We start from the raw sequence: 55101 nt of genomic DNA on the forward strand, positions 1-55101 counted from the left end.
TAGCTGGTTGATAGGCACGGTGTGGAAGCGCTGCAAGGCGTTGAGCTAACGTGTACTAATGCCCCGTGAGGCTTGACCATATAACCCCAAGGGGTTTACGACACCGGTACGAGACGTACCGCGTGCGGTCGGTGATGATCACCGACAGACTGGATACGCCCTGTCTTGAAGAGCAGGCAGGCGAGACGTGTCTCGGTCAGCATGATCCGAATCGGTTGGGATGATGGCTATTGCAGTCACGCCACGCATCCCGACGTCAGTTTTGCCTGACGACCATAGCGAGTGGGAACCACCTGATCCATGCCGAACTCAGTAGTGAAACCGCTCAGCGCCGATGGTAGTGTGGGGTCTCCCCATGTGAGAGTAGGTCATCGTCAGGCATCTATCCCAAACCCCAGCCCAAAAGGCTGGGGTTTTTTCTTTATTGGTCAATGCAAAATCGGCCTAGGGGTGGTCTGTCGCTACCCAGTCGAGGGGAGTGGCTCCGCCTCGTTATCGGTGGCGCTGGAATTTCGCTAGAATGGCGCTTTTCTCGCTGGGCAATAATCCTTCATGAGCATCGGTGATCTGATACGCCTGCTGGGCGATGGCAATTATCACTCTGGTCAGCAGCTAGGCGAACATCTAGGTGTCTCGCGCACGGCTGTCTGGAAGCAGCTCAAGAAGCTGGAAGCAATGGATCTGCCACTGGAGGCAGTCAAGGGGCGCGGATACCGCCTGGTCAACTCGCTGGAGTCTCTTGATGGGGCCAGTATCGTTGCGCAGCTTCCTGCCGGGCCTCGGCGCCACCTCAAGCGGCTGTTCGTCGAGGATGTGCTCGATTCCACCAATACCTTCCTGCGAGATCGCTTCCGGCATGGTGCGGGACATGGCGAGGTCTGCCTGGCAGAAAGTCAAACGGCAGGCCGAGGACGCCGAGGCAAGTCCTGGAGTACCAGTTGGGGTGGTAGTCTAATTCTTTCCCTGGGATGGCGATTCGAATCGGGTGTAGCTGCGCTCGAAGGGCTGAGCCTAGCCGTTGGCGTGGTGCTGGCTGAGGTGGTCGAAGCGTTTGGTGCCAATGTTGCCTTGAAGTGGCCCAACGACGTTCTGATCGCCATCGACGACGAGTGGCGAAAGCTTGCAGGCATTCTGCTCGAGGTGACCGGGGACGTCGAAGGGCCTTGTGAGGTAGTCATCGGTATTGGGGTCAACGTCTCGCTGAATGACGCTGTGCGAAAGGCGGCAGGGCAGCCCATAGGGGCTCTCGCAGACGTGATCGATTCCCCCTCTCGCAATCATGTCGCTGCGGCTCTGATCGAATCCTTGTTGACGATGTTGCCTGAATTCGAGCGGCAAGGCTTCAGCGCCTGGCGAGCGCAGTGGAACCGTAGGCATGCTTATGCTGGTCATGCCATTCGTATTCACCAGGGCAGCACGTCCTATACCGCCACGGCGATCGAAGTCGACCGGCAGGGCAACCTGGTAGTGATGACGGATACCGGTGAACGGGCGCTGACTGGAGGCGAGATCAGCATTCGCCTGGAGGAGTAGTCCGCTACGGAAAGCCATTGTCGAAAATGCATATTCACGCTTGCATTGAGTGCCTTCCTTTGACACAATGCGCCCCGCTTTGAACGCAAGGCCATCGGTGTGTGGCGCTGTTATTGTAGTAAAAACAGATGCTTGACATTGGTGAGTGGTAGGGTAAAATCTGCCGCCGGTATGGAGAGGTTCCCGAGTGGCCAAAGGGAGCAGACTGTAAATCTGCCGCGAAAGCTTCGAAGGTTCGAATCCTTCCCTCTCCACCAGATTTTTTGACAGAGTTTTACCGGTCTGTCTCGGTAAGCCAGAGTCAGAGCGGGTAGGCGGGTATAGTTCAATGGTAGAACCTCAGCCTTCCAAGCTGATGGTGTGGGTTCGATTCCCACTACCCGCTCCATGCTGTTGGTGATGATTTAAGCTCATGTAGCTCAGGGGTAGAGCACACCCTTGGTAAGGGTGAGGTCGACGGTTCAATTCCGTCCATGAGCTCCATTTTTTGTTGTCGAAAGATGCGTGAAGGCGAGCATGAGCTCGCTTTTTTGATGGCGAAAGAAAATGTCGTGACGGGATTGATTTTCTCGACATTTCTCCGCTATCATAGCGCCCTCCTAATTTCCGGGTGATTCTCGGATGTGTAGTTGCAGGCCAGTAGCTCAATTGGCAGAGCAGCGGTCTCCAAAACCGCAGGTTGGGGGTTCGATTCCCTCCTGGCCTGCCAGTCTTCCCCAGGCTGGCTCGTATTGATACCTTGTCTTGTTCGGTTATCGCGCCTTGAGTTGAGGAGTTTTCATGAAGCACAACGCCGAGGTGCAGGAGTCACGCTACGACACCCCAAAATGGATTGTCGTGGTGTTACTGCTCGCGGTCGCGGTCGGCGGTAATGCCTGGTTCGCGGAGCAGGCCCTGCTGTATCGCGTGCTGGGTGTCGTCGTCGTTTGCGGCATTGCCGCAGCGATCGCATTGGCCACGACCAAGGGGCGGGCGCTGATGGAGCTGGCGCGTGGCTCTAAGCGCGAAATTCAACGCGTTGTCTGGCCGACCCGACAAGAGACTATCCAAACGACATTGATCGTATTGGCGGCCGTCCTGGTTGTGGGTCTGTTGCTGTGGCTTATCGATACCGTCCTCGGTTGGGCGATGTCCGGAATCATTGGCTAGGAGTTTTCATGTCCAAGCGTTGGTACGTCGTTCACGCTTATTCCGGTTTTGAGAAGCAGGTCATGCGTTCGTTGATCGAGCGCGTCAAGCTTTACGGTGTCGAGGACCAGTTCGGTGACATCCTGGTGCCCACCGAGGAAGTCGTCGAAATGCGTGACGGCAAGCGCCGCAAGAGCGAGCGCAAGTTCTATCCCGGCTATGTACTGGTCGAGATGGAGATGAACGAACAGACTTGGCATCTGGTCAACGAAACGCCGCGAGTCATGGGTTTCATCGGTGGTACGCCGGAAAAGCCCGCTGCGATCACCCAGAAAGAAGCGGATGCGATCTTGCGCCGGGTCCAGGATGGCACCGACAAGCCACGTCCCAAGACACTCTTCGAGCCAGGCGAGACCGTACGTGTCGTCGATGGCCCCTTCGCCGACTTCAACGGCGTCGTGGAAGAGGTCAACTATGAAAAGAGTCGCCTGCAGGTCAGCGTGCTGATCTTCGGGCGCTCGACGCCGGTCGAGCTGGAGTTCGTCCAGGTAGTCAAGGACTGACCGGCGCCGAAGCAGCATTCACCGCAGCGCCTTCTGGTGCTGCGTTATCGTTGCCGGTCGATGTGCCGGCTGAACAGGGGAGCCGCAAGGCGTCCGTACCCGACTGGAGTTCAAAATGGCTAAGAAAGTTCAGGCCTATATCAAGCTGCAAGTCGCAGCCGGCAAGGCCAATCCGAGTCCGCCCGTGGGCCCTGCGCTGGGTCAGCATGGCGTCAACATCATGGAATTCTGTAAGGCGTTCAACGCCGCGACTCAAGAAATTGAGCCGGGCTTGCCGACGCCGGTCGTGATCACGGTTTACAGCGACCGCAGCTTCACTTTCGTCACCAAGACGCCGCCGGCAGCTGTGCTGCTGAAGAAGGCCGCCGGTATCAAATCCGGTTCTGGTGTGCCGAACAAGACCAAGGTCGGCACCGTGACGCGTGAGCAGCTCGAAGAGATCGCCAAGACGAAGGAGCCGGATCTGACGGCTGCCAATCTTGAAGCCGCTGTTCGTACCATTGCTGGTAGTGCCCGCAGCATGGGCCTCAATGTGGAGGGCCTCTGATCATGGCAAAGCTGACAAAACGTGCTCAGATGATTCGCGAGAAGGTCGAGCCGGGCAAGGTCTACACCCTTGAAGAAGCCGTCGCTCTGCTTTCCGAGGTGTCCACGGTCAAGTTCAAGGAGGCTGTCGAGGTCTCTATCAACCTGGGTGTCGATCCGCGTAAATCCGACCAGGTCGTACGTGGTGCTACCGTGCTGCCGAACGGCACGGGTCGTGACGTCCGTGTTGCCGTGTTTGCTCAGGGCGCTGCCGCCGATGCCGCCAAGGAAGCCGGTGCCGACATCGTTGGCATGGAAGATCTGGCTGATGACGTCAAGAAGGGCAACATGAACTTCGACGTCGTCGTGGCTGCCCCGGACGCCATGCGTGTGGTCGGTCAGCTGGGCCAGATCCTGGGGCCGCGTGGCCTGATGCCGAACCCCAAGGTCGGCACCGTGACTCCCGACGTTGCGACAGCAGTCAAGAACGCCAAGGCGGGTCAGGTCCGCTTCCGTACCGACAAGAACGGCATTATCCATGCCTCTATCGGTAAGGTGGATTTTCCGGCCGACGCGCTCAAGGGCAACCTCGAAGCACTGGTCAACGACCTCAAGCGTCTCAAGCCGAGCACGTCCAAGGGTATCTATCTCAAGAAACTGACCCTGTCCAGCACGATGGGCCCGGGTCTGACCGTCGATCACAGCACTTTTGCGTGATTGCCGGCAACTAGGCAGTAACTTTGCGGTCCCCGTGCGCTGCCAGGACGATTCGCGTCGTCCTGGCAGAGTGGGGCGGGGCACCGTCAAAGACCGCAGGTGTCGGCACCAGTCGTCGACTTAATGCCCTGTAGAGGGGCCTGCGCAGATGGTGTTGCTCGCCGATTCAGGTGTGCAGCCATCATCCAAGACTTTCACCGATGTCGGGTGAAAGAGATGGTAACCACCGGGTCGCGACGTCGTCGCCCCGGCACGAAGGAGTAACCACTGTGCCACTAGCACTCGAAGGCAAAAAAGCGATTGTTGCCGAGGTCAGTGAAGCCGCTAAGGACGCTCTTTCCGTCGTAGTTGCCGATTCTCGCGGTGTCACCGTTGGCGCAATGACCGATTTGCGCAAGCAGGCTCGCGAGAATGGCGTCCAGATTCGTGTTGTCCGCAACACGCTGGCTCGCCGCGCGCTGTCAGGGACTTCATGGGAGTGCCTGAACGAGACTTTCTCAGGCCCCACGCTGCTGGCCTTCTCCTACGATCACCCCGGCGCTGCCGCGCGGTTGTTCAAGGAGTTCGGCAAGTCGCAGAAGGAATTTGAAGTCAAGGCGCTGGCTTACGAAGGGGAGATGATCCCGGCCGCCGATATCGACCGTCTGGCTACGTTGCCGACTTACGATGAAGCGATCGCCAAGCTGATGTCCGTCATGAAGGAAGCTTCTGCCGGCAAGCTGGTTCGTACTCTTGCAGCTCTTCGCGATCAAAAGCAGGAAGAAGCCGCCTGATCGGTGCCTGCTCGCGTAGACTGAGTCGACTATTGAATCAACGAGCACTTGGCCGATGCCGGCTGGGGCTCCGCAAAGTTTAGGAATTTGAAAATGGCACTTTCTCAAGAAGACATCATCAACGCCGTTGCCGAAATGTCCGTGATGGAAGTTGCGGAACTGGTTTCTGCAATGGAAGAAAAGTTCGGCGTTTCTGCTGCGGCTGCCGTCGTCGCGGGACCGGCCGGTGGTGACGCTGGTGCTGCCGAAGAGCAGACCGAATTCGCCCTGGTCCTGACCGCTGCTGGTGACAAGAAAGTCAACGTCATCAAGGTCGTCCGCGAGATCACCGGTCTGGGCCTGAAAGAAGCCAAGGGTGCTGTCGATGGCGCACCTGCCACGCTGAAAGAAGGTCTGTCCAAGGACGACGCTGAAGAAGCCAAGAAGAAGCTGGAAGAAGCTGGCGCTTCTGTGGAGCTCAAGTAACTCTGTGCTCACGGCTTCACGCGCTGTGTAAGCGCCACGGCTGGTGGCGGGCCTACCCGCTGCCGGCCTTTTTCTGTTTTTGCTAGCCTGGCGTTAGTACGCCTGACTCGGGGTCGACCTTCCGGGTTCAGGATTGTAGCCACTAGACGAATTCCGACGGCGAGCTCCCTTTTTCGGGAGGCTTGCCGTCAGCGCCTAACGGGGGTAGCCCGCGTTAGGAGAGCGCCGACCACGCACCGGTCACCCATGGTGAACAAGCTGGGGAATACAGATGGCTTACTCATACACTGAGAAAAAACGCATCCGCAAGGATTTCGGCAAACTGCCTCAAGTAATGGATGTGCCCTACCTGCTGGCCATCCAGCTTGATTCCTATTACGACTTCCTCCAGCAGGACCGGGCGCCGGAAGAGCGTCTCGAGACCGGTCTCCATGCGGCTTTCAAGTCCGTATTTCCGATCGAGAGCTTCTCGGGTAATGCGGCGCTCGAGTATGTCAGTTACCGCTTTGGCACGCCGGCTTTCGACGTCAAGGAGTGTCAGCTCCGTGGCGTGACCTATTCGGCACCGCTGCGCGTCAAGGTACGCCTGATCATCTACGACAAAGAGTCGTCGAACAAGGCCATCAAGGACATCAAGGAGCAGGAAGTCTACATGGGGGAAATCCCCCTGATGACCGAGAACGGTACCTTCGTCGTCAATGGTACCGAGCGCGTCATCGTATCCCAGCTCCATCGCTCACCGGGCGTGTTCTTCGACCATGACAAGGGCAAGAGCCACTCCTCCGGAAAGCTGCTCTATTCCGCGCGCATCATTCCTTATCGCGGCTCCTGGCTGGATTTCGAATTCGACCCGAAAGACAACGTCTTCGTGCGTATCGACCGTCGCCGCAAGCTGCCGGCGACCGTATTGATGCGCGCGCTCGGCATGAACGCCGAGGAAATTCTCGAGACGTTCTTCGAAACCAGCACCTTCCATATCGAGAGCGATGGTATTTACGTCGAGCTGGTGCCGTCGCGGCTGCGTGGTGAGACCGCAACCTTCGACATCAAGGATGGCGATGGCAATATCGTCGTCGAGGAAGGTCGCCGGATCACCCAGAAGCACATCCGCCAGCTGGAAAATGCCGGACTCGAGCGTCTTCAGGTGCCGCTGGATTACCTGTTCGGCAAGACGCTGGCCAAGGATCAGGTCGACGCCAACACCGGTGAACTGATCTGCGAGTGCAACTCCGAGCTGACGCCGGAGCTGGTCGAGAAGCTGGGCCAGGGCGGCGTTACCAAGCTGGAAACGCTTTACACCAACGATCTCGACGCGGGCTCGTTCATCTCCGATACGCTGAAGGTGGACTCCACGCGCTCCGGCCTGGAAGCACTGGTCGAAATCTATCGCATGATGCGCCCCGGCGAGCCGCCCACCAAGGAAGCGGCCGAGACGCTGTTCCACAACCTGTTCTTCTCCGAAGACCGCTATGACCTGTCTGGCGTCGGTCGGATGAAGTTCAACCGTCGTCTACGTCGTGATACCGATACGGGTTCCGGCGTGCTCGACAATCAGGACATCCTCGATGTCCTGAAGGAACTGATCAATATCCGTAACGGCTTCGGTGAAGTCGACGATATCGACCACCTTGGCAACCGTCGCATCCGTTGCGTCGGCGAGATGGCGGAAAACCAGTTCCGTGTCGGCCTGGTGCGCGTCGAGCGTGCGGTCAAGGAGCGTCTCTCCATGGCGGAGAGCGAAGGCCTGATGCCGCAGGATCTGATCAATGCCAAGCCGGTGGCGGCAGCCGTGAAGGAGTTCTTCGGCTCCTCTCAGCTGTCCCAGTTCATGGACCAGAACAACCCGCTTTCCGAGGTCACGCACAAGCGTCGTGTGTCCGCGCTCGGGCCGGGCGGTCTGACCCGTGAGCGCGCCGGCTTCGAGGTGCGCGACGTTCACGCCACGCACTACGGTCGTCTTTGCCCGATCGAGACGCCGGAAGGTCCGAACATCGGCCTGATCAACTCGCTGGCGACCTACTCCAAGACCAACAGCTACGGTTTCCTCGAGACACCGTATCGCAAGGTCGTGGATCGTCAGTTGACCGACGAGATCGTGCATCTGTCGGCGATAGAGGAAGGCGACTACATCATCGCCCAGGCTTCGGCGACGGTCGACGAAAGCAACAAACTGATCGACGACCTGGTCCAGGTTCGCCACAAGGGTGAAACCACCTTCATGGCACCGGACAAGGTCACGCTGATGGACGTGTCGCCGCGTCAGGTCGTATCGGTCGCCGCTGCGCTGATTCCGTTCCTCGAGCACGATGATGCCAACCGCGCCCTGATGGGATCGAACATGCAGCGTCAGGCGGTACCGACCTTGCGTGCCGACAAGCCGCTCGTAGGCACCGGCATGGAGCGATTCGTCGCCCGTGACTCCGGCGTCTGCGCCGTGGCGCGCCGCGGTGGCGTGATCGACTCCGTCGACGCCAAGCGCATCGTTGTGCGTATCGACGAAGACGAGATCATCGGCGGTGAAGCCGGCGTCGATATCTACAACCTGACCAAGTACGTGCGTTCGAACCAGAACACCTGTCAGAACCAGCGTCCGATCGTGCGCCCGGGTGACAAGGTGGCGCGGGGCGACATCCTGGCCGACGGCCCGTCCGTCGACATGGGTGACCTGGCACTGGGTCAGAACATGCGTCTCGCGTTCATGCCGTGGAACGGCTACAACTTCGAGGATTCCATCCTCGTCTCCGAACGCGTGGTCGAGGACGATCGTTTCACCACGATCCACATCCAGGAACTGACCTGTGTCTCTCGCGACACCAAGCTGGGCGCGGAAGAGATCACTTCCGATATTCCCAACGTGGGCGAGTCGGCACTGGGCAAGCTGGACGAAGCGGGTGTCGTCTACATCGGCGCCGAAGTCGGCGCTGGCGACATTCTGGTGGGCAAGGTCACGCCGAAGGGCGAAACCCAACTGACGCCGGAAGAGAAACTGCTGCGCGCGATCTTCGGCGAGAAGGCGTCCGACGTTAAGGACACCTCGCTGCGTGCGCCGACCGGCATGCGCGGTACCGTCATCGATGTCCAGGTGTTCACGCGCGACGGCGTCGAGAAGGACTCGCGTGCACTTTCCATCGAGCAGCAGCAGCTCGACGAAGTGCGCCGTGACCTGCAGGAGACCTACCGGATCGCCGAGGAGGCGACCTTCGAGCGTCTCAAGCGCACCCTGGAAGGTCAGGCGGTCAACGGCGGCCCGAAGCTGAAGAAGGGCGACGTGCTGAGCGAGGATTACCTCGGCGAGCTGCCGCGCCAGCAGTGGTTCAAGCTGCGCATGCAGGACGAGTCTCTCAACGAGCTGCTGGCCCAGGCCGACGAACAGCTCGAGAACCGTCGCAAGGAGATGGACGAACGCTTCGAAGACAAGAAGCGCAAGCTCACTCAGGGCGACGACCTGGCACCGGGCGTGCTCAAGATCGTCAAGGTCTATCTGGCGGTCAAGCGTCGTATCCAGCCGGGTGACAAGATGGCCGGCCGTCACGGTAACAAGGGTGTCATCTCCGCGATCATGCCGATCGAGGACATGCCGTTCGACGACAACGGTCAGCCGGTCGACGTCGTGCTCAACCCGCTGGGCGTACCGTCACGCATGAACGTCGGTCAGATCCTCGAGACGCACCTGGGCATGGCGGCCCACGGTCTCGGTGTCAAGATCGACCGGATGCTGCGTGATGCCCGCGAGCAGCAGGTCAGCGAGATTCGCGGCTTCCTCAAGCAGGTCTACAACACCCAGGAGACCCGTCAGGAAGACATCGACTCCCTGACCGATGACGAGATCATCACCCTGGCCAAGAACCTGCGCGGCGGCGTGCCGATCGCGACGCCGGTATTCGACGGTGCGAAAGAGCACGAGATCAAGCATCTGCTGAGGCTTGCCGATCTGCCGGACTCCGGCCAGATGACGCTTTATGACGGGCGTACCGGCGAAGCCTTCGATCGTCCGGTGACCGTGGGCTACATGTACATGCTGAAGCTCAACCACCTGGTCGACGACAAGATGCACGCGCGTTCCACCGGCTCCTACTCGCTGGTCACGCAGCAGCCGCTGGGTGGCAAGGCGCAGTTCGGCGGACAGCGCTTCGGTGAGATGGAAGTGTGGGCACTCGAGGCGTACGGCGCCGCCTACACCCTGCAGGAGATGCTCACCGTCAAGTCGGATGACGTCGAGGGTCGTACCAAGATGTACAAGAGCATCGTGGACGGCGACCATACCATGCAGGCCGGTATGCCGGAATCCTTCAATGTGCTGGTGAAGGAAATCCGCTCGCTGGGTATCGACATCGAATTGGAAAGCTAAGACCGGCACAGTCGATCGATAGCGACGGTTTGCGGGGCGAGCGAGTGATTCGCGGCCCCGCTCATGACAACTCCGCAACGGAGCGATCCCATGAAAGATTTGGTGAAAGTCCTCAAGTCACAGGCGCAATCTGACGAGTTCGACGCGATCAAGATCACGCTCGCGTCGCCGGAAATGATTCGCTCCTGGTCATACGGCGAAGTCAAGAAGCCGGAGACCATCAACTACCGTACGTTCAAACCGGAACGTGACGGGCTTTTCTGTGCCAAGATCTTCGGGCCGGTCAAGGATTACGAGTGCTTGTGCGGCAAGTACAAGCGCATGAAGCATCGCGGCATCATCTGCGAGAAGTGTGGCGTCGAAGTGACCAAGGCAGCGGTTCGCCGCGAGCGCATGGGTCACATCGAGCTGGCCTCGCCGGTCGCGCACATCTGGTTTCTGAAGTCTCTGCCTTCGCGTATCGGCATGTTCCTGGACATGACGCTGCGCGACATCGAGCGCGTGCTCTATTTCGAATCGTTCGTCGTGATCGACCCGGGCATGACCACCCTCGAGCGCGGTCAGCTGCTCAATGACGAGCAGTATTTCGAAGCGCTGGAAGAGTTCGGCGACGACTTCGACGCGCGCATGGGTGCCGAAGCGGTTCAGGCACTGCTCAAGGACATCGATCTGGAAGAAGAGATCGATCGTCTGCGCGAAGAGATTCCGCAGACCAACTCCGAGACCAAGATCAAGAAGCTTTCCAAGCGCCTCAAGCTGCTGGAAGCCTTCTACAAGTCCGGCAACGCGCCGGCCTGGATGGTCATGGAAGTGCTGCCGGTGCTGCCGCCGGATCTGCGTCCACTGGTGCCGCTGGACGGCGGCCGCTTCGCGACGTCGGATCTCAACGATCTGTACCGCCGCGTCATCAACCGCAACAACCGTCTCAAGCGTCTGCTCGACCTCAATGCGCCGGACATCATCGTGCGCAACGAGAAGCGCATGCTGCAGGAATCGGTCGATGCGCTGCTCGACAACGGTCGTCGTGGTCGCGCCATCACCGGTTCCAACAAGCGTCCGTTGAAGTCGCTGGCCGACATGATCAAGGGCAAGCAGGGACGTTTCCGTCAGAACCTGCTGGGCAAGCGTGTCGACTACTCCGGCCGTTCGGTCATCACCGTCGGTCCGACGCTGCGTCTGCACCAGTGCGGTCTGCCGAAGAAGATGGCGCTCGAGCTGTTCAAGCCGTTCATCTACTCCAAGCTGCAGGGCAGCGGTCAGGCGTCCACGATCAAGGCCGCCAAGAAGATGGTCGAGCGTGAGCTGCCGGAAGTGTGGGACATCCTCGCCGATGTCATCCGCGAGCATCCGGTCCTGCTCAACCGCGCGCCGACGCTGCACCGCCTGGGTATTCAGGCATTCGAGCCGCTGCTGATCGAAGGCAAGGCGATCCAGCTCCACCCGCTGGTGTGTGCCGCCTACAACGCCGACTTCGACGGTGACCAGATGGCCGTCCACGTGCCGCTGACGCTGGAGTCCCAGCTCGAAGCGCGTGCGCTGATGATGTCGACCAACAACGTGCTGTCGCCCGCCAACGGCGAGCCGATCATCGTGCCGTCTCAGGACGTCGTGCTGGGTCTCTATTACATGACCCGCGAGCGCATCAACGCCAAGGGCGAAGGCAAGGCCTTTGCCAACCTCAACGAGCTGGATCGCGCTTTTGCGACCCAGAACGTGTCGCTGCACGCCCGGGTCAAGGTGCGCCTGACCGAGTGGCTGTCCGACGAGAAGGATGGCGAGGTGACCGAACTGACCGAGACGACCTCGATCAAGGACACCACCGTCGGCCGTGCGCTGCTGTTCCGCATCCTGCCGAAGGGGATGCCGTTCGAGCTCGTCGATCGCCCGATGAAGAAGAAGGCGATCTCCGGCCTGATCAACGAGGTCTACCGTCGTACTGGCCTGAAGGATGCGGTCATCTTTGCCGACCAACTGATGTATACCGGCTTCCGTCTGGCGACGTGGTCCGGGGCTTCCATCGGCGTCAACGACTTCGTCATTCCTGACGCGAAGGCGGAGATCGTCGATGCGGCCGAGGAAGAGGTCAAGGAAATCGAGGACCAGTTCTCCTCCGGTCTGGTGACCGCGGGCGAGAAGTACAACAAGGTCATCGATATCTGGTCCAAGGCCAACGACAAGGTGGCCAAGGCGATGATGGCGGGTATCTCGAAAGAGACCGTGACCGATCGCGACGGCAACGAAGTCGAGCAGGACTCGTTCAACAGCGTCTTCATCATGGCGGACTCCGGTGCTCGTGGTAGTGCGGCCCAGATTCGTCAGCTGGCGGGTATGCGCGGCCTGATGGCCAAGCCGGACGGCTCGATCATCGAAACGCCGATCACCGCCAACTTCCGTGAAGGTCTGAACGTACTGCAGTACTTCATCTCGACCCACGGTGCCCGTAAGGGGTTGGCGGATACGGCACTCAAGACCGCCAACTCCGGTTACCTGACCCGCCGTCTCGTCGATGTTGCCCAGGATCTGGTCATCACCGAAGAGGACTGCGGCACCCAGGAAGGGCTGACGTTGCACCCGGTGATCGAAGGTGGCGACGTCATCGTCTCCTTAGCGCAGCGCGTGCTGGGCCGTGTCGTGGCCCAGGACGTCATCGATCCCCAGACCGAAGACGTGCTGATCGCCCGCGGCACCCTGCTGGACGAAGCCTGGTGCGAAGAGCTCGATACCATGGGTGTCGACGAGATCATCGTGCGCAGCCCGATCAGCTGTGAAACCGCTCACGGCGTCTGTTCGGCCTGCTATGGTCGCGACCTGGCTCGCGGCCACCAGGCCAACATCGGCGAAGCGGTCGGCGTCATCGCGGCACAGTCCATCGGCGAGCCCGGCACGCAGCTGACCATGCGTACGTTCCACATCGGTGGTGCGGCATCCCGTGCCTCGGCAGTGGATAGCGTGCAGGTCAAGCACGGCGGCAGCGTGCGCCTGCACAACATCAAGTCGGTCGAGCGTGCCGACGGCAAGCTGATCGTGGTTTCTCGCTCCAGTGCCCTGGCCGTCGCCGACGATCATGGTCGTGAGCGCGAATACTACAAGCTGCCCTACGGTGCCGAGCTCTCCGTCAAGGATGGCGATCACGTCGAGGGTGGTCAGATCGTGGCGAAGTGGGATCCGCACACGCACCCGGTCGTTGCCGAAGTCCAGGGCAAGGCGCAGTTCACGGACATGACCGAAGGTCTGACCATGACGCGCACCGTCGATGAGATGACGGGTCTGTCGAACATCGAGGTGATCGAATCGGCCGCTCGCCCGGCATCTGGTCGCGACAAGCGCCCGATGATCATGCTGGTCGGCGAAGACGGTCAGCACGTGACGCTGCCGGGCTCCAACACGCCGGTACAGTATCTGCTGCCGGGCCGCGCCATCGTCTCTGTCGAGAATGGTGCCGAGATCGGCGTCGGTGAGGTCATTGCCCGTATCCCGCTGGAGGCGTCCGGCAACAAGGACATCACCGGGGGTCTGCCGCGCGTCGCTGACCTGTTCGAGGCGCGCAAGCCGAAGGAGCCGTCCATCCTGGCCGAGATCAGCGGTACGATCAGCTTCGGCAAGGAGACCAAGGGCAAGCGTCGTCTGACGATCACGCCGGAAGAAGGCGATCCGTTGGAGATGCTGATCCCGAAGTGGCGTCAGATCGGTGTGTTCGAGGGCGAAACGGTCGAGAAGGGCGAGGTCATCTCCGACGGCCCGAGCAACCCGCACGATATCCTGCGGCTGCTGGGCGTGGCGGAGCTGGCCAAGTACATCACCGTCGAGATCCAGGACGTCTATCGTCTGCAGGGCGTCAGCATCAACGACAAGCACATCGAAGTCATCGTGCGTCAGATGCTGCGCAAGGTCGAGATTACCGACGCCGGCGACTCGACGTTCATTCCGGGCGATCAGGTCGAACTGGTTCGGGTGCTCGAAGAAAATGCCCGTCTCGAGCAGGAAGAGAAGTTCCCGGCCAAGTACGAGCGTCTGCTGCTGGGTATCACCAAGGCATCGTTGGCGACCGAGTCGTTCATCTCCGCGGCTTCGTTCCAGGAGACGACTCGCGTGCTGACAGAAGCCGCCGTGACCGGCAAACGCGACTATCTGCGCGGTCTGAAAGAAAACGTGGTGGTGGGTCGTCTGATCCCGGCCGGGACCGGCCTTGCCCACCATGACGAGCGGCGTCGCAAGCGCGAGGAATCCGAGCGCACGCTGCAGCCGTCGGCGTTCGATGTCGAGCAGGAGCTGGGCGCCCAGCTCACCGCGCTCGATGCCGATGACGACGATCTCTAAGTCGCGATTCCCTGGCCACCTGCCTCTCGGGGCGGGTGGTCTTGACGGGTCTCACGACAACTGATTAGAATGCGCAGCCTTTATGTTGGGGTGGTGCAACCAATCCATGCACAATGCTCCCGGCATAAGGCAAGGCAACCCATTGGAGTCAGCTAAACACTATGGCAACGATTAACCAGCTCGTGCGCAAGCCGCGCAAGCGCCCTGTCGCTACCAGCGACGTGCCGGCGCTGCAGGCTTGTCCGCAACGCCGTGGGGTCTGCACCCGCGTCTACACGACTACGCCCAAGAAGCCGAACTCGGCTCTGCGTAAGGTGTGCCGCGTGCGCCTGACCAACGGCTATGAAGTCAGTTCCTACATCGGCGGTGAAGGCCACAACCTGCAGGAGCACTCCGTGGTCCTGATTCGTGGCGGCCGCGTCAAGGATTTGCCGGGTGTGCGTTATCACACCGTCCGTGGCGCCCTTGATACCTCCGGTGTCCAGAATCGTAAGCAGGGCCGCTCCAAGTACGGTACCAAGCGTCCCAAGTCCTGATCTCGGTCGCTTTTCATCATCCATTAACGGTCCGATAAGAGTAAGGTCGGCTCTTTTCGCTCACTAGCGAAAAGCGGTGCCGGGTTTACCTGAACGACCCTTAACTAGAGGGCTTATCATGCCAAGAAGAAGAGTCGCCGCTAAGCGCGAGATCCTTCCCGATCCCAAGTTCGGAAGTGAGCGCCTGGCCAAGTTCATGAACCATCTGATGGTCAGCGGCAAGAAGTCCATAGCTGAGCGCATCGTCTACGGTGCGTTGGACAGGGTTGCCGAGCGTAACAACGAGGCGCCGCTGGACGTCTTTGATAAAGCGCTGGAAGCCATCCAGCCGATGGTCGAGGTCAAGTCCCGCCGTGTTGGTGGCGCGACTTATCAGGTCCCGGTCGAAGTTCGCCCGTCGCGTCGCCAGGCGCTTGCCATGCGCTGGCTGGTCGACGCTGCGCGCGGTCGCGGGGAAAAGACCATGGTGCAACGTCTCGCCGGCGAAATGCTGGATGCCGCCGAAGGCAAGGGCGCTGCTGTGAAGAAGCGTGAAGACGTGCACCGCATGGCAGATGCCAACAAGGCCTTCTCTCACTACCGCTTCTAAACAACGGGGACTTCCATCGTGGCACGAAAGACACCACTCAAGCGTTATCGCAATATCGGTATCGTTGCCCACGTCGACGCTGGTAAGACGACCACTACCGAGCGTGTCCTGTTCTACACCGGCCTTTCCCACAAGGTAGGCGAGGTTCATGAGGGCGCTGCCACCATGGACTGGATGGAGCAGGAGCAGGAGCGTGGCATCACGATCACCTCTGCTGCGACTACCTGCTTCTGGCAGGGCATGAACAAGCAGTTCGACGAACACCGTATCAACATCATCGATACGCCGGGGCACGTTGACTTCACTATCGAAGTCGAGCGTTCCTTGCGCGTTCTGGATGGCGCCGTTGTCGTACTGTGCGGTTCTTCCGGCGTTCAGCCGCAGACCGAAACCGTCTGGCGTCAGGCCAACAAGTACGAAGTTCCGCGCATGGTGTTCGTCAACAAGATGGACCGTGCCGGCGCTGATTACTACATGGTGTTGGACCAGCTGAAGAATCGCTTGGGCGCCAACGTCGTTCCGATCCAGATCAACTGGGGTGCGGAAGACGACTTCAAGGGCGTGGTCGATCTCATTCAGATGAAGGCCATTCTGTGGGACGAAGACAACTTCGGCATGAACTACGATCTGGTCGATATTCCGGCCGATCTGCAGGAAACCGCCGAAAAGTATCGTGAGCAGATGGTCGAGGCTGCCGCCGAAGCCAACGAAGAACTCATGGACAAGTACCTCGAAGAAGGCGACCTGTCCGTCGAGGAGATCAAAGCTGGCCTGCGCGCACGTACTCTGGCCAACGAGATCGTTCTCGTCACCTGTGGCTCCGCGTTCAAGAACAAGGGTGTCCAGGCCGTTCTGGATGGTGTCATCGAGTACCTGCCATCGCCGACCGAAGTCAAGGCGATCGAGGGTGAGCTCGACGACAAGGACGGCACCATCGCGACGCGTGAAGCCGACGACAGTGCACCGTTCGCGGCGTTGGCGTTCAAGATCGCGACCGACCCGTTCGTCGGTACGCTGACCTTCATGCGCGTCTACTCGGGCGTTCTGAAGTCTGGCGACAGCGTCTTCAACTCCGTGAAGTCGAAGAAAGAGCGCGTCGGTCGTATCGTTCAGATGCACGCCAACTCGCGCGAAGAGATCAAGGAAGTCTACGCTGGCGATATCGCAGCGTGCATCGGTCTCAAGGACGTCACGACAGGCGACACGCTGTGTGATCTGAACGACAAGATCATCCTGGAGCGTATGGAGTTTCCGGAGCCGGTCATCTCCGTCGCCGTCGAACCGAAGTCCAAGCCCGACCAGGAGAAGATGGGCGTCGCCCTCGGCAAGCTGGCGCAGGAAGATCCGTCTTTCCGCGTGCAGACCGACGAAGAGACTGGCCAGACCATCATCTCGGGCATGGGCGAGTTGCACCTCGACATCATCGTCGATCGCATGCGTCGCGAGTTCAAGGTCGAGGCTAACATCGGCAAGCCGCAGGTTGCCTACCGCGAGACCATCCGCCAGTCGGTGGAACAGGAAGGCAAGTTCGTTCGTCAGTCTGGTGGTCGCGGCCAGTACGGTCACGTCTGGTTGCGCATCGAGCCGCTGACGGCCGAAGACAAGGGCGAGGACGAGGAGATGACCTTCAAGTTCGCGTCCGAGATCGTCGGTGGCGTCGTACCGAAAGAGTACGTGCCGGCCGTCGAAAAAGGGGCTTACGAACAGCTCAAGAACGGCGTCATCGCGGGTTACCCGATGATCGACGTCAAGGTCACGCTGTTCGACGGTTCCTACCACGACGTGGACTCCAACGAGACTGCGTTCAAGGTTGCCTCTTCCATGGCGATCAAAGAAGGTGCTCGTAAGGCTAAGGCCGTGTTGCTCGAGCCGGTGATGAAGGTCGAAGTCGTGACGCCCGAGGATTTCATGGGTGATGTCATGGGCGACCTTAACCGCCGTCGTGGCCTTGTGCAGGGCATGGATGACTCCTCTTCTGGCAAGGTCATTCGCGCCACGGTTCCGTTGGCTGAGATGTTCGGTTATGCAACCGATCTGCGTTCTCAGACCCAGGGACGCGCAAGCTACACCATGGAGTTTGCGAATTACGAAGAGGCGCCATCCAGCGTCGTTGATGCCGTCATCAATCAGAACGGTTAACCGTTAGCTAACGTAAAGAGGTTATAGCAGTGGCTAAGGAAAAATTTGAACGCTCCAAACCGCACGTCAACGTCGGCACCATCGGTCACGTCGACCACGGTAAAACGACTCTGACGGCAGCGCTGACTCGTGTTTCCGCCGAAGTCTTCGGTGGCGAATGGCGTCAGTTCGACACCATCGACAACGCGCCGGAAGAGCGCGAGCGCGGTATCACCATCGCGACCGCTCACGTCGAGTACCAGTCCGAAGTTCGCCATTACGCGCACGTCGACTGCCCGGGACACGCTGACTACGTCAAGAACATGATCACCGGTGCTGCCCAGATGGACGGCGCGATCCTGGTCTGTTCCGCTGCCGACGGCCCGATGCCGCAGACTCGCGAGCACATCCTGCTGTCTCGCCAGGTTGGCGTTCCGTACATCGTCGTGTTCCTGAACAAGGCCGACATGGTCGACGACGAAGAGCTGCTCGAGCTGGTCGAGATGGAAGTTCGCGAACTGCTGAGCGAGTACGACTTCCCGGGTGACGACACTCCGATCATCATCGGTTCTGCACTGATGGCGCTGGAAGGCAAGGATGACAACGGCATGGGTACTACCGCCGTCGCCAACCTGATCAAGTCTCTGGACGAGTACATTCCGGAGCCGGAGCGTGCCATCGACCAGCCGTTCCTGATGCCGATCGAAGACGTGTTCTCCATCTCCGGTCGCGGTACCGTCGTGACGGGTCGTGTCGAGCGCGGCATCGTCAAGACTGGCGACGAAGTCGAAATCGTCGGTATTCACGACACCACCAAGACGACCGTTACTGGCGTCGAGATGTTCCGCAAGCTGCTCGACGAAGGTCGTGCTGGCGAGAACGTCGGTGCGCTGCTGCGTGGTACCAAGCGTGATGACGTCGAGCGTGGTCAGGTTCTGGCCAAGCCGGGTACGATCAAGCCGCACACCAAGTTCGAAGCCGAAGTCTACGTGCTGTCCAAGGAAGAAGGTGGTCGTCACACGCCGTTCTTCAAGGGCTATCGTCCGCAGTTCTACTTCCGTACCACTGACGTTACCGGTACTTGTGAACTGCCGGAAGGTGTCGAGATGGTCATGCCGGGCGACAACGTCCAGATGGTCGTGACCCTGATCGCTCCGATCGCCATGGAAGACGGCCTGCGCTTCGCCATTCGCGAAGGCGGTCGTACCGTCGGCGCCGGCGTGGTTGCCAAGATCATCGAGTAAGCCTTTCGATGATTGCCAAAGAAGGGGCGCTTGCGCGCCCCTTTTTCTGTGTGGGTTTGATAGTCCCGATAGACGGTGTGTTTGACTCTCAATCGGGGCTCTCCTATAATGCGCGTCCTTTGAACGCGTGGGTCGACGGCTCGCGCCGTCAGCATCCAGTGGAGCATAAGGTAAATGCAGAACCAAAAGATTCGCATTCGGCTGAAAGCGTTTGACCATCGGCTGATCGATCAGTCGGCTCAGGAGATCGTGGATACAGCCAAGCGCACTGGCGCTCAGGTGCGTGGTCCGATCCCGCTGCCGACCAACCGCGAGCGTTACACCATCCTGATTTCACCGCACGTCAACAAGGACGCGCGCGATCAGTATGAGATTCGCACGCACAAGCGCGTTCTCGACATCGTCGAGCCGACGGAAAAGACCGTCGATGCGCTGATGAAGCTCGATCTTGCCGCTGGCGTAGACGTGCAGATTAAACTCGACTGAAACTAACACTAGACACTAGCGGACGTTGAGTTCACCAGCTTCCGCCGCGTCGTGAGACGCCACACAATGTGCTAGTGGAATGCTCTGGAAAGGGCAGCCATAGCGGGTGATAGTCCCGTACACTAAAGGAGACTGAACATGACTATCGGTTTGGTCGGTAAGAAGGCGGGCATGACCCGTGTCTTTACCGAAGATGGCGCATCCGTGCCCGTAACCGTTATCGAGGTTGAGCCTAACCGTATCGCTGGCGTCAAGACCGTTGAGTCTGACGGCTACCGCGCGGTGCAGGTTACAACTGGCTCCCGCAAAGCCAAGCACCTCTCCAAGGCGATTGCTGGTCAATACGCCAAGGCAGGTGTCGAGGCAGGCCGTTCCCTGATGGAGTTCCGTCTGACAGAAGACGATGAGACTCCGGAAGTGGGCGGTTCCTTCACCGTATCCCTCTTTGAAGCTGGTCAGAAAGTCGATGTGACCGGTACCTCCAAGGGTAAAGGCTTCCAAGGCGCCGTTAAGCGCTGGAATTTCCGCACCCAGGATAATACCCACGGTAACTCGCTGTCTCACCGTGCGCCGGGTTCCATCGGTCAGTGCCAGACTCCAGGTCGCGTTTTCAAGGGCAAGAAGATGGCCGGTCAGCTGGGTAACGAGCGTGTCACTGTCCAGACGCTGGAAGTGGTGCGTGTCGATACCGAGCGCAATCTGCTGTTGATCAAGGGCGCCGTGCCCGGTGCACCCGGCAGTGATGTCGTTGTGCGCAGTGCCGTGAAAGCTCGCTGAGGGGACTGAGACCGATGAATCTGAATCTCGTAGGTGCCGCAGGCACCGTCGAAGTGTCCGAAGAGACCTTTGGCAAAGACTTCAACGAAGCGCTGGTCCACCAGGTCGTCACCGCCTATCTGGCGGCAGGCCGTCAGGGTACCCGCGCTCAGAAGAACCGCTCCGACGTCCGTGGCGGCGGCAAAAAGCCGTGGCGCCAGAAGGGCACCGGTCGTGCACGTGCCGGCACCATTCGTTCGCCGCTGTGGCGTAGTGGTGGCGTAACGTTTGCCGCTCGTCCGCAGGACTACACGCAGAAGGTCAACCGCAAGATGTATCGTGCGGCCATGCGTTCGATCCTGTCCGAGCTGGTTCGCCAGGAACGTCTGGTACTGGTCGAGGAGTTTGTCGTCGAAACCTCCAAGACCAAGCAGCTGGTCGGCAAGCTCAAGGAGCTGGAGCTCGAGAAAGTGCTGATCGTCACCGAAGAAATCGACGAGAAGCTCTATCTGGCAGCGCGCAACATCCCCAACGTCGATGTCGTCGACGCTGCGGCCGCTGATCCGGTCAGTCTGGTCGCCTTCGACAAGGTGCTGATGACCGTCTCCGCTCTGCGTAAATTCGAGGAGAAGCTGGGATGAACCAGGAACGCGTATACAAGGTTCTGCTCGGACCTCACATGACCGAGAAGGCCGCTCTCGCCGCTGAGAACAATCAGTACGTGTTCAAAGTGGCCCAGGACGCGACCAAGCCCGAGATCAAGAAGGCAGTTGAAGCGCTTTTCGGCAAGAAAGTTGCCGGCGTTCAGGTGCTCAATGTCAAGGGCAAGACCAAACGCACTCGCTTCGGCATTGGTCTGCGCAAGGGTTACCGCAAGGCGTACGTGACCCTGGCTGCGGGCGAAACGCTCGAAGACTTCTCTGGCGCCGAGTAAGGCAGGAGTACGGATCATGGCAGTAGTCAAGACAAAACCCACGTCCGCCGGTCGTCGTCACGTCGTCAAAGTCGTCAACGACGAGCTCTACAAGGGCCGCGCCTATGGTGCGCTTGTCGAGAAGCAGTCGAAGTCGGGTGGGCGTAACAACAATGGCCGTATCACCACGCGTCACGTGGGTGGTGGTCATCGTCAGCATTATCGTTTGATCGATTTCAAGCGCATCAAGGATGGCATCAAGGCCGCCGTCGAGCGTATCGAATACGATCCGAACCGTAGCGCCAACATCGCGCTGCTGAAGTACATGGACGGCGAGCGTCGTTACATCATCGCGCCCAAGGCCCTCAAGGTCGGCGACGTGGTGGAGTCCGGTGTCAACGCCGCCATCAAGCGCGGAAACGCGCTGCCGCTGCGCAACATTCCGGTCGGTTCTACGGTGCATTGCATCGAACTGAAGCCGGGCAAGGGTGCGCAGATTGCCCGTAGCGCCGGCGCCAGCGCTCAGCTGGTTGCACGTGAAGGCAACTACGCAACGCTGCGTCTGCGTTCTGGCGAGGTGCGCCGCGTGCTGTCCGAATGCCGCGCTACATTGGGTGAAGTGGGCAACTCTGAGCACAGCCTGCGTCAATTGGGCAAGGCCGGTGCGAAACGTTGGAGAGGGGTGCGCCCCACTGTTCGCGGTGTCGCAATGAACCCGGTGGATCACCCGCACGGTGGCGGTGAAGGCCGTACCAGTGGTGGTCGTCACCCGGTCAGCCCGTGGGGGATTCCCACCAAGGGCCACAAGACCCGCAAGAACAAGCGTACCGACAAGCTCATCGTTCGTCGCCGCAAGTCCAAGTAACAGACATTAAGAGGTAACGGCTGTGCCACGTTCACTGAAGAAAGGTCCTTTCATCGACCTTCATCTGTTGAAGAAGGTCGAAGTCGCAACGGAAAAGAACGATCGCAAACCGATCAAGACCTGGTCGCGTCGTTCGATGATCCTGCCCAACATGGTCGGGCTCACCATTGCGGTACATAACGGTCGCCAGCATGTCCCGGTGCATGTCTCCGAGGAAATGGTCGGCCACAAGTTGGGCGAGTTCGCTGCCACCCGCACCTATCGCGGTCACGCAGCGGACAAGAAAGCCAAACGGTAAGCCAAGAGGAATAAGAGATGGAAGTCGCTGCTAAGTTGCGTGGCGCGAGCTTATCCGCCCAGAAGGCCCGTTTGGTGGCTGACCAGGTGCGCGGTAAGCCGGTCGCCGAAGCGCTCGACGTGCTGACCTTCTCACCGAAGAAGGCCGCCAAGCTGGTCAAGAAGGTGTTGCAGTCCGCGATCGCCAATGCGGAAGAAAACAACGGCATGGACATCGACGAGCTGCGTGTCTCGACCATCTGTGTCGATGAGGGCATGACGCTCAAGCGCATTCAACCGCGCGCCAAAGGCCGTGCGGATCGCATTCTGAAGCGCACCTGCCACATCACCGTCAAGGTAGCCGAGAAGTAGGAGTCGACCAGATGGGTCAGAAAGTCAATCCAGTCGGTATCCGACTGGGCATCGTCAAGGATCACACCTCGGTCTGGTATGCCGAGCGTGGAGCCTATGCCGACAAGCTGAACAGCGATCTGGAAGTGCGTAGCTATCTCGAGGGGCGTTTGAAGAACGCTTCCGTGAGCCGCATTACCATCGAGCGTCCGGCCAACAACGCCCGGATCACCATTCACACTGCCCGTCCGGGCATCGTGATTGGCAAGAAGGGCGAGGACGTCGATCGTCTGCGTCAGGATGTCACCCGCATGATGGGTGTGCCGGTGCATGTCAACATCGAAGAAGTCCGCAAGCCGGAACTCGATGCCGCTCTGGTCGCGCAGAACATCGCCGGTCAGCTCGAGCGTCGCGTGATGTTCCGTCGCGCCATGAAGCGTGCCGTTCAGAACGCCATGCGTCTGGGTGCCGGCGGTATCAAGGTGCAGCTCTCCGGTCGTCTGGGTGGTGCCGAGATCGCACGTACCGAGTGGTATCGCGAAGGTCGCGTGCCGCTTCATACACTGCGTGCCGATATCGATTACGCCACTTATGAAGCTCACACCACCTACGGCGTCATCGGCGTCAAGGTCTGGGTCTTCAAGGGCGAAATCCTCGGGGGCATCGAAGAGGTGCGTGCCAAGCAGAAGCAGCAGGCTCAGGCACCCGCACCGAAGAAGAAAGGTTCCAGGTAAGGGGAGACTGATCGATGTTGCAACCCAAGCGTACAAAGTTCCGCAAGGTGCAGAAAGGTCGTAACCGCGGCCTGGCGCATCGCGGCAGCAAGGTGAGCTTCGGGGACTTCGGTCTCAAAGCTACCGATCGCGGCCGTATCACCGCACGTCAGATCGAAGCGGGTCGTCGTGCCATTACCCGTCACGTCAAGCGTGGTGGCAAGATCTGGATCCGTGTATTCCCGGACAAGCCGATTACCAACAAGCCTCTCGAGGTTCGTATGGGTAAGGGTAAGGGTTCCGTCGAGTACTGGGTCGCCCAGATTCAGCCGGGCAGAGTGCTTTACGAAATCGAGGGTGTCTCCGAGGAGCTGGCGCGTGAAGCCTTCTCCCTGGCGGCCCAGAAAATGCCCATCTCCACCACCTTTGTGAAACGGACGGTGATGTGATGAAAGCCAACGAAATGCGTGAAAAGTCAGTCGATGCGCTGCAGGAGCAGCTCTTCGAACTGCTCCGCGAGCAGTTCAACCTGCGCATGCAGAAGGCCACCGGCCAGCTGAGCCAGACGCATCTGCTGAAGCAGGTTCGTCGCGACATCGCTCGCGTCAAGACTGTGCTCAACCAGAAGTCAGGTGACCAATAATGGCTGAAGCAAGCAAAGCACGTACGCTCACCGGCAGGGTGGTGAGCGACAAGATGGAAAAATCGATTGTCGTATTGATCGAGCGCCGCGAGCGCCATCCGATCTACGGCAAGTACATGAAGCGCTCCACCAAGCTGCACGCCCACGACGAGTCGAATCAGGCCAAGGCCGGCGATCTGGTTTCCATTCAGGAATGCCGTCCGCTGTCCAAGAAGAAGGCCTGGACGTTGGTCGAGGTGGTCGAGCAGGCCAAGGGCTGAGCCCGACAGGCGCCTTCTGAACCAGTGCAGTCAGATTAGGTTTGGAGAAAACCAATGATTCAGACGCAGACAATGCTGGATGTCGCGGATAACAGCGGCGCGCGCCGGGTGCAGTGCATCAAGGTGCTGGGTGGTTCACACCGCCGTTACGCTCGCGTTGGCGACATCATCAAAGTGACGGTCAAAGAAGCCATCCCGCGGGGCAAGGTCAAGAAAGGCCAGGTCCTCAAGGCGGTGGTCGTGCGTACGCGTAGCGGTGTCCGTCGTAACGACGGTTCGCTGATTCGCTTCGATGGAAATGCGGCGGTTCTGTTGAATAACGCCAACGAACAGCCGATCGGTACCCGTATCTTCGGACCGGTAACTCGTGAACTGCGTAACGAGAAGTTCATGAAGATCATTTCCTTGGCGCCCGAAGTGCTGTAAGGAGCGAGGCGGATATGCACAAGATCAAACGTGACGACGAAGTCATCGTCATCGCCGGCAAGGACAAGGGCAAGCGTGGCACGATCAAGCGCGTCCTCGAAAACGATCGTTATGTCGTTTCGGGCGTGAACATGATCAAGCGCCACACCAAGCCCAATCCTATGGTTGGCAACCCGGGGGGTATCGTCGAGCGTGAGGCTCCGATCCATGCGTCCAATGTAGCCATCTTCAATGCGGAGACCGGCAAGGCGGATCGCGTCGGCTTCCAGCTACAGGAAGACGGTACCAAGGTACGTATCTACAAGTCGACGCAGAAGCAGATCGACGCCTAACGCGAGTCGGGTAGCAAAATGGCGAACTTGAAAGAACGTTATCAAAACGAGGTCATGGCTCAGCTCAAAGAGCAGTTCAGCTATGCCAACGTTATGCAGGTGCCCCGGATCACCAAGGTGACGCTGAACATGGGCATCGGCGAAGCGACCAGCGATAAAAAGCTGATCGACAACGCCATCGGCGACCTGGAGAAGCTCTCCGGTCAGAAGCCGGTGGTAACCAAGGCGCGCAAGTCCATTGCTGGCTTCAAGGTCCGCGAAGGCTGGCCGATCGGCGTCAAGGTGACGCTGCGCCGCGAAAGGATGTGGGAATTCCTGGACCGTCTGGTCAACATCGCGATTCCTCGCGTGCGTGACTTCCGCGGTCTGAATCCGAAATCCTTCGATGGCCGTGGCAACTACTCCATGGGCGTACGTGAGCAGATCATCTTTCCGGAGATCGAGTATGATAAGATCGACCGGATCCGGGGTCTGGATGTCACCATCACGACCAGCGCCATCACCGACGAAGAAGGTCGTGCGCTTCTCAGCGCGCTGAACTTCCCGTTCAAGCAATAAGGGTGGATTCATGGCAAAGAAAAGCATGATTGAGCGTGAGCTCAAGCGCGCAAAGCTGGTCGACAAGTACGCCGCCAAGCGTGCCGCGCTCAAAACCGTCATTTATGACGTGAACGCTTCTGACGAAGAGCGCTTCGACGCTCAGCTGAAGCTGCAACAGTTGCCGCGTGACTCCAGTCAGGTCCGTCAGCGCAACCGCTGCCGCATTACCGGTCGTCCGCACGGTTACTACAACAAGTTCGGACTGGCCCGTAACAAGCTGCGCGAAGCTGCCATGCGTGGCGATGTCCCTGGACTGAAGAAGTCCAGCTGGTAAGCCACGTCGAGGAATTCAGGAGCGCAATGTAATGAGCATGCAAGATACTCTAGCGGATATGTTTACCCGTATTCGCAATGCGCAGATGGCCACCAAGGAGACGGTTACCATGCCGTCTTCCAAGCTCAAGATTGAAGTGGCCCGCGTACTCAAGCAGGAAGGCTATATTACCGACGTGTCGGTCACCGAAGGCGCTAAGCCCGAACTGACCGTGACCCTCAAGTACTTCGAGGGCAAGCCGGTTATCGAGCACCTCCAGCGTATGTCCAAGCCGTCACTGCGGATCTACAAGGGCAAGAGCGAACTGCCCAAGGTCGCGGACGGTCTGGGTGTGGCAATCGTCACCACCTCCCAAGGTGTCATGACCGATCGTGCCGCACGCCAGGCGGGTGTCGGTGGTGAAGTCATCTGCACCGTATTCTAGGAGTGAGTAATGTCTCGCGTAGCCAAGTATCCGGTTAAACTGCCCAACGGCGTCGAGGTGAAATTCGACGGCGACCAGCTGTCCGTCAAGGGCGGCCAGGGCACGCTTGAACTGACCGTGCATCCCGACGTGAAGATCACTCAGGAAGACGGCCAGTTGGTTTTCGCCCCGAGCGAAACGGCGAAAACATGGGCCATGGTTGGTACGACTCGTGCCTTGGTCCAGAACATGGTCACCGGCGCTTCCGAGGGTTTCACTCGGTCGCTGGAAATCAATGGCGTCGGCTATCGTGCCCAGGCTAGTGGCAAGACGCTGAACCTAACACTCGGTTTCTCACACCCGATCGACTACACGCTGCCCGAAGGTGTCACGGCGGAAACGCCCAAGAACACCGTGATCGTGCTGAAAAGCGCGGACAAGCAGAAGCTCGGTCAGGTGGCAGCGGAAATTCGCGCGTTCCGTCCGCCGGAGCCCTACAAGGGCAAAGGGGTTCGGTACAGTGACGAACGTGTCCGCCGCAAAGAAGCCAAGAAGAAGTAAGGCAGGGTTATGAACGCGAAGAAAGAATCTCGTCTCCGTCGTGCCCGCCGCGCCCGTGCCAAGATCCGCGATTTGGGTGTGTTTCGCCTGTGCGTCAACCGCACCCCGCGACACATCTATGCGCAGATCATCTCACCGGACGGCGGCAAGGTCCTGGCCAGCGCTTCCACGCTGGACAAGAGCCTGCGCGAAGGTGCCACGGGCAACGCTGACGCGGCTGCCAAGGTGGGTGCTCTGATTGCCGAGCGCGCCAAGGATGCCGGCATCTCTCAGGTCGCCTTTGACCGCGCTGGGTTCCAGTACCACGGGCGTGTCAAGGCATTGGCTGATGCCGCACGCGAAGGCGGTCTGCAATTCTAAAGGGTTTAACGATGGCGAATAACGAACAGAAGGGCGGAGATCTGCAAGAGAAGTTGGTGCAGGTCAACCGCGTCGCCAAGGTGGTCAAGGGTGGCCGTATCTTCGGCTTCACCGCGCTGACCGTCGTTGGCGATGGCAACGGCCGGGTCGGCTTCGGTCGCGGCAAGGCACGTGAAGTGCCGGTCGCGATCCAGAAAGCCATGGACCAGGCTCGCCGCAACATGGTCAAGGTCAGCCTCAGCGGTAGCACGTTGCAGTACCCGGTACGTGCCCGTCACGGCGCGTCCAAGGTCTTCATGCAGCCGGCTTCCGAAGGTACCGGCATCATCGCCGGTGGTGCCATGCGTTCCGTGCTGGAACTGGCCGGTGTGCATGACGTTCTGGCCAAGTGCTACGGTTCCACTAACCCGGTGAACGTGGTTCGCGCCACGATCAAGGGTCTTGAATCCATGCAATCTCCGGAAGACATCGCCGCCAAGCGTGGCCTGTCTGTCGAAGAGTTGGCGGGGTAAGTGACCATGGCACAGACTATCAAAATCACTCAGACCCGCAGCACCATCGGTGTCCTGAAGAAGCACAAGGCGACAATGACCGGTCTCGGTCTGCGTCGGATCGGGCATTCGGTCGAGCTGGAAGACACCCCCGCCGTTCGCGGCATGATCAACAAGGTCAACTACCTTGTTCGAATCGAGGGAGAGTAATCCATGAAACTCAATAGCTTAAGCCCGGCTCCGGGCTCCAAGCACGCCGAAAAGCGTGTCGGGCGCGGCATCGGCTCCGGTCTGGGCAAGACCGGTGGCCGTGGTCACAAGGGCTTGAAGTCTCGCTCTGGTGGCTCGGTCAAGCCGGGCTTCGAGGGTGGTCAGATGCCCTTGCAGCGTCGTCTGCCTAAATTCGGTTTCACCTCGGCCAAGTCGCTGGTGTCCGAAGAAGTCCGCCTGGCCGAGCTGGCCAAGGTCGAGGGCGATGTTGCCGATCTCGCTAGCCTGAAGAAAGCCAACGTGCTCAAGAATGCTACCGAGTACGCCAAGGTCGTTCTGTCCGGCGAGCTGAGCAAGGCGGTTACCGTGCGTGGCCTCAAGGTCACCAAAGGTGCGCGTGCTGCGATCGAAGCGGCCGGTGGCAAAGTAGAGGACTAAATGGCTAAGTCAGGAAACATGCCGGCGAACATGGGTAGTGGTCTCAGCGAGCTGTGGGCACGCCTGCGTTTCGTCTTCATCGCGATCGTGGTGTACCGCATCGGTGCCCACATCCCCGTCCCCGGCATCGATCCTGACCAGCTGGCTGCCCTGTTTCGGGAGAACCAGGGCACCATCCTGGGCATGTTCAACATGTTCTCGGGGGGTGCGCTGCAGCGCATGAGTATCTTCGCGCTGGGGATCATGCCGTATATCTCCGCGTCGATCATCATGCAGCTTCTGACCGCGGTATCGCCTCAGCTCGAAGCGCTGAAGAAGGAAGGCGAAGCCGGGCGCCGCAAGATCAACCAGTACACACGCTACGGCACGGTGTTGCTGGCGCTGATCCAGGCGACGGGCATGTCAGTTGGTCTGGTCAGTCAGGGCGTGGCCTATTCGGGCGACATCAGCTTCTACTTCACGGCAGTCGTGACGTTCGTGGCCGGTGCCGTATTCCTGATGTGGCTGGGCGAGCAGATCACCGAAAAGGGGATCGGCAACGGTATTTCGCTGATCATCTTCTCAGGTATCGTGGCGGGTTTGCCGAGCGCAATCGGTCAGTCGTTTGAACTGGCGCGTAATGACGGCGCCTGGAACGTGCTTCCGCTGTTGGCCCTGTCGATTCTCGGTATCGCCACGGTGGCTTTCGTGGTGTTCATCGAGCGCGGTCAGCGTCGTATCACGGTGAACTATCCGCGTCGCCAGGTAGGCAACAAGATGTATGCCGGCCAGAGCAGCTATCTGCCGCTCAAGGTCAACATGGCAGGCGTCATTCCGCCGATCTTCGCGTCTAGCATTCTGCTGTTTCCCGGCTCCATCGGGCAGTGGTTGGGCCAGAGTGACGGATTCGAGTGGTTGCAGGTGGCTTCGCAGCAGCTCGCACCCGGAGCGCCGTTGTACATCATTCTGTTCGCCGCGGCGGTGCTGTTCTTCTGCTTCTTCTACACGGCGTTGGTATTCAATCCTAAGGATGTTGCCGACAACCTGAAGAAGTCCGGCGCTTTCCTGCCGGGTATTCGTCCGGGAGAGCAGACGGCTCGCTACGTCGACAAGGTGATGACGCGCTTGACGCTGTTCGGGGCGCTCTACATCACACTGGTCTCGTTGATGCCGCAGTTCCTGGTGGTGGCCTGGCAGGTGCCGTTCTACTTCGGGGGTACCTCGCTGCTGATCGTGGTCGTGGTAATCATGGACTTCATGGCCCAGGTTCAGTCTCATCTGATGTCTCACCAGTATGAGTCAGTGATGAAGAAATCGAACCTGAAGGGCTACGGTAGCGGCGGCCTGACGCGCTGAGCCTCCGCGAGAGAGCATTTGGAGAGAACGATGAAAGTTCGAGCTTCTGTAAAGAAAATGTGCCGTAACTGCAAGATCATTCGGCGCAACGGCGCGGTTCGTGTTATCTGCACGGAACCTCGCCACAAGCAGCGCCAGGGTTGATTCTACCCCGAAGCTGCGAGTAAAAGCGGGCCGTGGCATATCCCTTGCCTCGAGAGAGGTTAGGGGGTATGCTATTGCGCCCTTTGTGGACGACTAACGAGCAAGCCGCTCAACATTCGGAGTAAGCTGATGGCCCGTATTGCAGGCGTCAATATCCCGGACAACAAGCATGCGGCGATCTCGCTGACCTACATCTACGGGATTGGCCGCACGCGTGCACAGAGTATCTGTGCTGCTGCCGGCATCGCACCGACCACCAAGGTTCAGGATCTGTCTGGCGAAGAGCTCGACGTTCTGCGTACCGAAGTGGGCAAGTACACCGTAGAAGGCGACCTTCGCCGTGATGTGACGCTGAACATCAAGCGTCTCATGGACTTGGGTTGTTACCGTGGTCTGCGCCATCGTCGTGGTCTACCGCTGCGTGGTCAGCGTACCAAGACCAATGCGCGTACCCGTAAGGGACCGCGTAAACCGATTCGTAAGTAATTAACGTTCCGGCGTTTAAGATCAGGATACATCAACATGGCTAACCCGCGTAGTAACCGTAAAAAGGTTAAAAAGCAGGTCGTGGATGCGGTAGCGCATATCCATGCCTCTTTTAACAATACGATCGTGACGATCACAGACCGCCAGGGCAATGCGCTTTCTTGGGCAACAGCCGGTGGTTCGGGTTTTCGTGGTTCTCGCAAGAGCACCCCGTTCGCAGCTCAAGTGGCGAGTGAACGTGCAGCGACTGCTGCAGCCGAGTATGGTGTGAAAAACGTCGACGTGCTGGTCAAGGGCCCAGGTCCTGGCCGTGAGTCTGCCGTGCGCGCGCTCAATGCCGCCGGCTTCCGTGTACAGAGCATTACTGACGCGACGCCGATTCCGCACAACGGATGCCGTCCGCCGAAGAAACGCCGCGTTTAAGGAGACAGACTCATGGCTCGTTATCTTGGACCCAAGTGTAAGTTGTCTCGTCGTGAAGGCACCGACCTCTTTCTCAAGAGCGGTGTCACTCCCTTCGAGAAGAAGTGCAAATCCGAGCAGATCCCGGGTGTGCATGGCCAGCGCCGTCAGCGTCTTTCCGACTACGGCTTGCAGCTTCGCGAGAAGCAGAAAGTGCGTCGTATCTATGGCGTGCTCGAAAAACAGTTCCGCAACTACTACAAGGAAGCCGCTCGCCTGAAAGGTGCGACCGGCGAATCCCTGCTGCAGTTGCTGGAATGCCGACTGGACAACGTGGTCTATCGCATGGGCTTCGGCTCCACGCGTAACGAATCACGTCAGTTGGTCAGCCACAAGGCGATCGCGGTCAATGGCCGTACTGTCAACGTGGCGTCCTATCAGGTGCGTCCCGGCGACGTCGTGTCTGTTCGCGAGAAGGCCAAGAACCAGGCCCGTATCCAGCAGGCCCTGTCCATCGCTGCCAACCGCGGCGACGTGACGTGGATCGACATCGATTCGAAGAAGATGGAAGGCACTTTCAAGGCTGTCCCGGAACGCGGTGACCTGTCTGCCGACATCAACGAAAACCTGATCGTCGAGCTGTACTCCAAGTAAGTCTGAGCTCGGGTCGCGATTGCGGCCCGAGACCAGCATTGGGTACCGATATTCGTTTGGCAGCCTGGGAAGGTGTTCATATGCAGCGTTCAGTGACAGAGTTTCTCCGTCCCCGCGACATCAAGGTCGAAGAGGTCAGTGCACATCACGCAAAGATCGTGCTGGAACCCTTCGAACGTGGTTTCGGCCATACCCTGGGGAATGCGCTGCGTCGCATCCTGCTTTCTTCGATGCCCGGCTGTGCCGTGATCGAAGCCGAAATCGATGGCGTGTTGCATGAATACAGTGCCATCGAAGGTGTTCAGGAAGACGTCATCGAGATTCTGTTGAATCTCAAGGACGTGGCCATCAGGATGCACGGCCGCGACGAAGCCGTCTTGACCCTGAACAAGCAGGGCCCCGGTGTGATGACCGCAGGCGATATCGCCGTCGGTCATGACGTCGAGATCGTCAATCCGGACCACGTGATCGCTCACCTCAACGGTGGCAGCGAGCTGAAAATGCAGCTCAAGGTCGTCCGGGGTCGTGGTTACGAACCGGCGGATGCGCGACTCTCTGACGAGGACGAATCCCGTGCCATCGGTCGTCTGCAGCTGGATGCCACTTTCAGCCCCGTACGCCGCGTCTCCTATGCGGTAGAGGCTGCACGTGTCGAACAGCGCACCGACCTCGATAAGCTGGTCATCGATCTCGAAACTGACGGCACTCTGGACCCCGAAGAAGCCATTCGTCGCAGTGCGACCATTCTTCAGGAACAGCTGGCCGCCTTCGTCGACCTCGAAGCTGACAGAGAGCAGGAAACCGAAGAAGAGGAAGATCAGATCGATCCGATTCTTCTGCGCCCCGTGGATGATCTCGAACTCACGGTTCGCAGCGCCAACTGCTTGAAGGCCGAGAATATTTACTACATTGGCGATTTGATTCAGCGCACGGAAGTCGAGCTGCTCAAGACGCCGAACCTTGGCAAGAAGTCCTTGAACGAGATCAAGGACGTGTTGGCTTCGCGCGGTCTTTCACTCGGCATGCGGTTGGAAAACTGGCCGCCGGCGAGTCTGAAAGACGACAAGGCTTCTGCCTGAGGAAGATAGCGCCGAGGCTCAGTCTTCGGTGTCGTCGCCTAGCGTCGAATCCAGTGTGCCGACTCGAATCACCAGTTTGGTAAGGAATAGCAATCATGCGTCATCGTAAGAGTGGTCGTCATCTGAATCGGACCAGCTCGCATCGGCACGCCATGTTCAAGAACATGTGCATCTCGCTGGTCGAGCATGAAGTGATCAAGACTACCCTGCCTAAAGCCAAGGAACTGCGCCGTCATATCGAGCCGCTGATCACCCTGGCCAAGCAGGATAGCGTGGCGAATCGCCGTCTGGCGTTCAGCCGCACCCGCTCCAAGGAAGCTGTCGGCAAGCTCTTCAACGAGCTTGGCCCGCGTTACGTCAATCGCCCGGGCGGCTATGTCCGTGTGCTCAAGTGCGGCTACCGCACTGGCGACAACGCGCCGATGGCTTACATCGAGCTGGTCGATCGTCCGGTCGTCGAAGAAGCTGCTGGCGACGAATAAGTCCCAAGCTTCTTGCACGACAAAAACCGGCTGCCCAATCACTTGGGCAGCCGGTTTTCTTTTGGCTGAATCTCAGAGCCTTGGCCAAGGCAAATAGTAAGAAGAGAGGAAGAAGCTTGAAAGGCGACACCCTCCATCCGAGTGCCGCCTCGTGCCGCCTCAGGCGCGCTTGGCCTTGCGTGCCTTGGGTTCAGGCAGTAGCGGCGCCAGGAAATGGCCCGTATGGGAATGTGCGAGCACGGCGACCTGTTCCGGCGTTCCTTCGGCGATGATGCGTCCGCCGCCGGAGCCCCCTTCCGGCCCGAGGTCGATGATCCAGTCCGCGGTCTTGATCACGTCCAGATTGTGCTCGATCACCACTACGGTGTTGCCGTGATCGCGTAGCCGGTGCAGCACGCCCAGGAGCTGACGAATGTCCTCGAAGTGAAGCCCCGTCGTTGGCTCGTCCAGGATATAGAGTGTCTGGCCGGTATCGCGCTTGGCCAGCTCACGTGCGAGCTTGACGCGCTGTGCCTCGCCGCCGGAGAGCGTCGTGGCGCTCTGGCCCAGGCGAACGTAGGAGAGGCCCACGTCCATCAGTGTTTGCAGGCGTCTGGCGATCGCCGGTACCGGGCTGAAGAATTCCAGAGCCTCCTCGATGGTCATCTCCAGCACCTCGTGGATGCTCTTGCCCTTGTAGTGGATCTCCAGCGTCTCGCGATTGTAGCGCTTGCCCTTGCAGACATCGCAGGGCACGTAGATATCCGGCAGGAAGTGCATCTCGACCTTGATCATGCCTTCGCCCTGACACGCCTCGCAGCGGCCGCCCTTGACGTTGAAGCTGAAGCGCCCCGGCTTGTAGCCACGGGCGCGGGCTTCCTGCGTACCCGAGAAGAGTTCACGGATCGGCGTGAAGATGCCGGTATAGGTGGCGGGGTTGGAGCGAGGCGTACGACCGATCGGGCTCTGATCGATGTCGATGATCTTGTCGAGCTGATCGAGACCCTCGACGCTGCGATAAGGTGCCGCGGTGAGCGTCGTGGCGCGATTGAGTTCGCGCGCAGCGATCGGCATCAACGTCGAGTTGATCAAGGTGGACTTGCCGGAACCGGAAACGCCGGTCACGCAGACGAACAGGCCCAGCGGCAGCGCCAGATCGACATCCTGTAGATTGTTGCCACTCGCGCCGCGCAGATGAAGCTGCTTGTCCGGATTGACCGGAATGCGATGTGGCGGCACTTCGATACAGCGCTTTCCGGAAAGGTACTGTCCCGTCAGCGATTCCGGCGTTGTCTCGATCTGCTGGGGCGTACCCTGAGCCACAATGGTGCCGCCATGCACGCCGGCCCCCGGCCCGATATCGAGGACATGATCGGCGGCGCGAATCGCGTCTTCGTCGTGTTCGACCACGATCACGGTGTTGCCCAGGTCGCGCAGGCGAATCAAGGTGCGCAGGAGGCGGTCGTTGTCGCGCTGATGAAGGCCGATCGAGGGCTCGTCCAGAATATACATCACCCCGACCAGGCCGGCGCCGATCTGGCTGGCCAGGCGGATGCGCTGGGCCTCGCCGCCGGAGAGCGTGTCGGCACTGCGCTCCAGCGTCAGGTAGTCGAGCCCGACATTGACCAGGAACTCCAGACGCGCATGGATTTCATGAACGATCTTGACCGCGATCTCGCCCTTGCGGCCGGGTAGCGTCACCTGGCCGAAGTATTCCCAGGCTTCGCCCACCGGCATTTGAGTCAGCGTCGGCAGATTATGACCGTCGATGAAGACATGGCGCGCCTCCCGCTTGAGGCGGGTGCCATGGCAGGTCGGGCAGGGGCGTACAGCCAGGTATTTGGCGAGGTCGTCGCGCACCATGGAGGATTCGGTCTCGCGATAGCGCCGCTCGAGGTTGGGCAGCACACCCTCGAAAGGGTGTTCGCGGGTGACCTTGCGCCCCCGGTCGTTGACATAGCTGAACGCGATCTCGTCCTTGCCGCTGCCGTTGAGCAGCAGGTCGCGCTCGTGACGGGCAAGTTCGTTCCAGGGCGTGTCCAACGTGAAGCGGTAGTGGTCGGCGACGGCCTGCAACTGGCTGAAATAGTAGATGCTACGGCGATCCCAGCCCTTGATCGCGCCTTCGGCCAGCGACAGTTCCGGATGGCTGATCAGCTTGTCCGGGTCGAAAAACTGGCGCACGCCGAGGCCGTCGCAGGTCGGGCAGGCGCCGGCCGGGTTGTTGAACGAGAACAGCCGCGGCTCGAGCTCGGAAAGCGAGTAGCCGCAGATCGGGCAGGCGAAGCGTGAAGAGAACGCCAGATCTTCCTGCTCGCCGTCCATGAAGTGGATGATCGCTGTGCCATCGGCCAGGTTGAGCGCGGTCTCGAAGGACTCGGCCAGACGCTGCTGCAGGTCCGGGCGAACCTTGATGCGGTCGACCACCACGCTGATATCGTGCTTGCGCTTTTTGTCGAGGTCCGGCACATCGTCGAGCTCGACGGTATGACCGTCGATCACCGCGCGTACGAACCCCTGGGCTCGCAGCTCGCTGATCAACTGCTGATGCTCGCCCTTGCGGCCCTTGACCACCGGAGCCAACAGCATCAGCCGGGTGCCCTCGGGCAGTGTCAGTACCTGGTCGACCATCTGCGAGACCGTCTGGGCCTCGAGCTCTTCGTCGTGGTCAGGGCACCGCGGCGTCCCGGCGCGAGCGAACAGCAGGCGCAGGTAGTCGTAGATCTCGGTGATCGTGCCGACGGTGGAGCGGGGGTTGTGCGAGGTCGATTTCTGCTCGATGGAAATGGCCGGCGACAGTCCTTCGATATGGTCGACGTCGGGCTTTTCCATCATCGACAGGAACTGGCGGGCGTAGGTCGACAGGGACTCGACGTAGCGTCGTTGCCCTTCGGCGTAAAGCGTGTCGAATGCGAGCGAAGATTTACCCGAACCGGATAGACCGGTTACCACGATCAACTTGTCGCGCGGCAGTTCGACATCAATGTTCTTCAGGTTATGGGTTCGTGCGCCCCTGACCAGAATGCTGTCCATGACTACCTCGTGCTGCGACGCGGGAAACGACCATTATAGGTCGCGGATCAAATGACCGGCAAAGCCGGCTGCTTTCACTGGCGGAAGGCGAGCGGTAAAATGTGTCACTCATTCCGAACCATCCTCGGTCTTGACCGAGTTCACCCAACGTTGTGACCTCCATGAATTCTCGTTTTCTCGTCACCGAACGACGTGCCATCGTCGGGCTGGCCAGTCTCTATGCTTCGCGCATGCTGGGCCTGTTCATGGTCCTGCCGGTCCTGGCGCTGTATGCCGATCATCTCGATGGTGCGACTCCGCTGCTGGTCGGCATGGCGCTGGGCGGCTACGGCCTGACTCAGGCTATCCTGCAAATTCCCTTCGGGCTGCTGTCCGATCGTATCGGTCGTAAAGCCGTCATCGGCGGCGGCCTCGTGCTTTTCATCATCGGCAGTCTGGTCGCCGCCAACGCTACTTCCATCACCGGCATCATCATCGGCCGCTGTCTGCAGGGCAGTGGCGCCGTGGCCGGTGCGATCATGGCGCTGCTGGCCGATCAGACCCGTGAAGAGATCCGTACCGCGGCGATGGCGACCATCGGCCTTTCCATCGGCGTGGCGTTCGCCGTTGCCATGGTGGCAGGCCCACTGGTCGCGGATATCGGCGGACTTGCCGGCGTGTTCTGGTTTACCGCCGCGCTGGCCGCCTGCGGACTGCTGATCCTGTGGAAGCTGGTACCGAAAGCGCCGAAGCGCATGCCGCATCGCGATGTCGGCATCGACCGGCGTCAGCTTCGCGCGACGCTTGCCCAGAGCGACCTATTGCGGCTGGATTTCTCGATTTTTGCGCTGCATCTGATTCTGACTGCCTGCTTCACGGCGCTGCCGTTCCGGCTCGAGGCATTGGGGTTCGCGCCGGCGGATCATGGCTGGGTCTACCTGCCGGTGATGGCACTGGCCTTCGTCGGCATGATTCCGCTGGTCATCGTGGCCGAGAAGTATCGCAAGATGAAGCCCATTTTCATTGGTGCCGTCGCGGCGATGACGCTGATCCTGCTAGGCTTCGGTGAACTGGCAAACGACCGGGTCTCGTTACTCACCCTACTTTGGGGCTTTTTCGTCGTCTTCAATCTATTGGAAGCCACACTGCCCTCGATGATCAGCAAATTGGCGCCGGCAGGTGCCAAGGGAACGGCCATGGGCGTCTATTCGACCAGCCAGTTCCTGGGGGCTTTCCTCGGCGGCACATTGGGTGGAGCGTTATCGCAGGGTTTCGGTGTTCAGAGCGTATTCCTGGGGGCGGCGGTGGTGGGCGCGATCTGGCTGGCCGTGGTCTGGAAGATGCCCGCCCCGCGCCATCTCTCGAGCGAGATCATCGCACTCGACAAGCAATCCATGGACATGCTCGATACACTACTCGACCGTTTTGCCTCGGTGACCGGCGTCGAGGACGTCATGGTGGTACCCGAAGAGCAGGTCGCCTATCTCAAGGTCGACCGTCAGCGTCTGGATGTCGAGATGCTGGCCAGTATCGCAGGTAAACAATGGCAACGAACCGACGCGTGAGCGCGTCGCAACGCAGGAATGCGAGGAGACAACGATGGCCAGAGGTGTAAACAAAGTCATCCTGATCGGCAACCTGGGACAGGATCCGGAAGTCCGCTTTCTGCCTTCGGGGAATCCGGTGTGCAACCTGCGCATCGCCACGACCGATAGCTGGACCGACCGTCAGAGCGGCCAGCGCCAGGAGCGTACGGAATGGCACACCGTGGTGCTGTTCAACAAGCTGGCGGAAATCGCCCAGCAGTACGTGAAGAAAGGGTCGCGTATCTATATCGAGGGCCGGCTGCAGACCCGTAAATGGCAGGGGCAGGACGGTCAGGATCGCTATTCGACCGAAATCGTCGGCAACGACATGCAGATGCTGGATTCCCGAGCCGGTGGCGGCGGTGACTATGCGCAGCCCCAGGGGCAGTACGGCGGCGCGCCGCAGGATAGTTACGGTCAGCAGGCGCAGCAGGGCAACTATGGCGGCAATCCGCAGCCACAGCAGCGCCCGCCGCAGTCAGGGCAGCCGCAACAGCGTCCTCCGCAACAGGGACAGCCGGCGCCACAGCCCAATCAGAACCCCAACTACGGCGCCCCCAACCCGGGTAGCTTCGACGATTTCGACGACGAAATTCCGTTCTGACGCGCGTCGATGAATGACGTCCAGGAAAGTGACCAAAGCCCCGCCAAGCGGGGCTTTTCTGTCCTGGTATCGTGCGGCAGCGCAATGACCGATCGCTTCGGAGGGTTCCGCCGAGTCATAGCGTAGAATCGTTGGGCATGACCACGGGTGTGGTCGCGAGGCCGCCGATCTCGACGTCGATCTCGAACAGGGACCCGGCCAGTGGTTCGTCGTCGCAACCGGTGGCTGCCGAAGTGACGAACAGGCGATCCAGCGCTTCACCGCCGAAAATACAGGAGGTGGGCCGGGAGATCGGGAGCGCGACTTCGCGATCGAGCGAGCCATCGGCGTGATAGCGGGCAATGCGGCCGCCATCCCACAGGGCGATCCATAACCCGCCTTCGCGATCGCAGGTCATGCCATCCGGATAGCCGGCGCCCTCCGGCAGTCGAATGTGCTCGCGGCGGTTCTCCAGCTCGCCGTCGTCGTCGAGATCGAAGGCGAAGACGATCTGGCGCGCACTGTCGTTGTGATAAAGTGTGCGACCGTCGGGGCTGATGGCAGGGCCGTTGGTCACGTGGTATTGGCTGTCCATCTCGATCAGCCCGCGGCTGTCGAGACGAAACAGGTAGCCGTGAACCTCGGCTTCGGCATCGTCCATGGAACCGAACCATAGCCGGCCGTGGGTATCGCTGTTGGCGTCGTTGAGGCGATCGCCGTCCGGCAGCCATTTGACCGGTGTGAGTCTCTTGCCGATACGAGGGCCATCGGCATCGAGGTCGAGTTCAGCTACGCCGGAGTGCAGGCCGGCAACGAAGCCGCCATCCTCGCGGGGCAGCAGCCAGCAGCAGGCTTCTTCGAGATCCCAGCTCTGGCGTTCTCCATTGTCGGGGTGGTAGGCATGCAGTCTGGCCTGCCGAATGTCGACGAACAGCAGAGCCTGAAGACTATCGGACCAGATGGGGCCTTCGCCGAGTTCGGCGCCATCCTCCCAGGCCACGGTGACGTCCTCATTCATGATGTCTCTCCCTAGACTAGCGAAGTGTGCCGGTATCGATGTCCGTCAATATCAATGTCTGTCACTATCGATACCCTGATTATCAATGCTTCCGTTGTCACGGCTTTTATTATCATAGTGCCGGTATCGACAATGGAAATATGGTTCTCCCAATGAGTAAGGATCCAAAAGCGATGATGCGTGTCGAGGTGCCATCGTGAAGTGTCTGGTGTTGCAAGCAGAGCATTGTCTGAGTCTGGCGCTGCGCGATACGGCCGCGCAGCGTAGCGACATCGAGTATTGGCCGGCACCGGAGCTGGTGGACGCCGACGTACTGGCCACGATCGGCCCGGATGCCGTGATCGTGCCGCCGCTGGCAGATCCTGGTCGCCGCGAGCCGGCGGTGGTCTATGCCCACGCCAGTCAGGTCGAAGCGCTGCTCGAAGCGTGCCAGGCTCGCCGGATTCCGCTGATCTGGTGCGTCTCGGACACGCTCTACGAAGATGGAGCGGAAGGCCCGATCGACGAGGACGTTCTGCCACGACCGCGGGATGAGGCGTTGCGCCGTCTGATCTCGGTTGGCGAGCACGTGCGCCGCCATCCCCAGCATCTGATCCTGCGTCTGGGGCCGCTGTTCGGGCTCGAAGGCGAAGGCGCCTGGTTGAGCGAACTGATCGAATCGCTGATGCGCGGCGAATCGGTGCGTGCGGCCCAGGATCTGGTGCTCTGCCCGACATCGGTGAAGGCCGTCGCGCGCGCGCTGACGGGCGTGCTACTGCAGCTCGATAGTGGTGCTGGTGCCTGGGGCACCTACCATCTCTGCGGTACGGAACCCGTCAGCGTCTTCACCTTCTGCTCTGTGGTCCGGACACAGCTGGCGACGCGTCTCGAAGGCGTCGGAGCCTTGCCGGCGCCGGGTGAATTGCTGGCGCTCAATCAACACCACGACACGCCGCTGCGACGAGTGCTCAACTGTCGTCGGCTGCTCGATGTCTTCGGTATCCACCAGAAGTCCTGGCGGCTGGAGTTGGGACTGATGCTGGATGCCTGGTGCCAGCAGCACTATCCCGACCATGATGAGGTCGATAATGGCAGCCGAGACAGTCGCAAGGGGGAAACGTCCCGCGCATGAAAGCCTTTCGTAGTGTGATCTTCTATATCGGTTATTTCCTGGCGATCCTCGTCTCCGGTCTGCTGATGTTGCCCATCGGTTTCGCCCTGCCGACCCGCTCGCGGTTCCGCCTGTTCAATTGGCATAACCGATTCATCATCAGATGGCTCTCCTTGACCTGCGGCATTCGCTACCACATTCGTGGCCGTGAGCGGGTTCCCGAGGGGCCCTGCGTGGTACTGGCCAATCATCAGAGCGAATGGGAAACGGTTTATCTGCAGCTGCTCAAGACACCGATCTGCACCGTGCTCAAGAAGGAACTGCTCGAGATTCCGCTATTCGGCTGGGGCGTGCGTCTACTGCGACCGATCCCGCTGGATCGCTCGAAGCCGTCGGCCGCCATGCGTCAGGTGCTTTCTCATGGCAAGCAGCGTCTGGAAGAAGGGTTGTCGGTACTGATCTTCCCCGAGGGGACGCGCGTACCGCCGGGACAGCGACGTCGCTTCAACAAGAGCGGTGCGGTAATCGCGTGTCGTACCGGCGTTCCGGTGCTGCCCGTCGCTCACAATGCCGGCGAGCGCTGGGGCCGTCATTGGGTCAAGCAGCCCGGCGTGCTCAATGTGGTCGTGGGCGAGCCGATCGAGACTGTCGGCCGCAGCCCCGAAGAGGTGATGGCAGAGATGGAAGCCTGGATCGAGCGCACCCTCGACGAGATATCCGAAGTGCCGCGTCCACCGCTGCCGGAGAAGGCTGCGCCGGCAGAGTTGCCGTCCTGACCCGATTCGCTGAGACGGATAGCAGAAAACGAGCCCAAAAAAGGCGCCCCGCGGGGCGCCTTTTGCATTGGTAACGATGAAGCCAGACGATCAGCTTTCGAAGCGATCCAGTACCAGACAGGCGTTGGTGCCACCGAAGCCGAAGCTGTTGGACAGCACGCGCTTGACGTCGACATCGTCGCGACGCTGGCGAACGATGTCGAAACCGTTGGCCTGCTCGTCGAGCGTATCGATGTTCGCCGAGGCGCAGATGAACCGGTTCTGCATCATCAGCAGCGAGTAGATCGCTTCCTGCACGCCGGTCGCGCCCAGCGAGTGCCCCGTCAGCGACTTGGTCGAACTCATGGCCGGCGTGGTGTCGCCGAATACGTCACGGATGGCCTTGAGCTCGGCCACATCGCCTACCGGCGTCGAGGTGCCGTGGGTATTGATGTAGTCGACCTTGCCTTCCAGTCCTGCGAGCGCCTGACGCATGCAGCGTGCCGCGCCTTCGCCGGAAGGGGCGACCATGTCGTGCCCGTCGGACGTCGCGCCGTAGCCCGTGATCTCGGCATAGATCTTGGCGCCGCGAGCCTTGGCGTGTTCGAGCTCTTCGATCACCAGCATGCCGCCACCGCCGGCGATGATGAAGCCGTCACGATCCACGTCGTAGGGGCGCGAGGCCTTTTCCGGCGTGTCGTTGTAATGGGTGGTCAGCGCGCCCATGGCGTCGAACAGACAGGACAGCGTCCAGTGTTCTTCCTCGCCGCCACCGGCGAAGACCACGTCCTGCTTGCCCATCTGGATCTGTTCTACGGCGCTGCCGATGCAGTGGGCCGAGGTGGCGCAGGCAGAGGAGATCGAATAGTTGACGCCCTTGATCTTGAACGGCGTCGACAGGCAGGCCGAAACCGTGCTGCCCATGGTGCGCGTCACGCGGTAGGGGCCGACACGACGCAGACCTTTTTCCCGCATCACGTCGGCGGCTTCGACCTGATTGGCGCTGGAGGCACCGCCGGAGCCTGCGATCAGGCCGGTACGCGGGTTGGAGATGTCGCTGGCCTCGAGCCCGGCATCGTCGACCGCCTGCTGCATGGCGATATAGGCGTAGGCGGCTGCATCGCCCATGAAGCGCAATTGCTTGCGATCGACCAGAGATTCGATGTCGATATCGACGACACCGGCAACCTGGCTGCGAAAGCCAAGTTCGGCATATTCCGGCTTGAAGCGAATGCCGGAGCGCCCCTGGCGCAGAGAGTCGAGCACCTGTTGGGCGTCGTTGCCCAGGCAGGAAACGATGCCCAGGCCGGTGACTACCACTCGTTTCATGGAAGCCTCCCGCTCAGAATTTCTCAGTATTGGTGAACAGGCCGACACGCAAGTCCTTGGCCTCGTAGATGGCCTGACCGTCGACCGACAGCGTGCCATCGGCGATGCCCAGCACCAGGCGCCGGGTGATCACACGCTTGATCTCGATATGGTACGTAACCTGGCCCGCGCTTGGCAGGATCTGCCCGGAGAACTTGACCTCGCCACAGCCCAGGGCGCGGCCGCGACCGGGGTTGCCCAGCCAGCCGAGGTGGAAGCCGACCAGCTGCCACATGGCATCCAGGCCGAGGCAGCCGGGCATCACCGGGTCACCAGGAAAATGACACTGGAAGAACCACAGGTCCGGATGGATATCCAGCTCGGCGATGATTTCGCCCTTCTGGTATTTGCCGCCTTCCTCGTTGATCTGCGTGATGCGGTCGAGCATCAGCATGTTGGGAGCGGGCAGTTGGGCGTTACCGGGGCCGAACAGTTCCCCCCGGCTGCATTTCAGCAGATCGTCTTGGCTGAAAGAGTGCTGTCTGGTCACTGGATCGTTCCGAGAATCGAAAATAGAGTTTGCCTCGTCGTCTGCAAGGCGCGGCCAGTCTAATGGCTGCGCGCGCTGATTGCACGCCAGCCAAAGCCTAGTCTTGTGCTACCTATGGCGCAATGATCGGAGTGAAGCTTGCCCTGGCGAATGCCCCCGGGGCATGATGCGGACGGAAATGGGAGGCTCTGCAATAGCCGCCAGTCAAACGATGACGACGACAAACGACAATCTATGTGGCCTTTCTTTACGCTGAATCGACCGCTGGTCTGGTTGGCCCTGGCGGCTCTGGCTGCCGCCAGCGTGCTGCCCATACTGGGGCTGAGGCTGGCAGCGCTGGCGGTGGTGATCATCGGCATGCTCGATGGCTGGCGCCAGATCCGGCTCGAACATCAACGTCGCCGCCTCAGCGAGCACGCTCTCGAGCTTTCACAGGATGGCGTGATCATTACCAATACTGCCAATCGTATCGTGGCCGTCAATCCCGCATTCACTCAGATCACCGGCTACACGCTGGAGGAAATCCGGGGCCATGATCCCTCCGTACTGTCGTCGGGGCGTCACGACAAGGCGTTCTACGACCTCTACTGGAAAACGCTGAAAAGCACCGGCCGCTGGGAGGGCGAGGTCTGGAACCAGCGCAAGTACGGCGACCAGTATCCTGAATGGCTGCGGGTTCAGGCCTTTCAGGATCACAAGGGCCGGGTTTCCCATTATGTGGGGCTGTTCACCGATATCAGCCGGCACAAGGCACGAGAGCAGGATCTGAGTCGTATCGGGTTCGAGGATCCACTGACCGGTTTGCCCAATCGGCGACGCTTGCACGATCTGCTGGCGTCTCGCCTGCAGCACCTGCGCGCCGGAGAAGGGCTGGACCTGGCACTGATCGATATCGATGCCTTCAAGGCGATCAACGACAACCTGGGCGTCGAGAATGGAGACCGCCTGCTGTCACGCTTCGGTCAGCGTCTGGCTGCCCAGGTCGCCGGCGGTATCGTCGGGCGGCTGGGCGGCGACGAATTCATGGTCATTCGCACCACCACGTTCGACGATCACGAAAAATGGGTGAGCAGCCTGCGTCAGCACTTGAGCGAGCCCTTCGAGATCGACGAAAGCTCGTTGCGACTGGGGTTGACCATCGGCAGCTGCCGGGCGCCGGAAGATGGCACCGACCCCAACGTGCTGTTCCAGCGGCTCGAATCCGCGCTTTACAGCGCCAAACGCCACGGCAGCAATCATGATCGACGCTTTCGCCCTTCCCTGGAGGTCGAAACCGACCGCCATCTGACCATTCTCAACGAACTACGCCAGGCACTGGCCCATGGATCGCAGCTGGAAATCCATTACCAGACTCAGCACCGGCTGGACGATGGCAAAATGGTGGGGATGGAAGCGTTGCTGCGCTGGCATCACCCCGAGCATGGCCTGATCCTGCCGAGCGAGTTCATTCCGCTGGCGGAACGCTATGGCCTGATGCCGGCGCTGGGAGGCTGGGTCATCGACCAGGCCGTGGCGCAACTGGCCACCTGGCGAGGGCTGGGGCTGGAAGTGGTGCCCATCTGGGTCAATCTCTCGGCGCTGCAACTGATCCAGGGCGATCTGGAGTCCCATCTGATCTCGACCCTGGCACAGTATCGGGTGCCGGCCCAACTGCTCGGTCTAGAATTGACCGAATCGGTCTTGATCGACGAGCGTGCCGGCGATATCTCGTCACGACTGGAAGCGCTGCGGCAGGAAGGTCTGCAGATCGCGATCGACGATTTCGGGACGGGCTATTCGTCGATGGCGTATCTCAAGCGTCTACCAATCGACAAGCTGAAGCTGGACCGGGAGTTTATCCGGGCGTTGCCCCACGATCATGCCGACGCCGCGATCACCTCGGCGGTACTGGCAATGGCGCAGGGATTGCACATGGATGTGATCGCTGAAGGCGTGGAAACCGCCGAGCAGCGGGACTTCCTGCTGGCCAGAGGCTGCCGCCACGTACAGGGTTACCTCTATGCTCGCCCCCAGCCGGCCGACGAGGTGGAAAGCCGGCTGCGCGAGGCGGTGGAAAGCGCCCAGACCTGAAGCCGCCGCTCGCGCCGTGCCGCGAAAGTGTGCATGCCTTGCCCATCTGGGAAATGCGCCGATCGCGTGGTGAACCCATGTGGACATGAGTCGGGTCGGGCCAGCATCAACCCAGATTCTTGAATGCTTCCAGGGCCCGCTCTCTGGCGCGTCCATGCTCGACAATCGCTGGCGGATAGCCCGTTTGACGGCGCTGCTCCGCGTTGGGCTGGTGGCGGGATTTGGCCGGCAGGCCGGCGAGCTCCGGCAGCCAGCGGGCGATGAATTCGGCATCCGGATCGAAACGCCGGGACTGGGTGGTCGGGTTGAATATCCGGAAGTAGGGGGCGGCATCGGTGCCGGTCGAGGCTGCCCACTGCCAGCCGCCATTGTTCGAGGCGAAATCGCCATCCACCAGTTGCTGCATGAAGAAGGCTTCGCCGCGGCGCCAGTCGAGCAGCAGATGCTTGCTGAGGAACATGGCCGTCACCATGCGTAGCCGGTTGTGCATCCAGCCGGTCGCGACCAGTTGGCGCATGGCGGCGTCGACGAGCGGGAAGCCGGTGCGTCCCTCGCACCACGCTTCGAAATCCCTGTCGCTGTGGCGCCAGCTCAACCTGTCGGTTTCGAGCTTGAACGGGCGATGGCGACAGACGCGGGGAAAGCCGACGGCGATGTGCTGGTAGAACTCGCGCCAGATCAGCTCGTTGACCCAGCTCGTCAGACCGACGTCGCCATCGCCGAGATGGCCGCCATTGTTGGCCATCACGGCCTGCAGGCACTGTCTGTGGGAAATCATCCCGGCCGAAAGGTAGGCGGATAGTTCGCTGGTGCCGGCGATGGCCGGGAAGTCGCGATCATCCTTGTAACGGCGCGCCCGCCGCTGCAGGAAGCGGGACAGCCGGTCGGCGGCGGCTTCCTGACCTGCCGGCCAGGACGAATCCTCTGCGCTGGCGGAGCCGGAGAAGACCACGGCGGAGCGGTCCCGCTCAGGTAGCTCGGGAATCGGGTCGCTGGAAATCTCCAGCCTGGCCTGGCGTGGAGGTGTCTCACGCAACGCCAGCTGGTCTGCGCCGACGCGCTGATGCCAGGCTTTGGCGAACGGGGTGAAGACCTTGTAGTACTCGCCCTGACCCGTCAACAATTCGCCCGGCTCGAAGGCAATGGCGTCGGTGTAGGCATGGACTGCGAGCCCCTCGTGGGCGAACGCCTCGGAGACCCTGGCGTCACGCTCCCGCTCATCCAGCGGATACTCGCGATTGAAATGAAGCGCTTGCGCCTCATAACGCCTGGCCGCCTCCAGCAGTGCCTTGGGCGCCGCGCCGAAGTCCTCGATGTCACGGTAGAGCAGCGGGATATCGAGTTCAGCCAGCGCTTTCTGCAGCGCGATGACGCCACGATGCAGAAACGAGATCTTGTTGGCACCATGGTCATGGCGGCGCCACTGGTGACGACAGGCGAGATAGATGCCGATCACCGGGCCCTTGCGGGCGGCTGCGCTCAACGCGGAGTGGTCGAGCGTTCTCAGGTCGTTGCGAAACCAGACGAGTTGCGTGGGCGACATAGCACGTCCCTGTTACCGATGACTGAGCGACGCGTCCCTGCGTCGCGGGCTATTCACCCTGTTGCGCTGTCACGGCGAGCCTGACGCTCGCGCCGTGCGTCCATGCCTGTGGCCGGTTCAACTGCCGGCTTCGATCGTCGCTCGCATCCGGCTCAACGCTTGGCTCATGTCCTCTCCCAGCACGGCGACCGAGGTGTTCTCGAAATCGCTGGCCCGGATACGAGCGACGGGTCCGACCAGGCATACCGGTGCCTGGGACTGTTCGGCAAGCCGCGGCAACTGGCGTCGAATGATGTCGCTGCGTTCGGCGTGACTGCTGGCGAGCAGCAGCGCTTTGGCGCCGAGGCGCTCGACAGCCAACGGAAACTCGCTCAGCGGCAGATCGCCATCGATCAACTGGACGCGATAGCCCGCGGCGGAAGCGGCCAGGCCCATCAACAGCGCCCAGAATCCGCTGCTGTCGTCCGGCAATCGGGCGACCAATATCTCCCCCGCATTGCTTAACTGGTTGGTGTGGTAGATCCGGGTACCGATCCGCGTACGCAGGAAAGTCTCCAGCACCCGGCGTTGGAGCGTGGCGCCGAACTGGTCGCCCCAGCGCTCTTCCAGCTGCGAGATGACGGGCTGCCAGAGTTCCGCGATACACAGGCTGACCGGATACAGCGACAGGCTCTGGTTGAACAGCACTTCCAGCCGGCCAGTGTCGAGAGACTCCACGGCGTGGATCAGATGCTGGCGCTGGCTGGCCCAGTCTCCCATCTGCGGCGCCGGCGTCTCGACCGCTTCCGGCTGATCCAGAAGTTCCCGTACCTGGCTGACCGGGACGCCCCGGTTGAGCCACTGCAGAATGCGCTCGACGCGCTCGATATCGTCACGGCCATAGAGCCGATGACCTTTTGGCGTGCGCTGGGGGCGGATCAGACCGTAGCGGCGCTCCCAGGCGCGCAGTGTGACGGAGTTGACTCCAGTGAGTCGCGATACTTCACGAATCGGGTAGAGCGGCGCGGCACTGGAATCCATTGCCTTGTAAGTCATGCAAGTCCTCCTGCGAGGTCTCTGCGTGCGCCGTCTCGTCGAATGAGATAGGTCATGTCAATGCTGCGAGTCATCACTACGGCTTCGAAAGTGTCAGGACGTCGGTTACGGTCATCTGTCGCGATCCGCACCGGTGTAACCTGCGATAGTGCCCTGATGCCTTGAGGACGTCACCTCGGTTCGGTGACGATCGCTAGAGAGCGATGACTTCGACGAGTCGTGACGAGACGGATACTACCGTCTCGATACCTCAAGGATGGGTGAAGATATTGTACCTTTCAAGCGATTTGTACAATATTTATGTAATATGCAATTCATGTAATACGAAATTCATGTAATACGCAATTCATCCAATATCTGGATAGCCTTACTGAGCCTGGGCCTGCGATTCGACAATGCTGGCGAGGGCGTCGACGAAGGCCGGGTGCTGGCCGACGGGATCCAGCAGGTGCGGCGAAACCGGATGTTCCCGAGCGATCTCCTCGAGCTGGCCGGGAACGTCTTCCCGCAGGTGCCGGCTTGCCGCGAAGAACGGCGGCAGGATCGCTATCCGCGAGATGCCACGCGCTGCCAGTTCGGCCACCCGGGGCTCGAGTGAAGGCTCGCTCAACTCCATGAAGGCGAGAACGACGGGCTTGCCGACGCTAGGCTGCAGGTTCTGCTCCAGCGTTTCGAACGGGGCACGCCAGCGAGCATCGCTGGAACCGTGGGCCAGCAGAATCATGGCGGACTGTGTCATGCTGCTCCCTGAAAAGGGGTTGAATGCCGGGGGCGAAGTCGAGTTGTCACGCGACCATGAAAAGTACGCGCTGGGACGGCTCGCCGTCGGATGGCCAGACTCAACGTATTGTACAATATCCGTATAACTCGGAGCATCCATCATGCGTCTATTGATCACGGGCGGTACGGGATTCGTCGGACGTCGACTGGTCGAGCGGGCTCTGGCGGCCGGCCACGACGTCATGGTGATCTCTCGCGACCCGGAACGGGCTCGCCGGCAGTTGCCGCAGAGCGTGCGCATCGGTGACGATGCCATGGATTTTGCATCGTCTCTACCAGAGGCCATCGTCAATCTGGCCGGGGAACCGATTGCCGACCGGCGCTGGAGCGACCCGCAGAAGACCCGGCTGGTCGAATCGCGCCGCCACGCGACACGCGACGTCGTCGCGCTATGCGAGGAGCTGGCGCGGCGGGAACAGCCGCCGGAAGTGCTCGTCTCCGGCTCGGCCATGGGCTACTACGGCGATCAGGGCGATCGTGACGTGACCGAGGAGACGCCACCCCACGACGAATTCGCCCACCGCCTGTGCCAGGCCTGGGAGGCGGAGGCGCTCAAGGCCGAAGCTTTCGGGGTAAGGGTGGCCTGTCTGCGTACCGGGCTGGTGCTGGATGCTGGCGGCGGCACCCTGGCCAAGATGATGCCGGCGTTCAAGCTGGGGCTGGGCGGTCGCCTGGGGGATGGGCGCCAGTACATGCCGTGGATTCATCGGGAGGATCTGGTCGGCATGATCGAGTTTCTGCTCGAGAAAACCATGCTCAGCGGCCCGTTCAACGGCTCCGCGCCGCAACCGGTGACCAATGCCGAGTTCACCAGGGCGCTGGGACGACACCTGCATCGGCCGGCGGCGCTGTTCGTGCCCGCGCCGCTGCTGAAACTCGGACTGGGGGAGATGTCGCGCCTGCTTCTGACCGGTGCCTGCATGCGTCCCAAGCGCTTTCAGGAGGCCGGCTTCACCTTTCGCTATCCGACGCTGGACGACGCCCTGGCGGCAATCGTGTCGCATTGAGAGCGCCCGCGGCTTGCCGCGGACGCGGATCCTCGATGCGCTGGCGAACTAGCGTGCATCCTTGTCGACGGTGACGATCACGCGCACCGCGTCGAGGCGCAGCGCCGCGCCTTCGATGGCGGTATCGAGGGCGCGGCGTTCGTCTTTCAGGGCCTGCAGCTCGTCGTCGCGAATAGCGCCGTTGTGCTCGGCAAGGGCCTTGAGACGCGACAGCTCCAGATCTAGCGTCTCCCGCATCTCCTGCTGAGCGCGTTCGACCAGCGACGGCAATTCGCGTTGGGCCTCCTGCTCGCCCTTCTTCAGCAGCTCGCGCAACGCGTCATGCCGGGATTTCAGCAGCTCGCGCGCGACGCCTTTCTTGACTCGCTGCAGGTTGCGGGAGAGCCCGCTGAAGGTGACCTTGTCCGACAGGTTGGCGCCGCTCTCGTCGAGCAGCACGCGAATGCCGGTATCCGGCAGGAAGCGGCCCAGTTGCAGCCGCTTGGGCGCCGGGCAGTGCGTGCGGAAGATCAGCTCCAGCATCAGCCGGCCGCCGGGAATGTTGGGATGCTTGAGCAGGGCGAGGGCGGTGTTGCCCAGGCTGGAGTCGAGAATGCGCTCCATCACCGTGGTCACCAGCGGATGCTCCCAGGAGAGACGCTGGATATCGTCACGCGCCAGCGCCTGGGTGCGCGAGTAGGTCACGGTGAACCCCTCGTCGCCCTGGGCCAGCCCCGGCAGGCTGTCGATCATGTGCGAGCCGGGCGTGAGATGCATCTGACCGTTGCCGAGATCCCGGCTATCGACGCCGAAGATGTCCAGCGCCTGATCGACGTAGCGGGGCAGGGCGCTGTCGTTGTCCTGCTCCACGATCGCGCTGATCACGGCATCCGCCCGCTCGGGGCGGCAGGCGTTCCACTCCAGCAGACGATTGCGGCCCGCTTCGCGCTCGGCCAGACGAGCGTCGTTGAAGGTGCGGGTCTCTGCGATCAGCGAATCAAGGCCGCTGTTTTCATCGAGAGAGTCGTCGTCGAGAGAGCCGTCATCGCGATAGTCGTCATCGAGACTTTCACGCAGCGCATCGCCGAAAGCCTCGAGGACGTCGCCGCCCGCCGCGTGCGGTGCCTCGAACGCGGCGAGGCCGTCGTGATACCAGCGCAGCAGCGTCGCGGTGGGGCTTTTCTCGATCACCGGCACGTGGATATCGATCGGGTGCAGCTGGCCGATACGATCGAGTCGCCCGATGCGCTGCTCGAGCAGATCGGGATGCCAGGGCAGATCGAACATCACCAGATGATGGCAGAACTGGAAGTTGCGCCCTTCGGAGCCGATTTCCGAGCAGATCAGCACCTGACAGCCGCCATCGTCGTCGGCAAAGGCGGCGGCCGCACGGTCGCGTTCGACCAGGCTCATCTCTTCGTGGAAGACCGGCGCCTGGATACCGGCGCGCACGCGCAGCGCCTCGGCCAGATCGACGGCGGTCTGGCGCCAGTGGGCGATCACCAGCACCTTCTGCTGGTTGCCCAGTGTCTCGAGCTGACCGATCAACCACTCGACGCGGGGATCGAGACGCCACCAGGGCGTGTCATGCTGGATCGCGGCATCGTGCAGGGCGCGATAGGCCGCCTCGGGATAGAGGCGGGCGTCGTGCGTGCTCAGATCGGCGGCGGTCAGGCGGGCGGCGAAGTGATCGTTGCCCTGGCCGAGCTCTTCGAACTGGTCGTGATAGGCCGCCGGCATTGCCAGCGAGGCCACGTGCAGGTGACGCTCGGGAAAGCCGCCGACATGACGGCGGCTGTTGCGGAACATGACCCGGCCAGTGCCGTGGCGATCCAGCAGCTGTTCGCGCAGCTGGCGGCGGGCACTGTCGCGCTGGGCGTCGTCGCTTTCGGCGTCCAGCAGGGTATCGAGCAGCGCGCGGCTGTCGCCGTCATCGATGATGGCGCCGAGACGGTCGCGGTCGGCGGCATCGCCCGGCAGCCGCTCGAGCGCCTCGATCGCTTCGGCCACGGCGGTATAGCCGGCTTCTTCTTCCCGGAAGCGTTCGAGATCGTGATAGCGGTCGGGGTCGAGCAGGCGCAACCGGGCGAAGTGGCTCTCCAGTCCCATCTGCTCCGGTGTCGCGGTCAGCAGCAGCAGGCCGGCGATATGCTTCGACAGGCGCTCGATGCAGGCATAGCCGGGGCCTTCTGACTGTGGCGTCCAGTCGAGATGGTGCGCCTCGTCGACGATCAGCAGATCCCACTCGGCGCTCTCGGCCTGACGCTGACGATGCGGGTTGGCGAACAGCCACTCCTGGCTGGCCAGGATGCACTGGCCGCTGTCGAAGGGGTTGTCCTCGTCGAACGCTTCGCTCTGGGCTTCGTCCAGCAGCGTGACCGAGAGCGAGAAACGGCGCAGCAATTCGATCAGCCATTGGTGGGTCAGGCTGGCTGGCACCAGAATCAGCGCCCGGCTGGCGCGCCCGGTCAGCAGCAGGCGATGCAGGATCAGCCCGGCCTCGATGGTCTTGCCCAGGCCGACTTCGTCGGCCAGCAGAACGCGCGGGGCATGGCGCCGGGAGACTTCGTCGGCGATATAGAGCTGGTGCGGAATCAGATCGATGCGCGGCCCGGCCAGGCCCAGTGCGGGGCTACGGGCGATGCGCTGGTGGTGATGCAGCGAGCGATAGCGCAACTGGAACCAGTCGTTGCGGTCGACCTGGCCGGTCAGCAGACGATCCTGGGCCTGATGAAAGCGCATGTTGTCGGAGAGCCTGGCTTCGCTGAGCGACACGGATTCGCCGTCATCGGTCTGGCCGTGGTAGATCACGCAGCCATCGCGTTCTTCGATACGCTCGACGGTCAACTGGTCGCCGTCGGCGGTGTCGATGCGATCACCGGGGCCGAACACCACGCGGGTCAGCGGTGCCTGACGGGCGCTGTAGGTACGGGTTTCCTGACTGGCGGTGAACAGCACGGTGACGCTGCGTGCATCGACGGTGAGAATGGTGCCGAGCCCAAGCTCGGTTTCGCCGTCGCTGATCCAACGCTGGCCGGGAGAGAAATCGCTCATGGTGCCTCGGTCGTGTGTACGCTGCGGGGAACGGATCGAATGGGCGACGCATTCTAGCGTAAACCGCGTGCGGCCTTAAGCACTGAACGGTTCGGCGTGTCCCGGCATTGGCGTTACACTGCCTCGGCGTGGGTCCGGGCGTCGCGGACTCGGATACGGGCGCGAAGCACCTTACGAGGAGAGATCATGGCGGGAGCAGGGCCAAGAGACGGTCTGCGTCGGATCGCGATCGCCAGCCAGGCGATCGGATTCGTTCTGATCATCACGCTGGAGACGGTGATGGGAGACGGTGCCAGACCCTGGCAGGGCGTGACGCTGGCGTTGATGCTGGTGACCGCGGCCTGGCTAGCGCTGGTGCGACGTTATCGGCGTAACCGAAAGCAGCGCCGCAAGCGCGAAGACGACGATTGACGCCGCCGGTCAATCCCGGTCGAGTCCCGACCGCCATCGATCCGGCTCTGCCCATGGCATCCGTGCCTGGATGCATTAAGCTTGGCCTTATCCCTGCGCCCGGAGCGTGCCCGTGCTACTGAACAGCCTGATCCTGATATTGACCGTTGCGGGCATGGAGATCGCGTCGGCGCTGATCCATCGCTACGTCATGCACGGCTTTGGCTGGGGCTGGCATCGCTCGCATCACGAGCCGCACCAGAACCGATTCGAGCTGAACGATCTCTACGCCGTGGTCTTCGCCGCCATCGCCATCGTGCTCATCGCACTGGGTACCCAGGGCGTCTGGCCGCTGCAGTGGATCGGTGCCGGCATGACCGCCTACGGGATGCTCTACTTCATCGTTCACGACGGGCTGGTGCACAAGCGCTGGCCGTTTCGCTACATTCCGCGGCGCGGCTATCTCCAGCGCCTCTACCAGGCTCACCGCCTTCATCATGCCGTCAAGGAACGCGAGCGCGGCCTCTCCTTCGGCTTTCTCTATGCACCGCCGACGGACAAGCTGAAGGCCGAGCTGCGTCGCCGTCAGTCATCGTCCGTTAGCGAGGGCGCTGCCAAAGATGCGCGGGCCGAGGATCGGGTCGCCGCCCGCGAGCGCTGAGCGCCTGGCCGGCCCCGGCCAACAGCAACCCGATCTTCTCTCCCTTGCCGGTGCCCTGACGTCGATCCCAGGCGTGTTCTCCGGCGCCGGCAACCTTGACGCCGATCCGCCGATAGACGCCCCGCGCCGTGGCGATCGCCCAGGCCGAGCGCAGCGGCAGAGCGGGCAGGCCGTCCCGCGCCGAGTCGTAGTAGGGTTCGGCAACGGCTATCAGCCGGCCGGCGAGGACAGCGAGGCGGTCGCGGTGGCGCGGCGCCGTGATCTCATCGAGTGGTATGCCGACCTCGTCGAGCCAGGCCAGCGGCAGATAGCAGCGCCCGATCCGGGCGTCGTCGACGATATCCCTGGCGATGTTGGTGAGCTGGAAGGCGAGGCCCAGGTCGCAGGCGCGGTCCAGCACGGCTTCGTCTCGCACGCCCATGACGCGCGCCATCATCAGCCCCACCACGCCCGCGACGTGATAGCAGTAGCGCAGCGTGTTCGACAGATGCGGATAGGTCTCGCCGCGCACGTCCATGGCGTAGCCCTCCAGATGATCGAACGCCTGCGACTGGGGAATCTCGTGGGTCAGCGCGACTTCCTGAAACGCGGCAAAGGCCGGGTCCGATATGGACTCGCCGGCGTAGGCGAGCCGAGTCGACTCCCGCAGCCGCTCGAGTCGCGCCTCCGGCGTGTCCTGGCTCACCGCGTCCGTCTCGAAGCCCAGCGTTTGACCGTCGATCACGTCATCGCAGTGACGGCACCAGGCGTAGAGCATCAGCGCGGATCGCCGCGTGCGCGGCTCGAAGAGTTTCGAAGCGGTAGCGAAGCTCTTCGAGCCCACCGCCATGGTGCGGGTCGCGTGGTCGAGCAGCGCCTCGCTCATGTTGACGCCTCTCGCTTGCCCAGATCCTCGATCATCAGCCCGGCCGTCGCCTGGGCGGAGCCGATGACGCCGGGAATCCCCGCGCCAGGATGCGTGCCCGCGCCGACCAGGTAGAGATTGTCGATTCGGCTGTCGCGATTGTGAGGCCGGAACCAGGCGCTCTGGGTCAGGATCGGCTCGACCGAGAACGCCGAGCCCTGATAGGCATTCAGCGTATCGCGGAAATCGAACGGGGTAATGTGGCGATGCGTCACCAGCTGACTGCGCAGGCCCGGCATGTAGTTCGCTTCCAGATAATCGAAGATCCGCTCGCGTAGCCGAGGGCCTTCGATTTCCCAGTCGAGATCGGCGGTGCCCAGGTGCGGGACCGGCGCCAGCACATAGTAGGCGCCGCAGCCCGGCGGGGCGAGCGACGGATCGGTGACGCAGGGCGCATGCAGATAGAGCGAGAAATCGTCGGCCAGCGCGTCCTTGTTGAAGATCTCGTCGATCAGCTCGCGATAGCGTGGCCCGAAGCAGACGGTGTGGTGCGCCAGCTGGGTGTGGTTGTGATCGAGCCCGAAATAGAGCACGAACAGCGAATTGCTCATCCGCTTGCGCTTGAGGCTCGCGGTGGCCTTCACGCCGCGTGGGTGATGGCCGAGCAACGTCTCGTAGGTGTGGACGACATCGGCATTGGAGGCCACCGCCCGCGCCTCGAGCCGACGGCCATTCGCGAGCGTGACTGCGCTGATGCGATCGCCTTCGGTCTCCAGCCGTTCGACCCTGGCATCGAGCATGAGCTCGCCGCCGATGTCCTCGAACAGCCTGACCAGCGCACCGGTGCCGCCGCGTGGAAACCACACGCCCCATTCGCGCTCGAGAGCATGGATCAGGGTGTAGATCGACGAGGTCGAGAACGGGTTGCCGCCCACCAGCAGCGAGTGGAACGAGAACGCCTGGCGCAGATGCTCGTCCTCGATGAAGCTCGACACCATGCTGTAGACGCTGCGCCATGCCTGCAATCGGGTGAGCTGCGGCGCGGCCTTGAGCATGTCGCG

59 protein-coding genes, 4 tRNA genes and 2 rRNA genes (1 of these 65 only partly in view) are annotated in these 55101 nt (G+C 61.1%); 55 read left to right on the forward strand and 10 right to left on the reverse strand.

The window, feature by feature from the left end; translation table 11 throughout:
• From R3F72_RS11720 to rplQ, 47 genes are all read left to right on the forward strand, one after another.
• Window positions 1–80: ribosomal RNA gene (locus tag R3F72_RS11720) — 23S ribosomal RNA — on the forward strand; the annotation flags it as partial.
• A gap of 185 nt (window positions 81–265) precedes the next feature.
• Window positions 266–380, forward strand: a 5S ribosomal RNA gene (gene rrf, locus R3F72_RS11725).
• A gap of 172 nt (window positions 381–552) precedes the next feature.
• Window positions 553–1533 carry a biotin--[acetyl-CoA-carboxylase] ligase gene (locus R3F72_RS11730; protein WP_332779721.1) on the forward strand — a complete coding sequence of 327 codons (981 nt, stop codon included), beginning with the start codon at window positions 553–555 and terminating at the stop codon, window positions 1531–1533.
• Between the two features lie 173 nt (window positions 1534–1706).
• Window positions 1707–1790, forward strand: a tRNA-Tyr gene (locus tag R3F72_RS11735).
• A 57-nt stretch (window positions 1791–1847) separates the two neighbouring features.
• Window positions 1848–1921 (forward strand) — tRNA-Gly (locus tag R3F72_RS11740).
• A 20-nt stretch (window positions 1922–1941) separates the two neighbouring features.
• Window positions 1942–2016 (forward strand) — tRNA-Thr (locus R3F72_RS11745).
• A 150-nt stretch (window positions 2017–2166) separates the two neighbouring features.
• Window positions 2167–2242, forward strand: a tRNA-Trp gene (locus R3F72_RS11750).
• Between the two features lie 71 nt (window positions 2243–2313).
• Window positions 2314–2682, forward strand: a complete 369-nt coding sequence (secE, locus tag R3F72_RS11755; protein WP_332779722.1) for a preprotein translocase subunit SecE — start codon at window positions 2314–2316, stop codon at window positions 2680–2682.
• A gap of 8 nt (window positions 2683–2690) precedes the next feature.
• Window positions 2691–3224 carry a transcription termination/antitermination protein NusG gene (gene nusG, locus R3F72_RS11760; protein ID WP_071230695.1) on the forward strand — a complete coding sequence of 178 codons (534 nt, stop codon included), beginning with the start codon at window positions 2691–2693 and terminating at the stop codon, window positions 3222–3224.
• Window positions 3225–3339: 115 nt separating this feature from the next.
• The gene (gene rplK / locus R3F72_RS11765) at window positions 3340–3771 is read left to right on the forward strand and encodes a 50S ribosomal protein L11 (RefSeq protein WP_071230696.1); all 432 of its coding nucleotides are present in this window, start codon (window positions 3340–3342) and stop codon (window positions 3769–3771) included.
• Window positions 3772–3773: 2 nt separating this feature from the next.
• Entirely contained in the window at window positions 3774–4466 is a 693-nt protein-coding gene (rplA, locus tag R3F72_RS11770; protein ID WP_071230697.1) for a 50S ribosomal protein L1, read from the forward strand.
• Between the two features lie 269 nt (window positions 4467–4735).
• Entirely contained in the window at window positions 4736–5239 is a 504-nt protein-coding gene (rplJ, locus tag R3F72_RS11775; RefSeq protein ID WP_071230698.1) for a 50S ribosomal protein L10, read from the forward strand.
• Window positions 5240–5332: 93 nt separating this feature from the next.
• Window positions 5333–5704, forward strand: a complete 372-nt coding sequence (gene rplL / locus R3F72_RS11780) for a 50S ribosomal protein L7/L12 (protein ID WP_071230699.1) — start codon at window positions 5333–5335, stop codon at window positions 5702–5704.
• Window positions 5705–5975: 271 nt separating this feature from the next.
• Window positions 5976–10052: a DNA-directed RNA polymerase subunit beta gene (rpoB, locus tag R3F72_RS11785; RefSeq protein WP_332779723.1), complete on the forward strand. Its 4077-nt coding sequence runs from the start codon at window positions 5976–5978 to the stop codon at window positions 10050–10052.
• A gap of 90 nt (window positions 10053–10142) precedes the next feature.
• Entirely contained in the window at window positions 10143–14369 is a 4227-nt protein-coding gene (gene rpoC, locus R3F72_RS11790; RefSeq protein ID WP_332779724.1) for a DNA-directed RNA polymerase subunit beta', read from the forward strand.
• A gap of 161 nt (window positions 14370–14530) precedes the next feature.
• Window positions 14531–14905, forward strand: a complete 375-nt coding sequence (gene rpsL / locus R3F72_RS11795) for a 30S ribosomal protein S12 (protein WP_071230702.1) — start codon at window positions 14531–14533, stop codon at window positions 14903–14905.
• 118 nt (window positions 14906–15023) lie between these two features.
• Entirely contained in the window at window positions 15024–15494 is a 471-nt protein-coding gene (gene rpsG / locus R3F72_RS11800) for a 30S ribosomal protein S7 (RefSeq protein ID WP_071230703.1), read from the forward strand.
• Window positions 15495–15512: 18 nt separating this feature from the next.
• The gene (fusA, locus tag R3F72_RS11805) at window positions 15513–17633 is read left to right on the forward strand and encodes an elongation factor G (protein WP_332779725.1); all 2121 of its coding nucleotides are present in this window, start codon (window positions 15513–15515) and stop codon (window positions 17631–17633) included.
• Between the two features lie 29 nt (window positions 17634–17662).
• Window positions 17663–18856: an elongation factor Tu gene (gene tuf, locus R3F72_RS11810; protein ID WP_071230705.1), complete on the forward strand. Its 1194-nt coding sequence runs from the start codon at window positions 17663–17665 to the stop codon at window positions 18854–18856.
• 174 nt (window positions 18857–19030) lie between these two features.
• Window positions 19031–19342 carry a 30S ribosomal protein S10 gene (gene rpsJ, locus R3F72_RS11815; protein ID WP_035470365.1) on the forward strand — a complete coding sequence of 104 codons (312 nt, stop codon included), beginning with the start codon at window positions 19031–19033 and terminating at the stop codon, window positions 19340–19342.
• A gap of 138 nt (window positions 19343–19480) precedes the next feature.
• Window positions 19481–20119, forward strand: a complete 639-nt coding sequence (gene rplC, locus R3F72_RS11820; RefSeq protein ID WP_322528498.1) for a 50S ribosomal protein L3 — start codon at window positions 19481–19483, stop codon at window positions 20117–20119.
• 14 nt (window positions 20120–20133) lie between these two features.
• The gene (gene rplD, locus R3F72_RS11825; RefSeq protein ID WP_071230707.1) at window positions 20134–20739 is read left to right on the forward strand and encodes a 50S ribosomal protein L4; all 606 of its coding nucleotides are present in this window, start codon (window positions 20134–20136) and stop codon (window positions 20737–20739) included.
• The gene (gene rplW / locus R3F72_RS11830; protein WP_071230708.1) at window positions 20736–21032 is read left to right on the forward strand and encodes a 50S ribosomal protein L23; all 297 of its coding nucleotides are present in this window, start codon (window positions 20736–20738) and stop codon (window positions 21030–21032) included. The genes rplD and rplW overlap by 4 nt, the downstream gene beginning before the upstream one ends.
• A gap of 16 nt (window positions 21033–21048) precedes the next feature.
• The gene (gene rplB, locus R3F72_RS11835; RefSeq protein ID WP_087719765.1) at window positions 21049–21876 is read left to right on the forward strand and encodes a 50S ribosomal protein L2; all 828 of its coding nucleotides are present in this window, start codon (window positions 21049–21051) and stop codon (window positions 21874–21876) included.
• 22 nt (window positions 21877–21898) lie between these two features.
• Window positions 21899–22174 carry a 30S ribosomal protein S19 gene (rpsS, locus tag R3F72_RS11840; protein WP_071230710.1) on the forward strand — a complete coding sequence of 92 codons (276 nt, stop codon included), beginning with the start codon at window positions 21899–21901 and terminating at the stop codon, window positions 22172–22174.
• A gap of 17 nt (window positions 22175–22191) precedes the next feature.
• On the forward strand, window positions 22192–22524 hold the full coding sequence (gene rplV, locus R3F72_RS11845; RefSeq protein ID WP_035470378.1) for a 50S ribosomal protein L22: 333 nt from the start codon (window positions 22192–22194) through the stop codon (window positions 22522–22524).
• 11 nt (window positions 22525–22535) lie between these two features.
• Entirely contained in the window at window positions 22536–23237 is a 702-nt protein-coding gene (rpsC, locus tag R3F72_RS11850; protein WP_087719766.1) for a 30S ribosomal protein S3, read from the forward strand.
• 14 nt (window positions 23238–23251) lie between these two features.
• The gene (gene rplP, locus R3F72_RS11855; protein ID WP_071230712.1) at window positions 23252–23665 is read left to right on the forward strand and encodes a 50S ribosomal protein L16; all 414 of its coding nucleotides are present in this window, start codon (window positions 23252–23254) and stop codon (window positions 23663–23665) included.
• Window positions 23665–23859 carry a 50S ribosomal protein L29 gene (gene rpmC, locus R3F72_RS11860; RefSeq protein WP_075563678.1) on the forward strand — a complete coding sequence of 65 codons (195 nt, stop codon included), beginning with the start codon at window positions 23665–23667 and terminating at the stop codon, window positions 23857–23859. The genes rplP and rpmC overlap by 1 nt, the downstream gene beginning before the upstream one ends.
• A complete protein-coding gene (gene rpsQ / locus R3F72_RS11865) occupies window positions 23859–24119 on the forward strand; it encodes a 30S ribosomal protein S17 (protein WP_071230714.1) in 261 nt (86 codons plus the stop codon). The genes rpmC and rpsQ overlap by 1 nt, the downstream gene beginning before the upstream one ends.
• A gap of 54 nt (window positions 24120–24173) precedes the next feature.
• Window positions 24174–24545 carry a 50S ribosomal protein L14 gene (rplN, locus tag R3F72_RS11870; RefSeq protein WP_071230715.1) on the forward strand — a complete coding sequence of 124 codons (372 nt, stop codon included), beginning with the start codon at window positions 24174–24176 and terminating at the stop codon, window positions 24543–24545.
• A 14-nt stretch (window positions 24546–24559) separates the two neighbouring features.
• Window positions 24560–24877, forward strand: coding sequence for a 50S ribosomal protein L24 (rplX, locus tag R3F72_RS11875; RefSeq protein WP_075563676.1), 318 nt, complete (start codon window positions 24560–24562; stop codon window positions 24875–24877).
• Window positions 24878–24895: 18 nt separating this feature from the next.
• Window positions 24896–25435, forward strand: coding sequence for a 50S ribosomal protein L5 (gene rplE / locus R3F72_RS11880; RefSeq protein ID WP_071230717.1), 540 nt, complete (start codon window positions 24896–24898; stop codon window positions 25433–25435).
• Between the two features lie 10 nt (window positions 25436–25445).
• Window positions 25446–25751 (forward strand): 30S ribosomal protein S14, encoded by a 306-nt coding sequence (rpsN, locus tag R3F72_RS11885; RefSeq protein ID WP_332779726.1) that lies wholly within the window; start codon window positions 25446–25448, stop codon window positions 25749–25751.
• Window positions 25752–25782: 31 nt separating this feature from the next.
• Window positions 25783–26175: a 30S ribosomal protein S8 gene (rpsH, locus tag R3F72_RS11890; protein ID WP_332779727.1), complete on the forward strand. Its 393-nt coding sequence runs from the start codon at window positions 25783–25785 to the stop codon at window positions 26173–26175.
• A gap of 9 nt (window positions 26176–26184) precedes the next feature.
• A complete protein-coding gene (gene rplF, locus R3F72_RS11895; RefSeq protein ID WP_332779728.1) occupies window positions 26185–26715 on the forward strand; it encodes a 50S ribosomal protein L6 in 531 nt (176 codons plus the stop codon).
• A 9-nt stretch (window positions 26716–26724) separates the two neighbouring features.
• Window positions 26725–27075 carry a 50S ribosomal protein L18 gene (gene rplR, locus R3F72_RS11900; RefSeq protein WP_071230721.1) on the forward strand — a complete coding sequence of 117 codons (351 nt, stop codon included), beginning with the start codon at window positions 26725–26727 and terminating at the stop codon, window positions 27073–27075.
• Window positions 27076–27086: 11 nt separating this feature from the next.
• The gene (gene rpsE, locus R3F72_RS11905) at window positions 27087–27587 is read left to right on the forward strand and encodes a 30S ribosomal protein S5 (RefSeq protein ID WP_071230722.1); all 501 of its coding nucleotides are present in this window, start codon (window positions 27087–27089) and stop codon (window positions 27585–27587) included.
• Between the two features lie 6 nt (window positions 27588–27593).
• Complete coding sequence (gene rpmD, locus R3F72_RS11910) at window positions 27594–27776, forward strand: 50S ribosomal protein L30 (protein ID WP_071230723.1); 183 nt, start codon at window positions 27594–27596, stop codon at window positions 27774–27776.
• A 3-nt stretch (window positions 27777–27779) separates the two neighbouring features.
• Window positions 27780–28214, forward strand: a complete 435-nt coding sequence (gene rplO / locus R3F72_RS11915; protein ID WP_071230724.1) for a 50S ribosomal protein L15 — start codon at window positions 27780–27782, stop codon at window positions 28212–28214.
• The gene (gene secY, locus R3F72_RS11920) at window positions 28215–29549 is read left to right on the forward strand and encodes a preprotein translocase subunit SecY (RefSeq protein ID WP_332779729.1); all 1335 of its coding nucleotides are present in this window, start codon (window positions 28215–28217) and stop codon (window positions 29547–29549) included. It begins immediately after the preceding gene.
• A 30-nt stretch (window positions 29550–29579) separates the two neighbouring features.
• Window positions 29580–29693: a 50S ribosomal protein L36 gene (gene rpmJ, locus R3F72_RS11925; RefSeq protein WP_031384759.1), complete on the forward strand. Its 114-nt coding sequence runs from the start codon at window positions 29580–29582 to the stop codon at window positions 29691–29693.
• A 129-nt stretch (window positions 29694–29822) separates the two neighbouring features.
• On the forward strand, window positions 29823–30179 hold the full coding sequence (rpsM, locus tag R3F72_RS11930) for a 30S ribosomal protein S13 (protein ID WP_071230726.1): 357 nt from the start codon (window positions 29823–29825) through the stop codon (window positions 30177–30179).
• Window positions 30180–30215: 36 nt separating this feature from the next.
• Window positions 30216–30602: a 30S ribosomal protein S11 gene (gene rpsK, locus R3F72_RS11935; protein WP_009723883.1), complete on the forward strand. Its 387-nt coding sequence runs from the start codon at window positions 30216–30218 to the stop codon at window positions 30600–30602.
• Window positions 30603–30614: 12 nt separating this feature from the next.
• A complete protein-coding gene (gene rpsD / locus R3F72_RS11940) occupies window positions 30615–31235 on the forward strand; it encodes a 30S ribosomal protein S4 (protein ID WP_071230727.1) in 621 nt (206 codons plus the stop codon).
• Between the two features lie 80 nt (window positions 31236–31315).
• Window positions 31316–32314, forward strand: a complete 999-nt coding sequence (locus tag R3F72_RS11945) for a DNA-directed RNA polymerase subunit alpha (protein ID WP_332779730.1) — start codon at window positions 31316–31318, stop codon at window positions 32312–32314.
• A gap of 95 nt (window positions 32315–32409) precedes the next feature.
• Window positions 32410–32796 (forward strand): 50S ribosomal protein L17, encoded by a 387-nt coding sequence (rplQ, locus tag R3F72_RS11950; protein ID WP_071230729.1) that lies wholly within the window; start codon window positions 32410–32412, stop codon window positions 32794–32796.
• Window positions 32797–32955: 159 nt separating this feature from the next.
• Here the strand turns inward: rplQ and uvrA are convergent, their stop codons facing one another.
• Window positions 32956–35808 carry an excinuclease ABC subunit UvrA gene (gene uvrA, locus R3F72_RS11955; RefSeq protein ID WP_332779731.1) on the reverse strand — a complete coding sequence of 951 codons (2853 nt, stop codon included), beginning with the start codon at window positions 35806–35808 and terminating at the stop codon, window positions 32956–32958.
• A gap of 161 nt (window positions 35809–35969) precedes the next feature.
• Here uvrA and R3F72_RS11960 point away from each other — a divergent pair, with 161 nt between their 5' ends.
• Both R3F72_RS11960 and R3F72_RS11965 read left to right on the forward strand, forming a co-directional pair.
• Window positions 35970–37352, forward strand: a complete 1383-nt coding sequence (locus tag R3F72_RS11960; RefSeq protein WP_332779732.1) for an MFS transporter — start codon at window positions 35970–35972, stop codon at window positions 37350–37352.
• Between the two features lie 34 nt (window positions 37353–37386).
• Window positions 37387–37977: a single-stranded DNA-binding protein gene (locus R3F72_RS11965; protein ID WP_332779733.1), complete on the forward strand. Its 591-nt coding sequence runs from the start codon at window positions 37387–37389 to the stop codon at window positions 37975–37977.
• 115 nt (window positions 37978–38092) lie between these two features.
• On the opposite strand, the gene R3F72_RS11970 is transcribed toward R3F72_RS11965, so the two are convergent.
• Complete coding sequence (locus R3F72_RS11970) at window positions 38093–38974, reverse strand: SMP-30/gluconolactonase/LRE family protein (RefSeq protein ID WP_332779734.1); 882 nt, start codon at window positions 38972–38974, stop codon at window positions 38093–38095.
• Window positions 38975–39170: 196 nt separating this feature from the next.
• Between R3F72_RS11970 and R3F72_RS11975 the strand changes: the two genes are divergently transcribed.
• Both R3F72_RS11975 and R3F72_RS11980 read left to right on the forward strand, forming a co-directional pair.
• On the forward strand, window positions 39171–40085 hold the full coding sequence (locus R3F72_RS11975) for a sugar nucleotide-binding protein (RefSeq protein ID WP_332779735.1): 915 nt from the start codon (window positions 39171–39173) through the stop codon (window positions 40083–40085).
• Entirely contained in the window at window positions 40082–40840 is a 759-nt protein-coding gene (locus R3F72_RS11980) for a lysophospholipid acyltransferase family protein (RefSeq protein ID WP_303856122.1), read from the forward strand. The genes R3F72_RS11975 and R3F72_RS11980 overlap by 4 nt, the downstream gene beginning before the upstream one ends.
• 90 nt (window positions 40841–40930) lie before the next feature.
• On the opposite strand, the gene fabB is transcribed toward R3F72_RS11980, so the two are convergent.
• Window positions 40931–42148 (reverse strand): beta-ketoacyl-ACP synthase I, encoded by a 1218-nt coding sequence (fabB, locus tag R3F72_RS11985; protein ID WP_332779736.1) that lies wholly within the window; start codon window positions 42146–42148, stop codon window positions 40931–40933.
• 13 nt (window positions 42149–42161) lie between these two features.
• Window positions 42162–42677, reverse strand: a complete 516-nt coding sequence (gene fabA / locus R3F72_RS11990; protein WP_303856118.1) for a 3-hydroxyacyl-[acyl-carrier-protein] dehydratase FabA — start codon at window positions 42675–42677, stop codon at window positions 42162–42164.
• Window positions 42678–42911: 234 nt separating this feature from the next.
• On the opposite strand from fabA, the gene R3F72_RS11995 reads away from it, so the two are divergent.
• Window positions 42912–44747, forward strand: a complete 1836-nt coding sequence (locus R3F72_RS11995; protein ID WP_332779737.1) for a putative bifunctional diguanylate cyclase/phosphodiesterase — start codon at window positions 42912–42914, stop codon at window positions 44745–44747.
• Between the two features lie 106 nt (window positions 44748–44853).
• On the opposite strand, the gene phrB is transcribed toward R3F72_RS11995, so the two are convergent.
• The 3 genes from phrB to R3F72_RS12010 form a co-directional block, all read right to left on the reverse strand.
• A complete protein-coding gene (gene phrB / locus R3F72_RS12000; RefSeq protein ID WP_332779738.1) occupies window positions 44854–46290 on the reverse strand; it encodes a deoxyribodipyrimidine photo-lyase in 1437 nt (478 codons plus the stop codon).
• A gap of 117 nt (window positions 46291–46407) precedes the next feature.
• Window positions 46408–47325, reverse strand: a complete 918-nt coding sequence (locus tag R3F72_RS12005; protein WP_332779739.1) for a MerR family transcriptional regulator — start codon at window positions 47323–47325, stop codon at window positions 46408–46410.
• Window positions 47326–47692: 367 nt separating this feature from the next.
• Entirely contained in the window at window positions 47693–48064 is a 372-nt protein-coding gene (locus R3F72_RS12010; RefSeq protein ID WP_332779740.1) for a sirohydrochlorin chelatase, read from the reverse strand.
• A gap of 142 nt (window positions 48065–48206) precedes the next feature.
• On the opposite strand from R3F72_RS12010, the gene R3F72_RS12015 reads away from it, so the two are divergent.
• Window positions 48207–49112, forward strand: coding sequence for a TIGR01777 family oxidoreductase (locus tag R3F72_RS12015; RefSeq protein WP_332779741.1), 906 nt, complete (start codon window positions 48207–48209; stop codon window positions 49110–49112).
• Between the two features lie 48 nt (window positions 49113–49160).
• Here the strand turns inward: R3F72_RS12015 and rapA are convergent, their stop codons facing one another.
• Window positions 49161–52145 carry an RNA polymerase-associated protein RapA gene (gene rapA, locus R3F72_RS12020; protein ID WP_332779742.1) on the reverse strand — a complete coding sequence of 995 codons (2985 nt, stop codon included), beginning with the start codon at window positions 52143–52145 and terminating at the stop codon, window positions 49161–49163.
• Between the two features lie 186 nt (window positions 52146–52331).
• Between rapA and R3F72_RS12025 the strand changes: the two genes are divergently transcribed.
• Together R3F72_RS12025 and R3F72_RS12030 are read left to right on the forward strand one after the other, a co-directional pair.
• On the forward strand, window positions 52332–52556 hold the full coding sequence (locus R3F72_RS12025; RefSeq protein ID WP_087719779.1) for a hypothetical protein: 225 nt from the start codon (window positions 52332–52334) through the stop codon (window positions 52554–52556).
• A 112-nt stretch (window positions 52557–52668) separates the two neighbouring features.
• A complete protein-coding gene (locus R3F72_RS12030; protein WP_332779743.1) occupies window positions 52669–53196 on the forward strand; it encodes a sterol desaturase family protein in 528 nt (175 codons plus the stop codon).
• Here the strand turns inward: R3F72_RS12030 and crtB are convergent.
• A complete protein-coding gene (gene crtB, locus R3F72_RS12035) occupies window positions 53135–54061 on the reverse strand; it encodes a 15-cis-phytoene synthase CrtB (RefSeq protein ID WP_303853813.1) in 927 nt (308 codons plus the stop codon). The two genes, R3F72_RS12030 and crtB, sit on opposite strands and share 62 nt — an antisense overlap.
• A protein-coding gene (locus R3F72_RS12040) for a phytoene desaturase (protein WP_332779744.1) crosses the window boundary here: on the reverse strand, window positions 54058–55101 show its 3' portion. The gene runs 441 nt beyond the window's last position; 1044 of the gene's 1485 nt are visible here — the last part of the coding sequence; its start codon lies beyond the right edge, outside the window; its stop codon occupies window positions 54058–54060. The genes crtB and R3F72_RS12040 overlap by 4 nt, the downstream gene beginning before the upstream one ends.

The organism is Salinicola sp. 4072, from assembly GCF_036663415.1.
In the GTDB taxonomy this organism is placed as follows: Bacteria; Pseudomonadota; Gammaproteobacteria; order Pseudomonadales; family Halomonadaceae; genus Salinicola; species Salinicola salarius_A.

Coding starts and splice junctions, on each gene's coding strand:
- R3F72_RS11730 (WP_332779721.1), top strand. CDS start 553: ATGAGCATCGGTGATCTGATACGCCTGCTGGGCGATGGCAATTATCAC.
- secE (WP_332779722.1), top strand. CDS start 2,314: ATGAAGCACAACGCCGAGGTGCAGGAGTCACGCTACGACACCCCAAAA.
- nusG (WP_071230695.1), top strand. CDS start 2,691: ATGTCCAAGCGTTGGTACGTCGTTCACGCTTATTCCGGTTTTGAGAAG.
- rplK (WP_071230696.1), top strand. CDS start 3,340: ATGGCTAAGAAAGTTCAGGCCTATATCAAGCTGCAAGTCGCAGCCGGC.
- rplA (WP_071230697.1), top strand. CDS start 3,774: ATGGCAAAGCTGACAAAACGTGCTCAGATGATTCGCGAGAAGGTCGAG.
- rplL (WP_071230699.1), top strand. CDS start 5,333: ATGGCACTTTCTCAAGAAGACATCATCAACGCCGTTGCCGAAATGTCC.
- rpoB (WP_332779723.1), top strand. CDS start 5,976: ATGGCTTACTCATACACTGAGAAAAAACGCATCCGCAAGGATTTCGGC.
- rpoC (WP_332779724.1), top strand. CDS start 10,143: ATGAAAGATTTGGTGAAAGTCCTCAAGTCACAGGCGCAATCTGACGAG.
- rpsL (WP_071230702.1), top strand. CDS start 14,531: ATGGCAACGATTAACCAGCTCGTGCGCAAGCCGCGCAAGCGCCCTGTC.
- rpsG (WP_071230703.1), top strand. CDS start 15,024: ATGCCAAGAAGAAGAGTCGCCGCTAAGCGCGAGATCCTTCCCGATCCC.
- rpsJ (WP_035470365.1), top strand. CDS start 19,031: ATGCAGAACCAAAAGATTCGCATTCGGCTGAAAGCGTTTGACCATCGG.
- rplC (WP_322528498.1), top strand. CDS start 19,481: ATGACTATCGGTTTGGTCGGTAAGAAGGCGGGCATGACCCGTGTCTTT.
- rplD (WP_071230707.1), top strand. CDS start 20,134: ATGAATCTGAATCTCGTAGGTGCCGCAGGCACCGTCGAAGTGTCCGAA.
- rplW (WP_071230708.1), top strand. CDS start 20,736: ATGAACCAGGAACGCGTATACAAGGTTCTGCTCGGACCTCACATGACC.
- rplB (WP_087719765.1), top strand. CDS start 21,049: ATGGCAGTAGTCAAGACAAAACCCACGTCCGCCGGTCGTCGTCACGTC.
- rplV (WP_035470378.1), top strand. CDS start 22,192: ATGGAAGTCGCTGCTAAGTTGCGTGGCGCGAGCTTATCCGCCCAGAAG.
- rpsC (WP_087719766.1), top strand. CDS start 22,536: ATGGGTCAGAAAGTCAATCCAGTCGGTATCCGACTGGGCATCGTCAAG.
- rplP (WP_071230712.1), top strand. CDS start 23,252: ATGTTGCAACCCAAGCGTACAAAGTTCCGCAAGGTGCAGAAAGGTCGT.
- rpmC (WP_075563678.1), top strand. CDS start 23,665: ATGAAAGCCAACGAAATGCGTGAAAAGTCAGTCGATGCGCTGCAGGAG.
- rpsQ (WP_071230714.1), top strand. CDS start 23,859: ATGGCTGAAGCAAGCAAAGCACGTACGCTCACCGGCAGGGTGGTGAGC.
- rplN (WP_071230715.1), top strand. CDS start 24,174: ATGATTCAGACGCAGACAATGCTGGATGTCGCGGATAACAGCGGCGCG.
- rplX (WP_075563676.1), top strand. CDS start 24,560: ATGCACAAGATCAAACGTGACGACGAAGTCATCGTCATCGCCGGCAAG.
- rplE (WP_071230717.1), top strand. CDS start 24,896: ATGGCGAACTTGAAAGAACGTTATCAAAACGAGGTCATGGCTCAGCTC.
- rpsN (WP_332779726.1), top strand. CDS start 25,446: ATGGCAAAGAAAAGCATGATTGAGCGTGAGCTCAAGCGCGCAAAGCTG.
- rpsH (WP_332779727.1), top strand. CDS start 25,783: ATGAGCATGCAAGATACTCTAGCGGATATGTTTACCCGTATTCGCAAT.
- rplF (WP_332779728.1), top strand. CDS start 26,185: ATGTCTCGCGTAGCCAAGTATCCGGTTAAACTGCCCAACGGCGTCGAG.
- rplR (WP_071230721.1), top strand. CDS start 26,725: ATGAACGCGAAGAAAGAATCTCGTCTCCGTCGTGCCCGCCGCGCCCGT.
- rpsE (WP_071230722.1), top strand. CDS start 27,087: ATGGCGAATAACGAACAGAAGGGCGGAGATCTGCAAGAGAAGTTGGTG.
- rpmD (WP_071230723.1), top strand. CDS start 27,594: ATGGCACAGACTATCAAAATCACTCAGACCCGCAGCACCATCGGTGTC.
- rplO (WP_071230724.1), top strand. CDS start 27,780: ATGAAACTCAATAGCTTAAGCCCGGCTCCGGGCTCCAAGCACGCCGAA.
- secY (WP_332779729.1), top strand. CDS start 28,215: ATGGCTAAGTCAGGAAACATGCCGGCGAACATGGGTAGTGGTCTCAGC.
- rpmJ (WP_031384759.1), top strand. CDS start 29,580: ATGAAAGTTCGAGCTTCTGTAAAGAAAATGTGCCGTAACTGCAAGATC.
- rpsM (WP_071230726.1), top strand. CDS start 29,823: ATGGCCCGTATTGCAGGCGTCAATATCCCGGACAACAAGCATGCGGCG.
- rpsK (WP_009723883.1), top strand. CDS start 30,216: ATGGCTAACCCGCGTAGTAACCGTAAAAAGGTTAAAAAGCAGGTCGTG.
- rpsD (WP_071230727.1), top strand. CDS start 30,615: ATGGCTCGTTATCTTGGACCCAAGTGTAAGTTGTCTCGTCGTGAAGGC.
- R3F72_RS11945 (WP_332779730.1), top strand. CDS start 31,316: ATGCAGCGTTCAGTGACAGAGTTTCTCCGTCCCCGCGACATCAAGGTC.
- rplQ (WP_071230729.1), top strand. CDS start 32,410: ATGCGTCATCGTAAGAGTGGTCGTCATCTGAATCGGACCAGCTCGCAT.
- uvrA (WP_332779731.1), bottom strand. CDS start 35,808: ATGGACAGCATTCTGGTCAGGGGCGCACGAACCCATAACCTGAAGAAC.
- R3F72_RS11960 (WP_332779732.1), top strand. CDS start 35,970: ATGAATTCTCGTTTTCTCGTCACCGAACGACGTGCCATCGTCGGGCTG.
- R3F72_RS11965 (WP_332779733.1), top strand. CDS start 37,387: ATGGCCAGAGGTGTAAACAAAGTCATCCTGATCGGCAACCTGGGACAG.
- R3F72_RS11970 (WP_332779734.1), bottom strand. CDS start 38,974: ATGAATGAGGACGTCACCGTGGCCTGGGAGGATGGCGCCGAACTCGGC.
- R3F72_RS11980 (WP_303856122.1), top strand. CDS start 40,082: ATGAAAGCCTTTCGTAGTGTGATCTTCTATATCGGTTATTTCCTGGCG.
- fabB (WP_332779736.1), bottom strand. CDS start 42,148: ATGAAACGAGTGGTAGTCACCGGCCTGGGCATCGTTTCCTGCCTGGGC.
- R3F72_RS11995 (WP_332779737.1), top strand. CDS start 42,912: ATGTGGCCTTTCTTTACGCTGAATCGACCGCTGGTCTGGTTGGCCCTG.
- phrB (WP_332779738.1), bottom strand. CDS start 46,290: ATGTCGCCCACGCAACTCGTCTGGTTTCGCAACGACCTGAGAACGCTC.
- R3F72_RS12005 (WP_332779739.1), bottom strand. CDS start 47,325: ATGACTTACAAGGCAATGGATTCCAGTGCCGCGCCGCTCTACCCGATT.
- R3F72_RS12010 (WP_332779740.1), bottom strand. CDS start 48,064: ATGACACAGTCCGCCATGATTCTGCTGGCCCACGGTTCCAGCGATGCT.
- R3F72_RS12015 (WP_332779741.1), top strand. CDS start 48,207: ATGCGTCTATTGATCACGGGCGGTACGGGATTCGTCGGACGTCGACTG.
- rapA (WP_332779742.1), bottom strand. CDS start 52,145: ATGAGCGATTTCTCTCCCGGCCAGCGTTGGATCAGCGACGGCGAAACC.
- R3F72_RS12025 (WP_087719779.1), top strand. CDS start 52,332: ATGGCGGGAGCAGGGCCAAGAGACGGTCTGCGTCGGATCGCGATCGCC.
- crtB (WP_303853813.1), bottom strand. CDS start 54,061: ATGAGCGAGGCGCTGCTCGACCACGCGACCCGCACCATGGCGGTGGGC.